Origin of the sequence: uncultured Methanobrevibacter sp. (assembly GCF_902769175.1) — an archaeon.
Classification (GTDB): domain Archaea; phylum Methanobacteriota; class Methanobacteria; order Methanobacteriales; family Methanobacteriaceae; genus Methanobrevibacter.
Genome location: NZ_CACXNW010000015.1, coordinates 57672 through 115342, shown reverse-complemented (window position 1 = coordinate 115342; position 57671 = coordinate 57672). Strand labels below are relative to the sequence as shown.

The window sequence follows — 57671 nt, the reverse complement described above, 5'->3', positions numbered from 1 at the left end:
CAGGCAGAAATGTCACTTATCATCAAGTTAATTTAACCAATTCATGTTCTGCTCAGGTTCCAGTAACTGACAAGGTATCTAATTATACAGACAATTTAGATATTCATTATTACTATGATTATGATTATGACCTCAATATTACAAGTTTCAATAATGGATCTCCAGTTACAGCATCACAAGGGCTTCTTAGAATGCAAAATATGAAACAAGAAACTTTAGGTACTGAGAAAAGGACAGACCAAGGTTTCACCTATTATAAAAATAATGAACGGGGAACTTATACGGTTTTCGTTGAAGATGGAAAATCACATAACTACATTTTAATTTCCTCTAAAGATTTGACAATTTTAAATAAGGTTTATAATAGTTTAGAAGCCAGAATACTTGTTGATGAAGATAAACTGCAAGATATGTACTCTGAAAACTATTCTGATAACACATCTCGCTATTATTAGTGATTTTTTTATTTTTTAATAATTATCATTTAGATTCATTTATTTAATAATTTAGATTATTTGATGGTTTATTTAGATTATTTGATGGTTTATTTAGAGTATTTAAGAACTTATTTATTCATTTATTTTAATTTTTATGGGATAATATGGATGCTGCAGAAGTATTGATTAAATTGCTTGAAGAAGATGGTGTAAAATATGTATTTGGACACCCTGGGGAACAGATACTTCCTTTTTATAAGGCTTTAAAGGATTCTTCAATCAAGCATATTCTTACAAGACATGAACAGGGAGCAGCTCATGCTGCAGACGCCTATGCTCGTTCATCAGGAAATTATGGATTGTGCATTTCCACTGCAGGTCCTGGTGCCATGAATTTAGTTATGGGGGTAGCAACTGCATTTAAGGATTCAGTGCCCCTTTTAGTAATCACTGGAGACAATGACTACTCTAAAAAAGATGAGGATATTTTTCAAAACTCTCCAATCAATGGTGTTTTTGAGAATATCACTGTTGCCAGCTTTCATCCATCATCTGGCAAATCCGCTATTTTTGATTTGATTCAATCATTGATCATACTGCATAAAAGACCTAATGGCCCTGTTCACATAAACCTTTCTAAAGATGTTTTACAAGAGGATATTGATTTGGAATTGGAAGGACTTAGCTTAAGTGATGCAGTCAGCTATTTTAATCAAGATATCTTCAGCGATATTGATTGTGATTTGGATTGCTTTAACCGGAAAATTTCCAATCATTCTGATTTTTACGATTTGATTAATGTTTTTAGCCAATATTTTGTTTATCTAAATGGCAAGCTAATTTTTGATGAAGGATTATATGGGAATTCCGATGACTTTACAAAAAATATACTGTGTGATGTAGATACTAATATCAACTTATCTATTGAAAAAATCAAGCTTTCAGAAAAACCATTAATCATTGTAGGAAATGGCATAGTTTGGGGTAAAGCTATCGAAAAATTAAGCACTTTTGTAAGTAAAACATGGGTTCCTATCGCCACAACTTTTCACTCTAAAGGAATCATTAGTGAGTATGATAAATTGAACCTTGGAATTGTAGGGCTTCGAGGAACTTCACTTGCAAATTACGCTTATCAAAATTCCGATTGCATTTTGGTTTTAGGTGCAAGATTGTCTGAAAGGACTGTTGCATCTTGTGACATGGAATCTGTTAGGGATAAGATCATTCATGTGAATATTGATGGGGATTGCCTTAAAGGAGGCATTAATCTTTGCATGGATGGATTTGACTTTTTGGATTTGCTATTGCATGAAATTGAAGATAAGGATTATAGGGAAAAGGAGTTTATCAGGTATTCCGATTGGATCAATGAAATCTATTCTAATTATAAAGGATTGGTGGTTGATGGAATTGAAGAGATTGAAGGTAATTTCAATCCATTGAGACCTCCTTATGCAATAAATAAGATTGTTCATGCATTTAAGGGAGGATATTTCCTATCAGATGCAGGGACACATACCACTTGGACAACATTGCTGTCTGAAAATGATAGGTTTGGAAAGCTTCTGTTTTCTGGAGGATTTGGACCAATGGGTTATGGTCTTCCTGGATCTATTGGAGTAGCTGTTGCACATCCATATGATAATGTGGTTGTCATTTGCGGTGATGGAGATATTCAAATGGTTATTCAGGAGTTGGCTACCATTCGTGAGTATGATTTGAATATAAATGTTTTCATTATAAACAATTCACAATTGGGAATCATTCGTCAATGGGAAGAGACTATCTATGATATGGAAAATTATCAGGTGGATTTGACAAATCCTGATTTTGCAAAATTGGCAAATGATTATGGCATTGATTCCATGAAAGCAGAAACCAAGGAAGATCTTGAAATAGCAATTGAAAGTGCTTTGAATTCAAGCCATGCATTTTTAGTTGATGTGTGTGTATGTGAGGAGAATATTCCATTGCCTAAATAGTGATGGTTTAATTTAAGATATTTTTTTCTAAAAACTCTTTCAATAGTATATTTTTATTTTTTGCAATGAATTTAGTATATTCTTTATCAATTGCTTCAATTTGATAATCAGATTCTATTTTTAGAATATAAGCTATTGGAGTAATATCCATTTGGGATATTGAACTTTTGACATTATGTCTTTTTATTAGTTTTTTTAGCATATCAATTTTAGTTTCAGATGGATTTATATCAATTGAAAGAATATCCACTTTGTAAATAAAGTGTATTTCATTTTCGAATATAGGAATTGCTTCGCTAAATTCATAGAATGTTTCTTTTTTAAGCTTGTTTAATATTTCCAGTCCATCCATTTCAATCACTTGATATTTGTTTTTTTCCTGTTCTTTAAAGTGGATTTTTTGATAATCTCTTCTTTTTTGTGTTTTTTGTCAATTTCCTCTTTTTTAATGTGGATTTTTTGTTAATCTCATAATTTCAGTTATTTTATAACCTCTCTAATCAAATTCCTAATGTTCTCTTTAGTTAGCAGAATTAAGCTATAGAATATTAAAAACAGCAAATTGATTTTCAATTCAATTTTTCCTTCAAAATCAATTATCTCTTCTGTAAATTTAGGTTGAACAGTTAATGATGTTGGCTTTGTGCCATTTACAATAGCACCTATTGACCCTATTAAGCTTGCTATTTTTACAGTAGTTGTTTTATCGCTAAGGCCGATTATAAAGTTTCCTTCGAGTTTTTTAAGGTGAATTGTCTTTAAGAAGTCTCTTAAGAATTTCTTCAGTTCTTCCCTGGAATTCAGCAGCTCTTTTAGGATTGGCTTTATCTCTTCGTATTTTTCAAAAAGGCCTTTATCTTCATCATCCTCTTCATCTTCAGATTCTTCTTCTGCTTTCTTATCTGATTTCTCAATACTTTCTGCTTCTTCTTCTGCTTTCTTATCTGATTTTTCGGTGCTTTCTGCTTCTTCTTTATCAGAGCTTAAATCATCTTCCGAATCTTTAGAATCTGTGCCATCATCTTCATTATCTTCATCGATACAGGTTCCTTTGGCACCTTCTCTTGTAAAAATAGCTATTTTCAGTATAGTTGCTTTTAACTTATATTTAACTATGCCTTTTTCCTTTTCAACAGTTAACAATAATCTTAATCCGTTGTAAAGTATGATACAAAATATGATAATTAAGGCGATTAGTATAATTAAAAAAAGATTTATGTTCATTTTATCGCCTTTTCATATTTTGATTTTTTATTATTTATTCAACATCTAAATTCTTGTTTTGATTATTCTTCAATATCATCTATTGCGTCTTTTGCTTCCTCTTCGATATCCTCTACTGTTTCTTTTGCTTCTTCTTTAATATCGTTTACTGCTTCTTCAGTCTTTTCCCTTATTTCTCCATCTTGAATATCAACATTAGCGAGGTCATCAACATTTATGTATTCATCTTCAGGTGCTCTTGATGGGATGAAGTCCTTAACGATATCAGTTAGGATAAGTCCTAATTCATTTAATGCTTTGTTTCCTTCACTTCCTTTTGCTAGGTTGATGGTTCTTATTCCTTCAGCTCCAGTTGTACCTTTTGTTACAACTACCATTGTGGTAGGTTCTACGCTTATTCCAGCACCAGTTCCAGTAAGTTCCTTGTCATGCTTTTGTTCACCTATTCCAAAACCTACTGCTGCTTTGGATACTGGGATTAATAGTTTATCTTCAGTTTCAATTGGTTCTCCAATGTAATTGTTAATGTGAATCAATTTTCTTAATTCTTCTACAGTAGTTTTAATTGGTGTTTCATCAATCATTTTTTGACTCCTTATCCTTTTTAAATCTTATAATTTTTTCGTAATTTTTATAGTTTTTACATTTTATAAAATACTTGTTTAATTATTAGTTTATAATAAATTATATTTATTTCGATATATGTTATTAGTTTTGATAGTATGTATATTAATCTTTCAAAATTAAATGATAAATTAAAATAATCCTTTAGTTTAGTTTTTAATTTATTAAAATTAGTTAAAATTAGTTTTTATAAAAAATTTTAAAGAAAAAAGAAAAAAGAGAAAAGTTAAAAGCAATTCACTCCCAACTAATGAAAATATTTTGATCAAACTTTTGCGAGCCGAAGGCGAGTAAAAGTTTGGAAATATTGTTTTTCTAAAGGTTTAAACCTAAATAATCTTTAAAAAGATTTTGGTCAAGGTTTTGCGCCCCGAAGGGGCGGAAAAGCTTGGGCTTAGATATAATGGTCAGCAAGAGCTGCTACACCTGCACCTGCATCTTCAACTAAACCTAATCCTTTTAAGGTTAATCCTAATGCAGTGAAAGTAATAGCTAATTCTTTGTAGCTGATTACACCCATGTGTCCAATTCTGATTATGTTTCCTTTAAGATGGTCTTGTCCACCAGCTAATTGGACAAAGTATTTGTCTAACATAGTTCCTCTGATTTGTGCATCGGTTGCTCCTTCTGGCATTTTAACTGCAGTTACAGTTGCAGAAGATACAGCTTCATCAGGGAATAATTCAAGACCTAAAGCTTTAACAGCATCTCTGGTTGCAGCTGCTGCTTGGTGGTGTCTTGCTACTCTGTTTTCAAGACCTTCTTCTTGAATGATTTCAAGAGCTGCTTTCATTGCGTAAATCAATGAAACAGATGGGGTGTAAGGAGTTTGAGCAGGAGTCTTATTACCGTTTGCTCTGTATTTAGGCATGTTTAAGTAGTAGTTGTTTGGTTCAACTTTTTCACATGCTGCCCATGCATCATCATTGAAGGTGATTGCTGCAAGACCTGGTGGTGCAGCGAGACATTTTTGGGATCCGGTTACACAAGCGTCAATATGGAATTTGTCTACGTCTACATAGTCTCCACCTAAAGAGGATACAGTGTCTACAATGAATAATGCGTCGTAGTTTTTCATTACTTCCCCTACTTCTTGAATAGGTGCAGCTACTCCAGTGGAGGTTTCATTGTGAATCATGGTTACTGCTTTAATGTCTTCATCTGCTTCTAAAGCTTCTTGCACTTGGTCAGCAGTTACAGCAGTTCCCCATTCAACATTTAAAGGCACTGATTCAATTCCGTGCATTTTTGAAATATCTGCAAACCTTTCTCCGAATTTTCCTCCAACAACATTTAATATTTTTTCTCCTCTGTTTACAAGGTTTGAAACAGCTGCTTCCATTGCAGAAGTTCCTGAACCGGTAAGAATGTAAGAATCATTTTCAGTTTGGAAAGTTTTTGACATTAATTGTGTGGTTTCAGTATAAATTTCTCCGAATTCGTCTCCTCTGTGGTTTACAACTGCTTTTCCCATTGCTTGCAATACTCTTGGGTCAGCGGTTGTAGGGCCAGGAAGCATTAATAATATTTCGTTCATTCATTCATCTCCATATATAATAAGAATTATGAGCTTGATTAATTGATTTTGGATTGTTATTTAAATTGAAATTTTATTTAATTTGAATTATTTTTAATCCATATCCTATTTGATTAAATAAATATGTCAAGCTATATATAGTCTTTCTTTTTAATAGTTTTTAAATATTGTGCCGGCACTTTATTTTCTTTATTGATTTTTAGTTTTTAGCCTGTTTCATTGTTTTAGTTTGATTTTTAATTAACTTTCATTTTTAGTTTTTAGGCTGTTTTTTTATATTTTTCATTTGTTTTAGTTTGATTTTATTTTTTGTTTTTCGGCTGTTTTTTTATATTTTTCATTTGTTTTAGTTTGATTTTTACTTAAATTTAATTTGGATTTTTTAATGGCAATTTTTATAAATAACTTTATAAAGAGTAATAATAGAGGTTTTTCTTATGAGTTTCAGAACACGAAGAGTTATCTTATCCACTCCATTTTTAATGTTATATGAATTTTTTCTTATGAAATATCTCTTTTTATTGTTTGGTGGATTAGAAGATGTTTATTTAATTTTATTGACTATTCTATTTGGAGTATTTAAGATAGTTCCTATGTTTTTTGAAGAGAAAAAATCAAGACCAATAACAAGGTTTTTAGAGCATATATCTTCATTTTGGATTTTCATGTCATTGTTTGTCTTATTTGACTTGATTTTGATTTATGCTATTGGTGCTTTTGTTAAGCTGCCAATCTATGTTATAGTTCTCTTGCTTTTATTGGTTCCTTTAATTACAATTTACAGCTACTGGCATGCTCATAAGATCATCATTCATGAGAAAACCATTGAATTGGATAATATTAATCAGGATATTGATATTGTTCACCTTTCAGATGTCCATTTTGGCTCTATTAGGCATAAATAAATCATTAAAGACATTAGAGATAAGTTAAATGAAATCCCTGCTGATTTGGCTATTATTTCTGGAGACTTGGCAGATGGGTCCTGTGTAGTGGAAGAGGATGATTTTTTGCCTTTAAAGGAAGTTGATATGCCTATAGTATTCACTGCAGGAAACCATGATTTTTACCCTGGTGTTGAAAGTGTTTACAAAGCTTGTAAAAATGCGGGAATCATCATCTTGGCTAATAAGGGGATGGAATTTAAGGATTTGAATATTTTTGGATTAACTTATAGTTTTGAGGAAATTGAAACTGTAGGTGTAGGTGAATTAGGCAATTTCATTGATGAGGATAAGGTTAATATTATCAATTATCATGTTCCCAATTATTGGGAAGGATTTTCAAGTTTAGGCTTTGACATTCAATTGTCTGGCCACACTCATGGTGGACAGTTCTATCCAGTGGTTTGGATAGGAAATATGCTTATGTATAATATGGGTTTATTTAAAAAGAATATTGGTGGAAAGGATAAGTATTTGCATGTTACAACTGGTGTAGGTTCTATGGATTATCCATTTAGATGGGGTACTGATTCTGAACTGGTTGTTTTAAAATTAAGGTCTAAATATTAAGAAGGTTGTGTTAAATTTTTGAATTTAATAATCAAATATTAATTTATATTTATGGTTAAGTTTTTGAAATTAGGGTTGAAATATTAAGTTTTATGGTTTATGGTTAAGTTTTTGAAATTAGGGTTGAAATATTAAGTTTTATGGTTTATGGTTAAGTTTTTGATATTAGGACTCAAAATTTAATGGTATTAACTTGTCAGGTGTCGAATTTGGTGTGATAAAATGAATAAAAGAATTGTAAAAAGAAATGGTGATGAATTGTTTCCTCTGGGTATTGGAACAATGAGACTTGCAACCAAAAATAATTCAATTGATAGGGAAGTGTCAAAGGAATACATTCTATATGCAATTGATAATGGCATGAATTTCATTGATACCGCTTATCTCTATCATAGTGGAAAAAGTGAAGAGTTTTTAGGGGATATTTTAAGTCTTGCAGACTCTGACGGAGTCAAATATAGGCATAAGGTTAAATTATCAACTAAATTGCCTTCTTGGATGGTAAGATCCAGAAATGATATGGATGCCTTTTTAAATGAGCAGTTAAAAAAACTTAAAACAGACTTTATAGACTATTATTTTATTCACAATGTTGATAAGTCATCTGTATTTAGACTTAAGGATTTGGGATTGTATGAATTTTTGGAAAAAGCAAAGGCTGATGGAAAAATAAGAAATGTCGGCTTTTCCTATCATGGCTCTCTCGATGATTTTAATAGTTTGATTGATGACTTTGATTGGGATATGGTTCTTGTCCAATATAACTATTTGGATGTAAATCTTTAAGCAGGTATTCGTGGAATACAATATGCTTATGAAAAGGACATTGCCGTATTTGTTATGGAACCTTTAAAGGGAGGAATTTTTGCAGGTGAATTGCCTGAGAAGGTTCAAAGCTTATTTGATGGTGTTGATTCCAATAGGTCTGCAGTTGATTGGGCTTTAAGTTGGGTTTTAAATCAAAAGGAGATTACTTGTGTATTGTCTGGTATGGACTCACTTGATCAGATTAAGGAAAATATGGCAATTGCGAGTAGAGTTGAAATTGGTTCCTTATCTGAAGAGGAGAATGATGTGTTGTTTCAGGCGCAAGAGATTTTTAATGAGTTGATGAAAATCAATTGCACTGGTTGTGGCTATTGCTTGCCTTGTCCTAAAGGGGTAAACATTCCTGATTGCTTTAAGTTTTATAATGAGAAATTTTTGTTTAATAAAAAAGGAGGGATTATTCCACCTGCCTTGATGCATTATTATATGTTTGTAGGTGGAACAACCAACAAGCAAGCAAGTGCAGGACTTTGCAATCATTGTGGAAGGTGTAAACGCTTATGTCCTCAGTTCCTTGACATTCCTACTCATTTGGATACTGTAAGGTCAGAATTTGAAACTTTTGGATTCAATTATCAGGTTAAGTTTGTTAAGAATATTGCACTGCCTTTTTCAAGTAAGATAACTAAGTTCTTTGACTTTTTTAAGAATTTTTAGTTTTTTTTACTTAAAATTAAGAATTATATTATTTTTTTAATAAGTTAAAAAGATTAAAATTAGAATTTATTTATTTTTTTTAGTTATTTAAAAAGAGTTTTAATTTTTTATTTTCTTATTTTTTTAAGAATTTAAAACGAGTTAAAAATAGAAATTATATTATTTGAATTGTTTTTTTAAGAAATAAAAAAAGAATAAAAGATATTTGATTGACAAACATCTTTTATGAAGTGAAATCTGCATTTTGATACTTGATTTTTCCATGATCCTTATCACAAACAATTTGATCCATATTAGTTTTTGACATCACAGTATTGTTTATGAAATAGCTTCTGTAGTTTTCACCTTTAGAATTCATATTTACATTGATATTTTTTATACAATAGATTGCAGGTCCAAAACTGTTTGCAAAATTATCTTTAAAAGTACAATTTTCTACGTTTACACCAGATTTGGAATAGATTCTTCCACCATTGGTATTGGAACCTTCAAGAGCTGAATTACCTAAAAATTCAGTATGGTTTGCATTTACCACTCCGCCACTATAAATTCCTCCACCACAATCACATGCTTTATTTCCTGAAAATCTTGCATTTTTGACAATAACGTCGTTATCACTGAAAAGGGCACCTCCCTTATTGTTTCCAGCGCTATTGTCATCGAAGAATGTATTAATGGTTTCTTTATTACCTTGATTAGCATTAATTTCGATATATTTTGCATATACGGCTCCACCATAATCTTCTGCATGATTCTTTTTGAATGTGGAATTATCTATATATACAGTTCCTTTAGACCGGATTGCTCCACCGTAACATTGGGATTTAGCGCCTTCCGCTTTGTTGGAGTTAAATATACATTTGCCAATATGCACATCACTGCCAGCGTAAATTGCACCACCATAGACTAATGCACTGTTTCCGTCAAATAATGCATTTTTCGCAGTAACTCCATCTTCTGCATACACTGCTCCTCCATCATTGTCCTTTGCATGGTTGTTGATGAAGTAGGTTTTTGCTTCGCTATCTTTATCTTGTTTGGTGTTTATCTTCACATTTTTTGCATATATTGCTCCACCGTAATCATAGGCGTAGTTATCTTTAAAAGTGGAATTGTCAACATACACATCCTTTCCACTTTTTATTGCTCCACCATAACATTGGGATTGAGCGCCTTCCGCTTTGTTGGAGTTAAATATACCTCTGTCAATGTATACCTCCTCACAAGCATAGATTCCACCACCATCGACTAGTGCATGGTTTCCTTCAAATAAGGTACTTATTGCAGTTACCATATTTTTGGAGTATATTGCTCCTCCATCATTGTCCTTTGCATGGTTATTGATGAAGAAAGAATTCACTTCGCTGTTGTTATCTTGTTTGGTGTTTATCTTCACGCTTGTTGCAGATATTGCTCCACCATAGTCATCTGCATAGTTATCTTTAAAAGTGGAATTATCCACATACACAGTTTTATCACAGCATATTGCTCCACCATAACAATTAGGATTGTCTACCCAGTGATAAATGTATTCATACCATGACCAATCACGAGGCTTGACCTTATTGTTAGTGAATGTTGAAGCATTAGTGTAAACATCATTTTTACAGTAAATTGCTTCTCCATCTTCATTTGCATGATTTGAATCAAATAGGGAATTATCAATTTTCACAATTCCGCAAGACCAAATTGCACCACCATTATTATCATCTACGCCATTGGATATGAATTGGGAGTTTTTGATTGTCAATGGCTTATCAACATCATTGTAGATTGCTCCACCATAATCTTCTGCCCAATTGTTTTTAAAAGTACAATGATCAATGGTATATTGTGCAGAGCCATTAATGTAAATTGCACCACCTTTTTCAGTATCGCTATTGTGGCCATTGATTATTATAAGGTTTTTCAAGATTATGTTTCCGCTATTTGAATAAAATGCACTGCAACCGCTTTGACCTGCACAATCAATGGTATATCCATTTCCCTCAATAGTCAAATCCTTATTTAATTGGATTCTGGAATTCTCTTTACCTTTATAATCACAATGTAATGTTAAGGTACTTCCTGCAGCAGCTTTATTTATTTCAGCTTGAAGGTCATCAAAACTAAATTTTGGTCCTGGAATGTCTAATGGAACACCTATTTTTGGACCTTTGATATCAAGTTTTGTTGCAGAAACGTTTGTTTCACTAGCTAATTTTTCTTTGATAATGTTTGTTTGGTTTGATTCTGATTTTGAATCACCATCAAAATCTTTTCCAATCTCAGAAGAATTGGTCATGCCTTCATTGGCATTGATCTCATTCCCAACAGAATTAGAGTCATCCTCATTTGGTTCAATTGAAACATTGCCAACGTTTTTGTCTTCGGCATTTGGTTCAATTGTAACATTGTCAACGTTTTTAAGTTCAACAGCATTAAGGTTATCAGCATTCGTTGATGCTGACACCATACTTGCCCCAAGGAGGGCTATAAATATTAAAGTAAAAATAAGTAATAGTTTTTTCATATGTTTCCCATCATATTTTTTTAACATATTTTCATATATTCATTAATACTTTATAAAAGAAAGTATATAATGATTTTCGCATGTAAGTGGTTGCTTGCATCTTAAATTAAAAAATAAAGAATTGTGGGGAGTTATTTTGGATATTAAATCTTTTTTGGATGTTTACGGATGGCTCACAAATTGATGTTTTTTAATTTATTTTTTGATTCTTTTTTTTGATTGTTCCAATACGTTTTAGACTAAAAAACAGAAATCATTTTCTGGAATTAGTTCTACTGTAAAAATTGCGGGCTATCTTCAAAATATTAAAATAATTAAAAATAATTAAAAATAACTAAAGATAACTAAAGATAACTAAAATTAACTAAAATTGACTAAAGATAACTAAAGATAACTAAAATTAACTAAAATTAACTAAAAATATTAAAAAAAAAATAAAAACCGATGTTTAAAAACATCTAGTTTTTCACAATCAATTTAACTTTTTTGCTTACAGGCTTGTAGTATCTATTGCCTTTAAACTTAATTACACTAGTAAATTTACCTTTGACTTTTAAGTTTTTGATGTTAAATATTGCTTTTCCTTTTTTGTTGGTTTTTGCAGTGTATGTTTTTCCTCTGACTCTTAAGGAAAGTTTTACATTCTTAACTGCTTTTCCTTTACTATTTTTCAAGCTTATTGCATATTTTTTAACTTTTGCAAGTTTTTTAAAGGCTTTGTTTTTAGCTGCAATTTTGGTTTTTTCTTTGTAGATTATTATCTTTACAGTTTTTGATGTTGCCTTATAATTAGCATCTCCTGCAAACTTGACTATAAGGTTTCTTTTACCTGCTTTAGCCACCCTTAATCTTTTGGCAGTTAATTTAAAGGTAGCAACTCCTTTGGAATTGGTAGTTGCATATCCAATATACTTGCCCGCTAAGGTAAATTTAACTTTCTTCTTAGCTAATGCTTTTCCTTTAGAATCCTTAAGTTTAATCTGATACTTTCCACCATAATTGATTACATAGGCTTTGTTTGAAGCTGACACTACTGCATTTTCTTTGAGAACCTCAAAAATGACTTTTTTCATCATTTTTTCATAGTTTTCATTAGGTCTCACCACATCTACAGAATAGCTGCCTGCATTTAATGATAAAGAAATATTGCCTTTTTCATCTACCACATTAACAATCTGATAATTTCCACTTATATTGACAACATAAATTTGATCAACCTCAGATTCTACAAACATGATAAGTTTTTCACCATATTTTACTTTAGGAATAGTGAATGTGAGATCCACAACTCCTTTTAAGACTTCAAATTCGGCATTTGTAATATTGGACTCATAATATGGATTATCAAAAGTCACATTAGCATAATATCTCCCTGCATTTAAAAATTCAGTTGTATTTCCAATTCCATTCTCTACAATAACTGTACTGCTTGTTCCATTAATATCAATAAGGTACTCTCCATCAATATCTGCTTGGACAATCACTACAACACTATTTGGATAGCTTACATCTTCAATACTTACAATTACATTATTTGTCTTGTTTTTAACCTCAAATTCAAGATTTGCAATTGATGAATTATAGTTTGGATTTTCAAAGGTCACATTAGCATAATAGACTCCTGGTGCTAAAAAAAGAAGTTTATTTCCTTTTCCATTAACCACTTCCATATAATCGACAGTTCCATTTATATCCAAAGTATATATTCCATCAATATCTGCATTAACCTGTACAATAGCGGTTCCAACAAAGCTATCACTATCAACACTAACATTAATATTATTGTGAGCTTGATGAACAACAAAGGAAGTAGGATTGAAGCTGAAATCATAATTAGGATTATCATAACTTAAAATCACATCATAAGTACCTGCATTAAGGGGCAATAGCACATTACCTCTTCTATTAATTACCTTAACCTTTGCAATTGTACCATTCACATTAACAGTATAATCCCCATCCATATCTGCATTTATCCATAAATCAACATTTTCAGGGTAAGTTACATCTGCAACATTTATCCAAGCAGAGGTATATCCTTTTGAGATTGTAAATGTTGTGGAAGTATTGCTTGGGAAGATATTTTCATTTCCATAATTTGTTGCTATAACAGTATAATGGCCTGCTGGCAACCTGCGAGGAAGCATGTCTGCCCCTGAGGACATATTAAAGCTGTTGACAATAGTTCCATTATCATCCAATGTCTTTATATTTACAACAGTTAAGTTTTCACCAGTGATTTCAAATACAATATCATGCTCATCATAAACCATATCCTCAATAGGAGATATGTTGGTCATGGAATTTGCTCTGCATAATCTAAATGTCTTTGAATCCTTGCTTGGGGCAAAAGCTTCATTTCCCAAGTTATAGACTGTGAGATTATAATATTGTTCAAGAGGCAGATTTTCTAGGGATACATTACGTTCATCAGTAGTTGAATTCAAATATACATTTCCTTCACTATCAATAAGGACAACTCTCACTTCTGTAGAATTTTCAACTGTAAATTCAATGTTTGGAATATTAGGATAATAAAACTCTGAATTATCATCGATATCAATTTTGACAGAACTGGAATTTCTGGAAACTGTAAACCACTCGCTTGCATTAATATAAGTATAATAGCTGTCATCAAAGTGATATGCATGAATCTCATAGAACCAATTATCAAAATGACTGAAATCATAATAAACTTTTCCCTCTTTGTCAGTAATCAATTGACAGGTATCAATCAATTCTTTGCTTATCCAATCATAGATTTCCAAAGTAATGTTAATGCCCTCAGGCATGAAAAACTCAGGACAGTCATAAATACTGCTTACCACACTTCCATTCCAATAAGTAATATTGGAAAATATCATGCCCATTCCACCCATTATCGCATGGGCATATGAATTGAATCCATAAAATTGAACTGAAGCCTTATAATTTTCATAATTTATTTCTAAAGTATCGGAACTTGCCTTATTATCAAGAAAAACACTGTTTTTAAAGTAACCTTCAGAATGCAAGTAGATTGCACTTCCAGTGTATCCATAGTTTCCGGTGAAATTACGTCCAATTATGTTTAAAACTTTTCCAAAATCATAAATTGAACCTCCCATACTGGTAGCAGAATTATTTATGAAATTGGAATTGCTAACATCACTTCCATTATTGAAGTAGATTGCACCTCCCCATGCTCCGAAGTTTTTAATAAAGCTCGAATTTTCTACAACAGATTCGCCCTTGATGTAAAGAGCGCCACCATATTGGCCAGAACAATTTATAAAAGTGGAATTTGCTACATAACCATAAGCTCCAATGTAAACTGCACCACCATAATTGCCTAATCCATCCATAAAGCTGCAATTTATAATATTGGCACTTTTATCAAAGTGAACTGCACCACCATCGAAAGAATTGAAATTGGCAAAAACGATATTCTTTAAAGTGACATTATTTCCTTTAATATCTAAAATCCTAGCAGAATTATTCCCATAAATAGTGTGTCCATCTCCATCAAGAATATAATTGTCCTGTGATATGACAACACCATTTTCATAATTCCTGTCATTGATTGAACTGTAGAAATAATCATCACGCAACATATACATAGCATTATTGTGATTTATATGATTTTGAAGTGTTGTAAATTCGCGAACATTATCAGGTGTTGATTTTTCCTTTAATTCAAAACTCACTTGGTAACTTGAATTCTTGTAAAACTCATTTCCATCAAAAAATATTTTAATAAGATATGTTCCTGTAGGCAAACTTGATGAAATAGGAATTATTTGAGTTCCAAGCCCATAATGAATATTTGAAGTGAGAAGAATATTATTAAATTCAATATTCACAACTCCGCTAATCGCTTCATCCATATGTATTTCAACAACAACCTCATCTTCATCTCCTTTGATTATGTCATCAACTGTAGCATATAAATTTGGATCGAATTTATCAATTCTAATTGATCCGCTCTTAAGGTCATAGCCATAGATGGCAACAGAAGCATATATAGAACCTAATTCAAGAGGGACTATGCTTATGTTCAAAAGATTATCCTTTGTAATTATATCTTCAATCACAACATCTTTGTCAAATTTTAGTGACACTTCCTTTGGGTCAATATATAGGGGATATGCAAAGCTGTTTCCTGATTTTGATTTGAATTGCACTCCAAAATAAACATGCTTATCATCTTGACCAACCTTGACAAATTCAGAAATCAAATAGTCCTTATCCTTAACATGATCATATTCTTCATGCCAAATGGAAGGATTAGGGTTCCGGAAGCAATTGTCGAATGTAGGCTTATCGGTACCATACCAATTTGACTGATATGAATGTTTCCTTTGGAATACACATCATGGCCCTCAAATTTAGCTTTGTTATCTATAAAAATACAGCCTTTGAATGTTATATCTACATTCCGCTTATTTGTATATACGGCTCCACCGTTGGAACTAGAAGAAGTAGCAGTATTTCCTATAAATACGCATGAATAAAAGTAAACATTAGACTCATCTATAAAAAATGCACCTCCGCCAGCTTCCTTTTCTATAATCTTATTTTTTATAAATACTGCATTTTCAACAGCACTATTTAATTTTTTTACATATACTGCTCCACCCCAACAGTCAGCCTGATTATTTTTAAAAATACTTGGGGCAGAGGTAAATGTTAAGGTTTCTGCATATACTGCTCCTCCATAATCTCCTTCAGCAAGATTATTGTTAAAGGTACAGCCATCAATAGTCACTGTATCTTTTGAGTAAACAGCTCCACCATCATCATCTGCAGTATTGCTTTCAAAAGTGGAATTGACTAATATGAGCTTAGATTTAGTATAGACAGCCCCTCCATGGTCATCTTCAGCCATATTTCCAATGAAAGTGGAATTGATGATTGTTAATGTGTTGCCGCTTCTGTCAGCTACTGCACCTCCATTGTTTTCTGCCCAACAATTCTTAAAAGTACAATTGATAATGTTTCCGACAGCAGAATCCTCAAATGATATGGCTCCACCGTTATCTCCATCCTTATTGTACCCATTAATAAAAATTATGTTTTTAAAGGTGATGTTTCCCGCTTTGACAACAAAATAATGGTCATGTTTGCTGCTTCCCTTTAAATCTATGGTATAGCCTTGTCCATCGATGGTAATGTTTTTGCCACTGTTTATAGTTATTATAAGCTTATCAGTGATAGTATTGAAATCTCCATTTAAATACATGGTGTTAGAATGCTGTTTAGGTATGTTGACACTATAAATACTCATTATTTTTTCACGAAGTGCATCACCTACGGGATCATCCCAATGCTGCATATAAGTTATAAATATATTAAGGTCATTTAAATCCCCTCCGGGAAATATTATGTCATTGGAAAGCCCAACATTATCTTCAGAAAGTCTAATTTTAGGGTTAACAACCATATTATCATCAATAGGTTCATTATAATTCCTAATTTCTTCATCAACTACAGAAGAATCATCTAAAATAGAATTATTATCAACACTGCCAATATCGTCAGCAGAGTTATTTAGAATAAGTTTATTTCCTGCACTGCTAATATCATTGGCTGTGTTATTTAGAATAAGTTTATTTCCTGCACTGCCAATATCATTGGCTGTGTTATTTAGAATAAGTTTATTTCCTGCACTGCCAATATCATTGGCTGTGTTATTTAGAATAAGTTTATTTCCTGTACTGCCAATTCATTGGCTGTGTTATTTAGAATAAGTTTATTTCCTGCACTGCCTAAATCCTTGGCAGTTTCTCCCTGCAAGTCTTCATTAAAATCAGTTCTCGCTTGACTTGCATAATTTTCATTATTTTTTAAAATTGCATTATCATAAGTTAAGTTAATATCATTCTCTTGACTTACTTCAATTTCCCCATTTTCCAGCATTAAAGGGTCATAATCATCAATATCCGTTGCATTTACACAACTCGCCCCCAATAAAATAAATGCTGTAAAAATAGAAAAAATAATTAAATATTTTTTCATGGATCTCCCCCATTTTAGAGACTGTAAAAGTTTAAGGCTTATTTTAATTTTATCAGATTTCCTTAAAAGTAAAAATCAATATTCTGATTTTAAGCCTAAACTTTTTTACAAACTCCCATTTTATAATTTTATAAAGAGTATTATGTTATTTCATATTAATAAAATATATAGAAAATAATAAGAATCACTTTAATTCATTATTATCTTCAAAACATTTATGCCATATTGCTTAGGACCTTCTATTTATAAAGGTAAATACCTCCATCATGTCCATATTTGTTTTCATTGTCATTGAAGAATGAATTGGATTGTTTGACAATGTATGCAACTATTGCTCCACCATACTTTGCAGTATTATTGTTGAAGGTGGAATTATATGCACATGCGGTTGTTATAGCACGTATTGCTCCACCATAGCAATCACAGATTTTAGCACCTTTTGCTTTATTGTATTCGAATAGACAATTATGGGTTATCACATCATTTTTAGAGAATATTGCTCCTCCATCTTCGTATGCATTGTTTCCTGAGAATAATGCATTTTTGGCATAGGTGTCATTTTCACTGTAAAGTGCACCTCCGTTGTTGTCTCCCGCTTTGTTATTACGGAAGAATGTGTTAAAAGCTTGAGTGTTGCTTTGATTTTGATTTATGTGGATATTTGTCCCATGTACTGCTCCAGCATAATCTTCAGAGGTGTTGTTTTCAAAGGTACAATTGTCTATGTATACATTTTTGTTAGTACTTATTGCTCCACCATAGCACTGATGGGCCTTTGCACCAGAAGCCTTATTGGATTTGAAAATGGATCCTATTACTTCCACATCCTTTTCACAGAATACTGCTCCACCTTTAACCTTAGCATTGTTTGATTCAAACAAGCATCCTTCAAGGTACAATAAACCTTTGCAAAAGATTGCTCCTCCATCATCTTCGCTTGCTTTATTGCCGATGAATGTAGAGTTTATCACAGTTAATTTGTGTTCTGTTCTGTCTGCTATTGCACCACCATGGTTTTCAGCCCAGCAATTCTTGAAAGTACAGTTGATTATTGTTCCTGTTGCACTGTTTTCGAAGGATATTGCTCCTCCTTTGTCTCCATCCTTATTGTAACCATTGATGAAGTTAACGTTTTTAAAGATTACATTTCCAGATTTGACTACAAAGTAGTGGTCATGCTTACTGCTTCCCTTCAAGTCAATAGTGTGTCCATGTCCATCAATAATAATGTCCATTCCCTTATCAATGGTTATAATCAACTTTTCATCAATTGTATTGATGTCATAAAGCAAGTGCATGATATTAGGTTTTTCTTCTGGGATTTTTGTTCCCATATCTGCTATGTGTGATTTAAGACCGTTAAGATCATGTGCTTGACAAACCATATCATAATTTATGACTACAGTTGCTGTTGCAGAAGATGCCTCATATTTGTCATTTCCTGCAAATCTGATTTTTGCATCATATGTTCCAGGATAAAGTTCATTTGTAGGGACTTTTACTTTTCCATTAGTTTTAACTGTATAATTTACCTCACCATTCAAGTCAACTGATATAGGCATACCTACTAAATGATTGCCGTTAATGTCCTTTAAAGCAATCAAAAGATGTTTATCATCATTCCAATTTGCATTAATGTCATTTACAAATATACGGGTGGGAACTTTCTCAACAGTGTCCTTTTCCACTCCCATCTGATTATCATTTTCATCATAGCTGGAGGTGTCTAAGCTGATTTCACCCTTGGCACTTTCAACTGCATTTCCTGATTCGTCTTCAATTACTCCATTATCTCCATTTGAAGGCAAGATTGGAGACTCAAAATCTACATCTAAAGATTCATCGCTTATGATGGATGAATCAGTAACATTGATATTATCAACATCAGCAGATGAAACTGCACCTGCTGATAAAATAAGAATAATTATAGAAAAAAATAGAATAACTTTTAAATTCATCATGTCTTCCCCAATTTAGTTATCCATAGTTATTTAAATAAAGCAATCCCTATATATCTTTCCGAGTGCAAGTACTTGCTTACATATTTCAAATCATGAAAATAATAATAAAAAATAGGTTTTTTTTTAAAAATAGTCCTTTATATTTGATTTTCATAATTTATTATTTTTTATTAAATCATTGCTATTTTTTTTTAAGAATTTTTAAGTATTATTAAAAATAAACTAATAATCAAGAAAAATTCTTCAAGAATATTCAAAGATAAAGAGAGGTTTTTTCATGAAAAATATTTTAATATCTAATGATGATGGTGTTCTTGGCCCTGGTATTTTAGCTAGCAAACAGGCATTGGAAGGCTTTGCCAATACTATTGTTGTAGCTCCTCAAGAGAATAACAGTGCTGTAGGCCGTAAGGTCAACATTATGAAGCACATGTATTTGGATAAATATGAATTGGCAGATGGCAGCATGGCTTATGGATTGTCTGGAACTCCAGCAGATTCTGTTAATGTAGGTATTAACTATGTTTGTGATGAAAAGCCTGATCTTGTTGTAACTGGAATCAATCCGGGAATCAATATCAGCAGACTCCAAATCACTACCTCTGGAACTGTTTGTGCTGCAGTGGAAGCTGTTGGCCTTGGAGTTCCTGCAATTGCATGTTCACAGTTTTTGGATGACGATTGCTTTAAGCAGGATGAGGAAGGAAACTGGTATGTGGATACAGATTATAGTTTTGCTCAGAAGATTCTAGTTAAAGTCGTTAAAAGGGTATTGGATGAAGGGCTTCCGGAAGGAGTTGACTTATTTAATCTAAATATTCCATCTAAGCCATTGTTTGATAAGATTAAGATCACTTATCTTGCAGATAGGATGCTAGACTTTAACATTCTTGAGCGAGTGGATGATGAGGGCAATGATACAGTTATGAATGTTCCTAAATTGATTGAGGATTATGAGGAAGGAACTGATGGGCATTGTTTATTGGTTGAAAGAAGACCTAGCTTGACTCCTTTAAGTCTTGCTTATGGTGGTAAAATCAGTGGTTTGGAAGATTGGGAGTTTTGACTCCTTTAAGTCTTGCTATGGTGGTAAAATCAGTGGTTTGGAAGATTGGGAATTTTAATTATGGCATTAGCTAATTGATAATTGTGGCTTTAAAAAATAGATAACAGTTATTTTTAATTGTATTATTTTATTTATTCAATTTATTAAAAGGTGTAAAAATGGATATTAATGAATGGGAAGAATGGTATGAAGAAATTCTTGACACTCTTGGATTTTCAAGAGAAGGAGATGAGAAAACTGCAGATTTATTAGACAGCATTCTTGATAAGAAAGGATGCTTGACCATTGACGATTTCTTTGATGAAATCATGGAGAAGAAATACACTTCAAAGTTCATTGTCTTTGGTGCAGGTCCTTCCTTAAAGAAACACATTAATTATGTTAAGGAAAATTATGATTTAAACGAGTATCTCCTTGTTTCTGCAGATGGTGCCACTACTGCAATGCTTGAAGAGGACCTTGTCCCAGACATTGTTGCAACTGACTTAGACGGCAAGATGTCTGACTTGTTGACTGCAAACTCCTTAGGATCCTATTTTGTCATTCATGCCCATGGAGACAATGAAGAGCTTATTGATACATGGACCACCAGCTTTAACAAGATTCTTGGAACAACCCAATCTGTGCCTGTAGGTCATTTATACAACTTTGGCGGTTTTACCGATGGTGATAGGGCAATGTTTTTCACCCTTGCATTAGGATGTGAGGAATTGGTTCTTGCAGGAATGGATTTTGGAACAACTGTAACCAAATATTCAAGACCTAATATTGAAGGGGAAACAGGTCCTGCAGATGAGGTCAAAACCAAAAAACTAATCTTTGCAGAAAGATTGCTTGCTTGGATAAAGGAAAATACGGATGTAGAAGTGATTAATTTAGTGGATATTGTCAAATAATCCTTTTTATCACTTTCTTTTTTTATCTATTCTTTATTTCATTTATTTTTTCTTATTTTAAATTATTTTTACATTTGATTTTTTATTTTTTTTACCAAAAATAGCAGTTAAATATTTAAAAACTGTGATTTTTATTTAATTTAATTCCCTCTTTTTATCTTTAGGATTCTATCCATTTTTTTATTAAAATTTGTATGAGATTATTCAAAATTAAAGAACTTTTTTATATAAGTTAACATATAATAAATTATATGGCAATAGAAGATATTTTAATGGGAGATGAAACATTATTCCAAAACATTAATGCATTTAACCCTGATTATATGCCTGAAAACTTTAATTTCAGGGATAGTCAAATGGAAGGGATGGCTATGTGCATTAGGCCTGCAATTCAAGGAGGTCGCCCTACTAATTCAGTTATTATGGGATCATGTGCTACAGGGAAAACAACAGCACTTAAAAAGGTTTTTGAATTAGTGGAAAGGAACACTGATAAGGTTGTTTGCTGTTATATCAATTGTCAATTGCATACAACACGTTTTGGAATCTTTTCTCAAATTCATAAAAAATTATTTGGACATCAGCCTCCAGAGACTGGAGTTCCATTTTCAAGAGTTTATGAAAAAATCATGAAGCATCTTTCAAATGAAAACAAGGCATTGGTTGTTGCATTTGATGATGTCAATTATTTGTTCCAAACCCAACATGCTAATAAAATCTTTTATGATATTTTAAGAGCTTATGAAGAATTTGAAGGAGTGAGAACTGGCATTTTCGCAATTCTCTCAGACTTGGAATTCAGATATGCCCTTGATAAGAATGTGAATACTGTATTCATTCCTCAAGACATCACATTCCAGCCATACACTTATTCTGAAATATTCAGCATTCTCTCTGATAGGGCTAAAGCCGGATTTTATCCAGGGGTAATTTCAGATGAGATAATTGAAGAAATTTCAAATCACACCCTTGAGGTTGGAGATTTGAGAGTTGGAATTGATCTTCTTAGAGTATGCGGTAATATTGCAGAAGCTAATGCAAGCAGATCAATTACTTTAGAGCATGTTGAAGAGGCTGTATCCAAGCAAGGGTCAATTAATTTAATTGAAACAATCAATTCATTAAATGACATTGAAAGAACATTGCTTAGGGCAGTTGTTGAAAGTGATGAGATTTTAACTGCTGGTGAATTGTCTAAACAATTTAAGGAAGAGGCTAATGTAAGCTATGCCACTTTCAATAGAACTCTTGAAAAACTTGAATTCTTAAGATTGGTTGATACTAAGTTTACTGGAAAAGGAGTCAGAGGCAATTCAAGAGAGATTATCTTAAGATTTGCTCCTGAAGACATTAAGCGATGTAATCTTTAAATTTAATCATATTCTTTTTTTATTTTTTATTTTCTATTCTATTTTTGTTCTTTTTTTAAATTTTAAACTGCTAAAGGCTAATTTTTATCCTATTTTTTAATTTCAAATATGGTTAAAATAAGTGTTTTTATCCTATTTTTTTAATTTCAAATATGGTTAAAATAAGTGTTTTTTCTATTTTTTAGTTTAAAAAGGGTTAAATTAATGTTTTTATTCTCTTATGGTTTTTAAGGTAAAAAGAGTTTAAAATAAGGATTTTGATTTTTCAAAATTAAAAAAAGTTTTAAAGTCAATAATCCAGTAAATTATCTGCATAAAATTAAAATAAGCAAAAAAATTAATGTATGGTGTTTAAAGGATTAAAGGTGGTTGTTTATTGGTTTTTAGTGATTTAAAATGATAAATGAAAATAAAAAATTTAATATTGGTTAAAATTATCAAAAACTATTAACACATTGTTAAAGGATGTAATCAATTCAATCTATAAATTCTAACTATTTATGAGATGTTTTTTTTAGAAATTTTTTAGATTTAAAATTATTAGTTCTAGGAAACGTCTAGAACTATAAGAAAAAACTATAAAAATTTACTGCACGATAATATTCATAGTTCACTGCATAATTTTATCTTATATGGTTACATCCTTTAATAAACAATGGGTTTGGTTTGATATTGTTTAATTATACCCAGGCCATCATGTCTGGGCTTGGATCTGCGCTAACAGCTAAAATTGATAAAAGTAATACTGTAAGAACTACAAATATTACCATGCAATCTTTAAAGTCTATTCGGATGTTATGAAAAGTCATAGGATCGGTTAAACTGTTTCTTCTTCTTAAGTCGCAATTATTACTAGTGTGTTTTATCATTTTTTTCACCTCAGTTTAAATTAAAATTTTTTTCAGTTTTCCTCTCTGTACTAATAGTAAGTTGAAAAGCATATATAAAAAAAGAGAAAGAGAGCATTTGAAAACTAATATAGGGTAGGATTTCAAGTGTATTTTATTTAGGATATGTTCTTGATTTGAGCGTATTTTATTTGGGATATGTTCTTGATTTGGGTGTATTTTATTTGGGATATGTTCTTGATTTGAGCGTATTTTCATTTCTAATATTGGCTTGATTCAATTGGTTTTATCTTTATGCTTGCTGTTTTGAATTCAGATTTTCAAGGAGTTTATATAATATTAAAATTAAATAATAAATTGTTGAAGTTAATTTTGTAGAGTTAACAATTGGTGCATAGCTATGGAAATGAAAGAATCAAGAGTAAATAAGTATGATTATTTTGATGTCACTGCAGATATTGGATTTTATGCCTATGGAAACACATTGGAAGAGGCATATGAAAATGCAGGGCTTGCTATGTTCGATGTTATAACTGATATTGGGGATGTAAAAAAGGAAGAGTCTAGAGATTTTGAAATAGTCTCTGAAGATTTGGTCTCCCTTTTATATGATTATTTGGAAGAGCTTTTGTTCCTGCAGGACACTGAGTTTCTCTTCTTTTCTGATTTTAATGTTGATATTGAAAAAATAGTTGATGATTCATCTGACTTAAACAATTATAAATTGACCTGTTCCGCTTATGGTGAAGAGATAAACTGGGACATCCATACACCAAAGTCTGAAGTAAAGGCCATCACCTTTCATAAGATGGATGTTAAGGAAGATGATGGTGTTTTTAAGCTTAGGGCTATTTTGGATTTATAACCCAAACTTTTACGAGCCTTCGGCTTGCAAAAGTTTGATCAAAAGGGTTTTATTGTTGGGGGCGGATACTCTTATTTTTTTATTTTCATCATTCCTAATGCCTTTTACTAATTTTTGTTAGTTATAATTTTAACAATTAATTTTAAATGTATAATAAAACATAGATTATAGTACTATATTAAAATTAAATTATATAACAAAACTAAAGATTAATTTTTATACAAATTTATTATTTTAATCATTGCAGTGATAATTATGTCTATTAAAGAAAGTCTTGAAAAGGTAAGAGATAATGTTTGGGAACTTCCAAGCAGTTACAAGAAAGAAATGAGAGTTCCTGGAAGAATGTATCTTGACGATGAAGCTGTTGAAAACATTGAAGAGGGAGCACTTGAGCAAGTGGCAAATGTAGCATGTATGCCAGGTATTCAAGGTGCATCTATTGCTATGCCGGACATTCACTTTGGATATGGATTCAGCATCGGTGGTGTAGGTGCATTCAATTATAATAATGGTGTTGTAAGTCCTGGAGGAGTGGGCTTTGATATTAACTGTGGAGTTAGAATGCTTAGAACTAACTTAACTGAAGATGAAATCAAGCCTAAGCTTAAAGAGCTTACAGAAGTTTTATTTAAAAACATTCCATCAGGTGTAGGAAGTAAAGGCCAAATAAGACTTAAAGACAATGAAATCGATGAAGTGCTTGATTATGGTGCTTGGTGGGCTGTTGAACGTGGATTCGGTTGGGAAGATGACCTTAAGTTCTTGGAAGAAAACGGTAGAATGAAGGAAGCTGAATCTGCTGTTGTAAGCGCCAAGGCTAAAAAAAGAGGAGTTCCTCAATTAGGTTCATTAGGTTCTGGAAACCACTTCCTTGAAGTTCAAAAGATTGAAGAGGTCTATGATGAAGATGTTGCAAAGGCATTTGGCCTTGAAGCAGGATCAATAGCAATCATGATTCACAGTGGTTCAAGAGGATGCGGACATCAAATCTGTTCTGATTACTTGAGAAAAATGGATAAGGCTTATAGAAACTATAAAATCAACATTCCAGATAGGCAATTGGCTTGTGCACCGATTGACTCTAAAGAGGCACAAGGTTACTTGAAGGCTATGGCTGCTGGAGCTAATTATGCATGGGCAAACCGTCAAATGATGTCTCACTGGGTAAGGCAATCCTTTGAAGAGGTCTTCTCCCGCAGTGCTGAGGATATGGATATGGGAATAGTTTACGATGTTGCACACAATATCGCTAAAAAAGAGGTTCATAAGGTAAAAGGTTCCCATATGGAAGTTCTTGTTCACAGAAAAGGAGCTACTCGTGCATTTGGTCCTGGAAGACGTGAAATTCCTAAGGAATACAGATCTGTAGGACAGCCTGTCTTAATCTCTGGAACTATGGGTACAGCATCCTATGTCTTGCATGGTACCGATGTAGCTATGGAAGAGACCTTTGGTTCAACTGCTCATGGTGCAGGTAGAGTATTGTCAAGAACTGCTGCTAAGAAACAGTTCACTGCAGACCAAATTGAAAAAGAGTTAAATGCAAAAGGAATTCATGTGAAAGCAAACTCTGCTCCTGTGTTGGCAGAAGAAGCACCAAGTGCATATAAGAATGTGGATTCTGTTGTTAAAACATCTCACGATGCAGGAATTGCTAAATTAGTAGCTAAAGTTGTTCCTTTAGCAGTTACAAAAGGATAATTTTTGTCCTTTTTATTTTTTTTTAAATTTTTTTTATATTAAATAAAATTTACTAATTGTTAATTTACTGATTGTCAGTTTATTAATTATTAATTTGCTGATTGTTGATTTACTGATTGTCAGTTTATTAATTATTATTTTACTAATTGTTAATTTGTTGATTATCGGTTTATTGATTGTTGATTTACTGATTGTCAGTTTATTAATTATTATTTTACTAATTGTTAATTTGTTATTTATCGGTTTATTGATTGTTGATTTACTGGTTGTTAATTTATTAATTATTAATTATTAATTTACTATTTTATTAAGAAATTGAGGATTTATTTTTATTGAGGTTATTATATGATTGGAATTATTGGCGGCAGTGGAGTAGAAGAAATAACTGGTTTGGCAGATAATGTCGAAAAAAGGACTGTTGAAACAGAGTATGGATCTGTAGTGGTTTCTCTGTTTAATATTGAAGGCAAAGATGTTGCTTTCTTGCCAAGACACCTTGAAGGTCACAGTTGCCCTCCACATAAAATAAATTTTAAGGCAAATATTATGGCTTTAAAACAGTTAGGTGTCACTCAGATTATGGCTACAAATGCAGTAGGCTCTGTTGACTTGGATATTGCTCCTGGATCAATTGTCATTATAGATGACTTTTTGGATTTCACTGTAAATAGGCCTAGAACATTTTATGATGATGATGAGGCTATTCACATTGACATGAATGAACCATTTTGCAATAGGCTTAGAAATGCATTGCTTTCCCATGCAGATTGTATAAATGGAAATGTGGTTGATGGAGGAACCATTGTTTGCAACGAAGGCCCAAGGTTTGAAACACCTGCTGAGATTAAAATGTTTAGGATTATTGGAGTAACAGTTGTTGGAATGACCACATGTCCTGAAGTGGTTCTTGCAAGGGAAAAGGAAATGTGCTACAGTTCCATAACTATTGTTTCCAATTATTGCACTTCAATTTCCAAAAGTACCTTAGGGGTTGAAGAGGTTTATGACATTATGGGACAGAAAAAAGAGGAACTAATTGATTTATTGCATAATGTCATTAAGGACTTGCCTGAAGAGTATGATTGTCATTGCCATCATGCCTTAGGGGATGCAGAGATGTAGTTCAAACTTTTAAAAAAGTTTGAACAAAATATTTTCACTTGTTGGGAGTAGTAACCTAACTTTTTTACTTTTTTTTTTTGCTTTGTTTAAAATTTATCAATATTTTTTCTTTTTTTTTACTAAAAATCATAAGCTTTATATGTAACGAAGTTTATATATTTGTCACCGCATCAACCACATAATCTAAAATTTTCAAAAGCCACCTTGAAATATTTATTATAGATTTAATTAAGGGGTATAAATCTATAATCTGTGGTTGATCCACACCAATAAATTATCATCATGAAACCATTCATTTCAATCACTCCTATATTTCACTGTTCATAATATCTACTCATAGTTTCATCTTTGTATCATCTTTGGGTTTCATTTCATGGTAATTTATTGGATGGTAAAATAAGCATTGCCTTGATTTATAAGTTTAGGAGGCTTATAGGAAAGGCTTGTTTATGATTGTGCATTGCTGTTGAATTTGCCTTTAAAGTGAGAGGTGTTTTATTAATGAATGATTTTGGTTTAGTGCAATTGATTTGGATTAAAAGATTGGTGAGTGAAACAAGCAGGATAAATACTTTGATTGAGTGTCATCATTTGTCTGAATGTGATGTGAACAGATATAAGTCAGTTATCTCTTCCATTGATGACTTTTGTGCCTTTGTCATTAATTCCCAAAACTGGAATGATGTAGGAAACATTTCCAAAATTGTTGAAGAAGTTGAAATGGTATTGTTCCAACATTTCTACGAACAAATCGATGCTTTTGAAGATGAGAAGGTTAATTTAGACTTATCTGGTGATGATGAAGTCAATCTAATATTTGAAAATCCATTTATTGAAAATCAGGCTATTCCAGTCATTGATGATGAATCCTATAGGAATATAGCAAGAAATGACATAGATATTGCTGGTAAAAGTGATGATGGTCTTTTCATTGATTTTGAAGAGTTCAATGGTCCTATAATAGAAGGGGATATCCTTCCTGAAGAAATCACATTTGAAGTAATGGATGAAAATTCAGTTCTTGACATCTTTGATATGAAACCTGGAGAGTCTCGTGAAATTTCTGTAGAAGACTTTATTAAAATCCTTAGTCAAAATCAGGATGGGCTTAGCTTTACCTTAAATCCAGAAATGTTTCCAGATGAGGCAGATATCTTAAGTGAGGATGCTGAAGTTTCATTTGAGGAATTCATTGCACACCTTATTGATCAAAACCATACAAAAGGAATGGGATTTGGCTTAATTGATGATATAATGATGATTTATTTAATTAAATCAGATTATCTTTTACTTTTTTGCTTTTTTAGTTTTTATTTATTTTCTTAAGTTTTTTGTTTTTTGGGGTTTGTTTTTATTTATTTTCCTATTTTTTTGCTTTTTTATTTCTTTTTAATCATTTCTTAAGCTATTGCTATTTTAATTGTTTTTGGTTATTTCTTAAGTTATTGCTATTTTTAATATTTTTAACTAATTCATTTTATTCTAATTTTCTTTCATTTTTTAAATAATTCCCTATTTCATTCTTTAATTAATCAATATTCAACCATCTTTTTAATTTTTCAATATTTAAATAATAAAATATTTATTATAAAGATAATATAAATTAAAATATAAGATATATTGGTCAATTGTTAAAATATTTAAGTAATTGGCTAATTTAGTTTATCAAACTTATTGTTTCATTTTTGATAATCAAATTATCAAATAATAGGAATATTTTTTTCTTTTGGAGGATTTTGAATGAATAAATGTGATTTGAAAAGAGACCATTATATGTTGAAAGGTCCCCTTGCCAAGCAAGGTTACGACTGGTGGTGGCATTCTCTAACAGCTTACAATAAGGAAACTGGTGAGCCAAGACCATTCTTTATAGAATACTTTGTCTGCAATCCAGACTTAGCTGAAGATGAACCTACCTTAGGTCAAGACCCTAAAAACATTGAAGCAGGCAAAAGACCTTCTTACTGTATGTTAAAAGTTGGAGCATGGGGTAAAGAACCTAAACAGATTCACAATTACTATTCCATGAAAGATTTCTCATGTCCTGATGATCGATTAGATGTCAAAGTTGGGGAATTCAGCTTAACTGAAACTCATATGACTGGATACTGTAAAGTTACAGAAGAGGAAGCACGTGAACATCCAGAATATATGTGTGATGCAGGAGAAATGAAATGGGATTTAGACATTGATAAACAAATCGCTTTTAATGTAGGTTATGGTGCTAACAGTTTCTTTAGAAAATTAAATGCTTTTGAGATGTTTTGGCACGCTGAAGGAATAAAAACCCAATACAAAGGTACCATTGAAATGGATGGTGTTGAATATGAGGTTATTCCTGAAAAATCCTTTGGATATGCTGATAAGAACTGGGGAGGAGACTTTACAAGTCCTTGGCTATGGATATCCTCCTGTAATTGTACAAGCTTAATCACTGGAAAGAAACTTAACAACACTGCCTTTGAAGCTGGTGGTGGAAAGCCTAAGGCATTTGGAATTTCCCTTCCACGTAAGCTATTGATTGGTTTCTATTATGAAGGAAAAATGTATGAATACAACTTTGCAAGGTTCTGGAATAATGTAAGGGTTAAATTCGGTTTCAAGGAAGGAAAAGAACTTAATGAATGGTTCATCAATTGCAGTAATTGGAACAGCAAGCTTGAATTGAAGCTATACTGCAAACGTGATGAAATGTTGCTTTTCAACTATGAAGCACCTACTGGTAAAAAGCTTCACACCCGTCTTTGGAATGGTGGAAGCGGTTACGGTGAAATCAAATTGATGAAAAAGGATGGAACCCTAATCGACCATGTTAAAATAGAAAATGCCGGTTGTGAATACGGAGAATATGATGATGACAGAACCCATAATGTTATAGATGATAGATAATTATCTATAGCATTTATTTTTTTATCATATTTATTTCTTAACTTACTTAATTATGAATATTCTATTGTTGAGGTTATTTTATTATTTTGCTAATCAATTTGTTTTAAGAGAGATATTATGTTATTCACAGATATAATTGCTTTAATAATTGTTTATCTTTATGTGGTTGTCATATTCCTATTGGCAGAAAAGGTTTTAAAGAGCAGACCTGAAGTTTCTCGTAAGTTTGTTCATATTATGGTTGGTAATATGATATTTGCCATGCCGTTTTTCTCAGATCCTTCAATCTTGCTTTGGTTCATTACATTGCCTATAACCATTGCTCTGTTCTTCTTGACAGATTATTCCCCAATCAAAATCCATAATAGTGTTACTGAATCCGGACATGCATTGGGATTATTCTTTTATGCATTGATTTGGTCAATATTGCTTTTGATATTCCCAATCTTAATCAATCCTAAATTCCTTTGGATTGTAGCATTAGCTATTGTTCCTTTAGTATATGGTGATGGATTTGCAGCTCTTGTCGGAGGCAAATGGGGTAAAATTAAATACCACGTATTCGGTGGAGAAAAAACTCTTGCAGGTTCCCTTGCAATGCTTTCTGTAACTGCAGTCTTATCTGTATTTGTATGGGTTTTCTATACTGCAATGGGATACACTCTTCCAGAACTTAATTTTTGGTATATTTTAATTATTTCTGCTATTGCAACTGTTGCTGAGGCTATCAGTTATGGAGGTATTGATAATCTTACAGTTCCTTCAGTAACTGCAATTTTGTATTATTTGGTTGCAACTGTTCTCTAGTTATCACATATTGTGGTAACTTTTCTTATTTTTTTATTTCTTTTTCTTTCTTTTTCTTTTCTGTATTATTCCTAGTTTTTTTACTATTCAATCTTCTTTTTAGCTATTTTTAATATGATTTTATTATTTATGCTAATTTATGCTAATTTATGCATATGTTATATAAATGTTCAAAAAACTTAACTTAATTAATATTTTCATTTAACAAACTTAACTAAATTAACATTTTTATTCAATTTATTCAGTAAATTTTATATAAAATTTTTAATATATTCATCATCAATAAGCTATAATTTTTTAGTTTATGCATTGGTTTTTTTTTATTTTATATTTTTCCTAAAAAGTTTATGGCTTAAATTTTTTGGTGATTATATGAAAGGATACGGAATGATTAAAGTCGGGGAACCTGGTTGGATAGAAACTGAAAAACCTGTTGCAGGACCTTTAGATGCAATTTGTAAACCTATTGCTGTTGCACCTTGTTCATCAGACACTCACGCTATGCATGGTGGAGCAGGCCCAATGGAAAACAGGATTTTAGGTCATGAAGCTGTTGCTGAAGTTGTTGAAGTCGGTGAAATGGTCAAAAAATTTAAACCTGGAGATGTTGTTGTATTGCCATGTACCACTCCAGATTTGGCAGGTGAAGTTAAATTGCAGGAAAAAGGCGGAAACAATGCTCACGATTTGGATTCAATGACTAGTTTCAAATTCCTCACATTTAAGGATGGGGTATTTGCAGAATTTTTCTCAGTAAACAATGCAGACAATAATTTGGTTTTGCTTCCTGAAGGAGTGGATATTGCTGATGCTTTAATGGTAACTGATATGATGTCTACCGGATTCTATGGTGTGGAAATGGTAGATGTTAATTTAGGAGACACTGTAGTTGTATTTGGTATCGGTCCTGTAGGATTGATGGCTGTTGCTGGTGCAAAACTTAGAGGTGCAGGTAAGATCTATGCTACTGGATCTCGACCAAACTGTGCTGAATTGGCATTGGAATTTGGAGCAACTGAAATCATCAGCTATAAGGATGGAAATACTGTAGAGCAAATCCTTGAAAAAGAAGGTGGAAAGAAGGTAGATTGTGTAATTATTGCTGGAGGTAATTGCAATACCATGAATGAGGCAATACAGCTTGTAAAGAGTAATGGTCATATTGGAAGCATTAATTTCTATGATGTTGCAGACACTTTCACTATACCTGCATTTGAATGGGGTCTTGGAATGGCTGACATTACCATTCGTGGAGGATTCTGTCCTGGTGGTGCTTTAAGAGCTGAAAAATTACTAAATCTTATTAAATATGATAGGATCAAACCTGGAAAAACATTCAATGTTGAATTCCATGGATTTGACAAAATTGAAGACGCATTTAAACTTATGGATGAAAAACCAAAAGACCTAATCAAGCCAATTATTTATATAGATGATTTGGATTAGATTGAAATCTTTTGTTTTTTCTCATTTTTTGTGATTTAAAAAATTGGATTTGAGCTTATGCTTGAATCTAATTATATTTTTTTTAATTAATTTTTATTATATTTAAAGATATTATATTTCTTTAATTATCTTTTTTTTAAATTGGTTTTTTATGTTAAAATAATATTGATATTTTTTTTAATAGTCATTTCTTCTTTTCATTTGTTCCAGCATATTTAATGATATTATATTTTTTTAATTATTATTTCTTTTTTCATTTATTTTATTGTATTAAATAATCTTATATTTTTTTAATTGTCTTTTTTTTCATTTGTTTGATTATGTTCAAAGAATTTTATGCTTCCTTAATTATTTCCCAATTAAATAACTAAAATTTATTTTTAATATAATCACTTGATTTTATTTTTAGAATAATTCAGATGCTTATTTTAAAATAAAAATAATTTTTAATATGTTTTTAATTAATTTAATAATTCTTAAATAGTATTCTTATTTTTAAGGGTTTTTAGATTAAAATAACCTTTGGTTAATAAACCGAAAAGTTTATATATGATGAAGTGCAAGTAATATTTAGTTACAAAAACTAACTAAAAGATTTACATTAATAATTGTTGATAAATTTTTAATAAATTCTTTTAATTCTTTATTTGGTTGTTGAAATTAAATAAATTTAATTAAAAACAATTGATTAAATGAATTATTTGAATTTAACTGGAATTAATCCTTTTAATTGTTTATCGGTGATTAATTTGTATTTATTTGGTTTTTTAAATAATGGGATGGTCTTTAAATCTTTAGGTTAATTTTAATGTATTTGTTGAAATTTTCATGTTTCAGTTTGTTTGTATTTGACCAATCTCAGTATTTGAATTATTGATTAAATTCAAGCATCGATTAAATGATTTTAAGATTAATTCTAAAATTAATTCAAAAAGTTAATTGATATTTCTGTGCCGTCGATGATTATTAATGATCTTTTATTATTGTAACTTGAAATAATATTTATTATATTATTTCGAAATGATATCGAGATCGAAAGGGAGTATTATTTCGAAATGTTATAAAATCGAAAGGGATTGTCGGTTTAGAATGCTGAAAAATCGAAGAGGATTATCGGTTTTAAATGCTCCAAATCGAAAGGGATGTTATTTCGAAATAGTATTTATCTATTTCAAATCAAATTCATATTAATTATTATTACTTAAAAAAAACTAAAAGGAGTTGAAGATCATGGCTGATGTAGAACTTAAAATTAAAGTTGCAGAAACATTATCTCAAAAGGATGTAGGTAAAAATATTGCTAAACTAGATATGGAATCTATGTTTAAATTAGGTCTTAAAGATGGAGATTTAATTGAAATCATTGGATCAAAACATACTGCAGCTATTGCAATTGCTTCTCAATCTGATATGGAATCAATCATTAGGATTGATGGTACCACACGTAAGAATTCAGGTGCTTCAATAGGTGAAGAGGTAACAATCAAAAGAGTGGAAGCAAAAGAAGCTAAAAAAATTGTTCTAGCTCCTATTGATGCAAGAATCAGAATTAGTGGAGACTTAAATAGCGCATTTAGAAATCAAGTGATGGTCCAAGGTGACTTAATCAATACTGGAATCAAAACCACTCCAAGAAGATCTGTTAGTGGAGGCTTATTTGATGATATCTTTGATGATTTCATGAATGGTCCTGGAATTGGTGCAATGAGCCAAATCAAATTGGCTGTTGTAAACACTAACCCTGGAGGGGTAGTGAAAGTAGGTCCAAATACTAAAGTTGAAGTCAATGAAGAGCCTGTTGATATTTCTAAATTAGAAGGTGTCTCCAATCTTGTAGATATTAGTTATGATGACATTGGAGGTTTGAAAGAGGAAGTTAAAAAGGTCAGAGAAATGATTGAAATTCCTCTTAAAAAACCGGAATTATTTGATAAGTTAGGTATTGCTCCTCCAAAAGGAGTATTGATGCATGGACCTCCAGGTACTGGTAAGACCTTGCTTGCAAAGGCTGTAGCAAACGAAAGTGATGCACACTTCATTGTAATCAATGGTCCTGAAATCATGAGCAAATATGTAGGTGGATCTGAAGAAAACCTAAGGGAATTCTTTGAAGAAGCTGAAGAAAATGCTCCATCTATCATCTTTATTGATGAATTGGATGCTATTGCACCTAAACGTGAAGAAACTCAAGGTGAAGTGGAAAGAAGAACTGTTGCACAGCTATTGACCTTAATGGATGGACTTAATTCCAGAGGCCAAGTGGTTGTAATCGGTGCAACAAACAGACCAGATTCCCTTGATGGTGCATTAAGAAGACCTGGTAGGTTTGACCGTGAAATTGAAATCGGCGTACCTGATAAGGAAGAACGTAAGGAAATCATGGAAATCCACACAAGAGGAATGCCTCTTGCAGAAGATGTTGACTTAAATGAGTTAGCAGATACAACTCATGGATTTGTAGGTGCAGATCTTGAAGCGTTAGCTAAGGAAGCAGCTATGAGAGTTGTAAGAAGAATCATTCCTGACTTAGGTGCCGATGATGAGATTCCTCCTGAAGTCCTTGAAAAGCTTGTAGTAACTAAGGATGACTTTAAGTCTGCACTTAGGGAAATCCAACCTTCAGCACTTAGGGAAGTTCTTGTACAAGTTCCAAATGTTACCTGGGATGATGTTGGTGGATTAGACGAAGCTAAACAAGAATTGAAGGAAGCTGTTGAATGGCCACTTAAATACCCAGACAAATTTAAGGACTTTGGCGTAAGGCCACCTAAAGGTACCTTATTGTATGGTATTCCAGGTACTGGTAAGACCATGCTTGCAAAGGCTGTAGCAAATGAAAGTGAAGCTAACTTCATTGCAATCAAAGGACCTGAACTCTTGTCCAAATGGGTTGGTGAGTCTGAGAAAGGAGTAAGGGAAGTCTTTAGAAAAGCAAGACAAACTGCTCCTACTGTAATCTTCTTTGATGAGATTGATTCAATTGCAAGCAACAGAGGTGGTGAATTTGGAGATTCTGGAGTAACCAAACGTGTCGTAAATCAATTGTTAACTGAAATGGATGGTCTTGAAGAATTAGAGGATGTTGCAATCATTGCAGCTACCAACAGACCAGACATTATTGATCCTGGTCTCATGAGGCCTGGAAGATTTGACAGACACATTAAGGTCGACACTCCAAATGAAGATGCAAGACTTGCAATATTCAAAGTTCATACTAAAGACATGCCTCTTGCAAAAGATGTAAAGCTTAAGAAATTGGCTAAAAACACCGAAGGATATGTTGGGGCAGACATTGAAGCTGTATGTCGTGAAGCTGCAATGCTCGCTTTAAGAGAAAACATTGAAGCCACTGAAGTCTCAGCTAAATTCTTCGATGAAGCTATGGATAAGGTAAAGCCAAAAGCCGTAAGTGATGAAGAAGGTTTGGTCCAATACTACTAATTGGACCAACCTTCATCACTTTTTTCCTCCGTGATTAATCATATTTGATTAATCCTTAAATTAAATCACAGAAACACAAACATTTACACACTATAAATAAAGTCAAAACATTTAAATCGTCTCTGCCCTATTCTATAGAAACATTATAGAATGGGGCTAAAAAACCTATAAAAACATTATAGGCTGAGATTATAAAACTATAGAAACATTATAGTTTTAAAGATTTAATCCATTATAAAACGTTATAAGCTGGGATAATCTATTAGAAAATACAAAATTAATGTCACGCTATAAAATAAAAAATATTCATATTTAATATTTCATATATTAAACCTTTAAAAAACTAAAACAATAAAACACTAAAAACACCTATAATATGTTGTAATGAATTAAAGAGTAGATTTTTTCATACCTTTTGTCTATCTTTAATTCATTACTCCTCTATATTTATCATATTTAATATTTCATATATTAAACCCAAAAAACTCAAAAAAATATACCTGAATTTAGGTTGTAATGAATTAAAGAATAGATTTTTTCATACCTTTTGTCTATCTTTAATTCATTACCCCTCTATATATCATGTTTAATATATTTCATATATTAAAAACTAAAAACTCAAAAAAATATGCCTAAATAGGTTGTAATGAATTAAAGAATGGATCGTTTCATATCTTTTGTCTTTCTTTAATTCATTACCCCTCTATATATCATGTTTAATATATTTCATATATTAAAACCTAAAAAAACTACAACAAAAAAACATTTGTAATTAAAGTTGTAATGAATTAAAGAATAGATTTTCTCATACCTTGTCTATCTTTAATTCATTACTCTCCCAGATTTTCTTTTTTTATTAATTTTTCATTTATCATCAATTCACTTTTTTTATTTTCATAAGGATTTTAATTTTCAAGATCCTATTTATTCAATATTTTCAAAAAAATTTTTAATTTTTAAAAACCTATTTATTTAATAAGAAATAAATTAAGTATAAGTTTTAAAAATTTAACAATTGTTAATCAATTAATTTAAGTTTGGGATATTATGGATAAGCATGTAATTGAAGCTTTGGGAAGAGCTAGAATAACAGTTCAAGATGGAAAAGTGGTAGATGTAGGAGAGCCTAAGATTGAATACTGTCCTTTGTTTCATAAGCACCGGGGAATTGAGAAGTTAACTCCTGATGAAATAGAAAAGAATATTCAATTTAGAATAGATGACTTTGGAATGTGCACTAAGGATAGGGTATTAAGGTTAAAGGACTTTTTATCCTTTGGTATTTCTGAAATATTATCCACTTTGCTTGATGAAAATCTAATCGATTGTGTGGTTATGGTCTGTGAAGGCTGTGGAACCGTACTTGTCACTGAAAGTGAATTGGCTCAAGGTGTAGGTGGAAGAGTTTCTGGGCTTGTTGAAACTAGTCCAATACCAGAGCTTATAGAACAGTTCCTTCCAAATCATGTTCTTGATGAGGAGAATGCTTCCATAGATCAAGTGGAAGGATTTAGATTAGCTATTGAAAATGGATATAAGAATATTGCAGTAACCATTTGTCATCCAGATGATGGAATAATTCTTAGGGAATTGGAAAAGGAATATGATGATGTGAATGTTTATATATTTGGAGTTCATTCAACTGGATTGACAAGAGATGAATCTGAGCTTCACTTTGATGTATGTGATGTAGTCACTGCCTGTGCTTCAAAACATTTACGGGATATTGGTGATGAAGAGGACATTTTTAGAGTGGGAACCTCAATTCCAATTTTTGCTGCAAGTGAAAAAGGAGAAGAATTTATTAAATTAAGATTAGATAAGATTGGAGGTCCTAAAAAGAAAACAGGAAACTCCAGGCATCCTAGTCCTTTAATTTAGAGATTTTCTTTAATAAAATCATTATTTTCTTTTTTTAATATTTATTATTAATTTTTATTCTATTTTTATTCATTTTATTTTTTCAATATTTTTTATTTTATTCTAATTATTAATCGTTCTAGTTATTCAATTATTCTATTTATTCAATTATTCTAATATCTGTGATTCTTTGCTGTTTCAATAATTAATTTTAAATGTATTGTAAAACATAAATATTATATTATATATTTATTAATTTTTTTTGGAGATTTAAATGTCAAAAGATGTAGTTTTAATTTTATCTGGAGGATTAGACTCTTCCACTTTATTATACAAATTATTAAATGATGGAAATGATGTAACTGCACTTAGTTTCAATTATGGCCAAAAGGCATCTATTGAAATTGAAAGGGCAGCAGAAATCTGTAAAATGAATAATGTTCCTCATTTCGTATTTGATATCCAGAATATTGTAGATTTGCTTAGCAGCAGTTTGACTGATAAAGACAATGACAATGTTGAAGAGCCACAAAGCACTGTTGTTCCAAGTAGAAATACAATATTGCTTGAGCTTGCAACTGCATTTGCAATAAGCAACAATAAGGAAGAGGTTTATTATGGTGCAATCAAGGCTGATGTCGGTGATTATCCTGATACCACTCCTGAGTTCCTGGAGAAAATCAATGAATTGAATAAGGTCAATAACTATGAATACATTCCTGTATGTGCTCCATTTATTGATACAGACAAAAAGGATGTTGTAAAACTTGCTTTAAAGTTAGGAGTGCCTATAGAAAAGACCTGGAGTTGTTACGTCAACAATGATGGAACTCCTTGTGGTGAATGTTTTAGCTGCAAATCAAGGATAAAAGCTATTGAAGAAGCTAAAAATGAATTAGGGATGGATTAATTTTAAAATCCAAATATGAATTAAAATATATTGATTAAGAATAATTTTTATTATATTCAATATCCAAATGAAAATTAGATTATATTGATTTAGATTAATTTTTATTCTATTTAAAATCCAAATGAGAATTAAAATATATTAATTAAGAATAATTTTTATTTATTATAAAATCATTTAAATTGAAAATTTTTATAAGCTACGGAGGTTATATTTATGTTAACATTAGTATCAGAACATAGGATTTATGGCTGTCACAAATTAAAGAATCAAGGAGGCAAATGCACTCAATGGCATGGACACCAATATAAGATTATTTTAACTTTAAAGGCTCCTTATAAGGATTTGGATTATAGGAATATGATTATGGACACCTATGACATTGAAGCAATATTCAATGAGTTCATTGGTGTAGACCATTTGAACTTAAATGAGTTTATGGATTCAGAAGATCCTACAATGGAAGAAATGAGCAAGTTCTTCTATGATGGATTAAAGCCTAACATTGAATGTTTAGTAAGTGTTGGAGTTTATGAAACTCCTGAAACTGGCGTAACTTATGAGTCAATGGAATAATCAAGAGAATTATTTTATTTTAGGGTTTTGTTAACAGAACTTAGAGTTTTTTAAAGTAGGTGATTAAGATTAAGGTTAATGAAATATTCACATCATTTCAAGGGGAAGGTCCTTATGTAGGAACTCCTGCAACTTTTTTGAGATTGTATGGCTGTAATTTAAACTGTGAATGGTGTGATACTGACATTTCAACATATGAAATGCTGTCTGTTGATGATGTTGCAGAGATTCTAATTACTCAAATGGAATTCAACAATATCCATACATTGATTATAACTGGCGGTGAACCTACTTTACAGATGGAAGAGATTAAGCGTTTGATTAAAGAGCTTCCAGATGATATTAGGATTCAGCTTGAGACAAATGGTTCCATTTTCGATTATGTTCCTGAAATGGAATATGTGATCAGTCCAAAGGAAGATAAGGAAAAGGTCTTTGAAAATTGTTATAAGTATGATAATGTTTTCTTTAAGTTTGTAATCACTTGTAAAGAGGATATAGATGAAGTGATTTCAATAAAGAGGAAGTATGGGTATGACAAGACAATCTGGCTGCAAGGTGAATTCAGCAGAGATGCTCAAATGGCTGATTTGATTAGGGAAAATTTCCCTCGTTTAGAAAATATCAAATTATCTGTTCAAACTCATAAATATTTGAATCAAAGATAAGCAGTTTTCTTAACTTTGTTAACATATTGTCGAATGAATTAATAATATACTTATATAAGTATATGCAAATATATTATTAAGAAATGTTTTTTAAATTCAAATCATATTTTTAAAATTAAGTGTGGAATTATGTATAATAGAATTTTGTTACCTACTGATGGATCTGAGTACTCTTTACGTGAAGTTAAAAGAGCTAAAAAATTGTTGGCAGAAGGCGGAGAGATTATAATTCTCGGTGTCGCTATAAAAATAAGAAAAACTGCTTTCCATAGGGCAAAACATGTTGCTAAGGTAAATAAGGATGTTGTTAAGGAAGCTAATGAAAATGTTGAAGATATGGCAAAACATTTTGATGATAGCTATAATGTAAGGACTGTTGTCAAATCTGGTTTCCCTTCTGAACAGATCAATAAACTTGCAAAAGGAGAAGACTGTGATTTGATTATTATTGCATCTTCTGCAAGAAGCGGACTTAAACACGTTGGTCTTGGAAGCGTAGTTGAAAATGTTCTTAAGGAATGTGAAAAAGATATTTTATTAATTCATAAGTAATTAATAAATTATTTTACTTTTTTTACTATTTTTTATAATTTATTTTAATTTTAGTTATTTTTTTTTTATATTGTCATTTCTAATTTTTATCATTTTTTTGGCTATTTTTTATATTTTTCATATTTCTTATTTTTTGATTTATCATATGTATTTTAGTTTATTCTTCTAAAAAACTTTATAAAAGTTTTCATTTTCATTTTTAACAATAATTGTTTCTTTAATTTATTTTTTAAAGTATAATTTACTTTTTATACAGTATAAATGACATAATATTTAAATACTCATTATATTATAAATTTAATTGTAGTTTATTTAGTATGAAATTTATTTTTTGCAAAGTTTAAGTTTCATATTTTTAGGGATTTTATAGTTTGTTAGTAAAAACATTAAAAAATTTAGCTAAGAAAATAAAACTAAAGGAGTGATATTATGGCAGATAAAAAACCTACAGCAGATAACTGGCCGGTAGTAAGTGGAGATTACATTGTAGGGGATCCAGAAAGCCCTGTTGCTGTTACAACTTTAGCTTCTCACAATGAAGACATCCCAGTTGCTGCTGGAGCAGCTATTGCTGGACCTTGTAAAACTGAAAACTTAGGTATTGAAAAAGTTGTGGCAAACATCATTTCAAACTCAAATATTAGATTCTTGATTCTTTGTGGGGCTGAAGTGCAAGGTCACATTACTGGTCAAAGTTTTAAGGCATTGCATGAAAATGGTTGCGACCCTGAGAAAAAGAAAATCACTGGAGCTACTGGTGCTATTCCTTTCGTAGAAAACATTCCAATGGAAGGTGTAGAAAGGTTCCAACAACAATTAGAACTCGTTGATATGATTGACAACGAAGATGGTGGAGCAATCACTGCAAAAGTAAAAGAATGTATCGAAAAAGACCCTGGTGCATTAGAAGAAGATGCTTTAGTAATTGATTTAGATGAAAAAGACAGTAAAAGCACTAAAATTGAAATGTCCTTAAAAGAGGATGTAATAGATACTGAAGCATGATTTATTTGTTTTTCTTTTTTTATTTTTTATAATTTTTTTTAGTTTTTTTTATTTTCTTTTTTTATCTATTTTTTTTTATTCAATCTCTTTTTTTAGTTTTTTTTTATTTTCTTTTTTCATCTATTTTTTTATTCAATCTCTTTTTTTAGATTTTTTAAAGATAGTAAAAATAGTTGGGATTTAGAAAATGGAATAAAATTATTATAACCCTAGTAAAAAATTATTAAAAAATTAGTATATAAAATAGGACTGTAAAAATTAATATAAAAATAGATAAAAAGTATAAAATAGTTTAAAATGGATTTAAAGGATATACTGATTGCTACTTATTTTTCCATAATGCTTAAGGATTTATTAGCAATTTCATATAATTGATCTTCCATTTTTTCTATTTCTGCTTCAGTCAATCCTTCAAATAATAATTGGTCGAAGTTTTTAAATAATTCTGTGGATTTTTCAAAAACTTCTTCTCCTTTTTTAGTTAAATGTAACCTACGACGTGCATTGTTTTCTTCGTCAATGGTTTTATAGGCCAAGTCCTTTGCCTCTAATTTTTTAAAGGTTTTTGTAATGTTGGCTTCAGATACATTTAATAGATGTGCAAGTTCCCTTTGGCTGATTCCATCATTATAATAGATTTTTGATAAAAACATGGTTTCTGCAGGTTTAACACTTAAATCGCTGCCATTTTGTTTATAAAACTCTTCAAACCCTTTCTTTAGTTTATACCAAGAATTGAGATAGCTTTTTTCATAGTTAAAAACAGAATTTTTTTTCATAGTATATCCTCACATTTTCGTGTTAATATTTAACTTTGTTAATATATATAAATGTATTGATAAATAAATGAATAAAGTTATAACCTAATAAAAATATCATAATACAATGTACAAAATTATTCATTTTTCATACTAATTTATTTTAAATAAAAATGCTTATTTTGTTATTATGTTTAATTTTTTGTGCTATTTTATTAACTTTTACAAATTTTTTAATTTTTATTTCTTATTTTAGTTAAAAATCTTTTATTTTTTTAACCACTCTTATTATTTTGTTTAAAGTTGAGGGCGCCCATTAAATCATAATCCTATTCCTTTCATCTGCTGATGCATTGAATCCTTTTACATATTTATTTGAAAAGGATATTTCCTTTGACTCCAAAAGAATTATATTTATTTAAAAATATAATTTTAATTAATTATTCTTTTTAATATTTATTGAGGTTTATTTATGGATAGAGATAAAATCATAGTAAGAACCAGTGTCATTGGAATACTGGTGAACCTTGTTCTTGTTGCATTTAATGCGACTATTGGAATAATGGTAAACAGTATTGCAATTACATTGGATGCAGTAAACAACCTGACTGATGCTTTATCTTCAATCATCACAATTATTGGAACAAAATTGGCAGGTAAGGCTCCAGATAAGGATCATCCTTATGGTTATGGTAGGATAGAATACTTTTCTTCTATAATCATTGCAGTGATTGTTTTGCTTGCAGGAATAACTGCTTTGGAGGAATCAGTTCCTAAGATATTCAATCCTGTCCTTGCAGATTATACCTTTGTTTCAATATTCATAATTGCAGTGGCAGTGGTTGTAAAGTTCTTTTTAGGAAGGTATGTTAAATGAATAGGTAAGGAAATAAATTCACAGTCATTGGTTGCATCTGGAAGCGATGCATTATTTGATGCAATTCTTTCATTATCTACAGTTGTTGCAGCAATCATCAGTTTAATATGGCACATTAGTTTGGAAGGTATCTTAGGTACAATAATTGCATTTGTCATTATAAAGGCAGCTATTGAAATGCTCTCTGAAACATTAAGCAGCATGATTGGTAATCGTGTTGACAGTGAGATAACAGACAAGCTTAAGGATAGGATCAGTCAATTTGATGAGGTAAGAGGAGTTTATGACTTGACTCTCCATAACTACGGTCCTACACAATTGATGGGTTCCGTTCATGTTGATTTGAGAGATGACATGACTGCAAAAGAGATTCATAAGTTGACCCGTCATATTCTATATGCTATTTATGAAGCGTTTGGAATCATATTGACTGTTGGAATCTATGCATCAAACACAGATAGTGAAGAAACCAGAAAAATCAAGGAAAGTCTTAATGAGATTGTTAAAAAATATCCTGAAATATTGCAAATGCACGGGTTCTATATAGATGAGGATTTCCGTTTAGTCACTTTTGATTTAATCATTGATTTTGATGCAAATCGTGCTGAAATAAAAGACAAAGTCTTAGATGAAATTCAAAATAAATATCCTGATTATCAATTTGATGCAATCTTAGATGCAGATTATAGTGACTAGTCAAAACTTTTTAAAAAAAGCTATTCAAATGGTCTCACTTTCAGTTCCAAAATTCATGAACTGATTGATTAAATATTATATGCAATTTGGATTTATGGTTATGGTGACTAAACTCACTGTAATCTTATTTTTTTCAATGATTATTTGATTCGTAAATTATGAAACAAATATTTTTTTAATTTTTTATGAAGAAGTGAAAATTTCAAATTTTGTTTAAAAAAAGGACATTTAAGTTTTTGATAATGTTTTAAAATTAGCAGTTTAAGTTTTGGTAAGTTATTTTAAAAAGGGAATAAATTTGATAATATTTTAAAAAGAGCATTTTGAATAATGGTTATGGGGGAGTTTTAATAACTCTCCCTTTATTATTCATTAAGTGTTTTCTAATTATATTGCAGTCCATCTTGCAGTCCATCCACCGTCAACACAGATTAATTGACCGGTACAGAAACTGGATGCGTCAGATGCTAAGTAAATTGCGAGACCGTCTAATTCACCAGGTTTACCTAATCTTCCAGCTGGACAGTATGCTGCAATGAGGTCCATGAATCCATCCATTTCAATGGAGTCTACAGTTAATTCGGTTTCGAATACAGCAGGACCAATAGCGTTTACGGTAATGTTGTATTTAGCCCATTCTACAGCTAAGTTTTTGGTTAAGTTCATTACTCCACCTTTTGCAGAGGAGTATGCACTAATTCCTCCACCAGGGAAGATAACTCTACTGTGGATAGAACCGATGTTAATGATTTTACCGTATTCTTGTTTGATCATGATTTCTCCAACAGCTTTACACATGTAGTATACACCACTTAAGTCAATGTGGATGTGTCTTTCCCATTCTTCGTTGGATTGATCAGTGACCATTTTGTTGTTACCCATACCTGCTGCGTTTACAAGAATGTCGATTCTGCCATATGCATCCATTACTTTTTCTACGGATGCGGTAATGCTGTCGTAGTCACCTACGTCAGTAACAGCGTACATTACTTCAGTTCCGTAGGTTTCTTCTATTTCTTTAACATTTTCTAATAATCTATCTTCTCTTCTAGCAAATAATGCTAATTTTGCGCCTTGGCTTGCATATGCTTGAGCAATTTGCCAACCTAATCCTGAGGAAGCACCAGTAATAACTGCTACTTTGTCCTTAATGTCGAAATAGTTTTTCATTTTAATTCTCCTTTTAAATTTTCAACTTGTTGGTTAAAACTAATTGTATTAGTTAGCCAATTTTGTTGTATATTTTATTCAGTTTTCCAACAAATGTTGGTTAAATAATTATTTAATTTTTTAATTATTTAAATGTTTATTTTTCATTTTTTTTAGATTTAACATGGTTAAATTTATTGTTTTATTTGTATTTCTTAATTGTTTGTTCAAAAAATCTCTTTTTAATTGTGCATTAATTATTTTTATTATGCATATCTTTTATCTTGCCTAAAATTTTTAATGTTTTTTATCATTTTATTTAGTTTTGTATCGATAGAACTAATGATTTTTTATAATTTTGTTTATGAAAAAATTTTTCAAAACCCTTAATTTGCTTCATTGATACCTGGAAAAAACTGTTTCAGTAATTTTTAGGAAAAATTTATTTTTATTTTTTTACTTAATCAACTTATTTATGATAAATTAATTAAATAATAAATAACATAACTTAACATGTTATAGATTATTTAAAGGTAATCATTTAAATTTAAAATTGATTTAAAATTATTAAAGGTGCTTTAATGACTCAAATGACTGAAGCTAAAAAAGGCAATATCACTCCTGAAATGAAGGAAGTTGCAGAATTTGAAAAGATAGATGCAGATAAGATATTAAAGGGAGTGGCTAATGGAACCATTGTAATACCAAAGAATATTGGAAGAGATACAAAAGCTTGTGGTATTGGAAAGGGATTAACCACTAAAATCAATGCAAACATAGGATCTTCAAGCAAGATTGAAGATATTGATTTGGAAATAAAAAAAGCAAGATTGGCAGTTGATTTTGGTGCAGATGCAATAATGGACTTAAGTACTGGACCTAAATTATTGGAGTTCAGGGAAAAGATAATGGACTCTGTAGATGTGCCTATCGGAACCGTTCCAATTTATGAAGCAGGAGTTATTACATTAAACAAGGGAAATGAAATCATTGATATGGATGAAGATGACATTTTCAATTCCATCATCCATCAGGCAAAGGATGGGGTTGACTTCATGACACTTCACTGTGGAATAAATCAGGATTTGGTTGATAAGCTTCAAAAGGCTAAAAGAATGATGGGTATTGTAAGCAGAGGTGGAACATTCTTGGCTTCTTGGATTTTGCACAATGAAAAGGAAAACCCATTATATGCAAATTATGATTATCTTCTTGAAATCGCTTTGGAATATGACATCACCCTTTCTTTAGGTGATGGATTGCGTCCTGGATGCTTATCTGATGCAACAGACACCTCTCAAATTCAGGAATTGGTTACCTTAGGAACTCTTGTTAAAAGAGCACAGGAAGCAGGAGTTCAAACAATGGTTGAAGGTCCAGGTCATGTACCTTTAAATCAAATCAGGTCAAATATGGAAATCCAAAAGACCCTATGTCATGGAGCTCCATTTTATGTGTTAGGGCCAATTGTCACTGATTTGGCTCCAGGTTATGATCATATCACTTCCGCTATTGGAGGAGCTATTGCAGCTTCAAGCGGAGCAGACTTCCTATGTTATGTAACACCTGCAGAGCATTTGTCTCTTCCTTCATTGGAAGATGTTAAGGAAGGAGTTATTGCAAGCAAAATTGCAGCTCAAGCTGCAGATGTTGCCTTAGGTTTGGATACTGCATGGGAAAAGGAAGTTAAAATGGCAACTGCACGAAAGAACTTTGATTGGGAAGGACAATTTGATTTAGCCTTTGATAACGTCAAGCCAAGACATTATAGAAATAAATGTGAATTAGATGATGATGAAATGTGTGCTATGTGCGGTGAATATTGTGCAGTAAAAATAGCCAAAGGAGACTTTTAAATTCATTTTATTTTTTAGCTTAAGAGCATGATGCATTGTTTCTAAGATTATGGTTTGTTTGTCTTATGAATTGTTCTAAAATAGTTTTATTTTAATTGGGAGATTAAAGAAATGAAATATCAAGAGCTTGTTAATGTTTATGAAGCATTAGGTGCAACTACAAAAAGATTGGAAAAAACAGAGATTCTATCAGATTTTCTAAAGACTGTTGAAGATGATGATTTGGATAAAATCACATTAATGGCTTTAGGAAGTGTTTTCCCTTCTTGGAGTGAAGAGGAACAGGGAATTGGTGATAAGCTTGTTATGAAAGCTGTTGGAGATGCTGTAGGCGTTTCTGTAGATGTAGTTGAAGATGCCATTCGTGATGAAGGTGATATTGGAGCAGCTGCAGAAAAGCTCTATACTAAAAAGGCTCAAATGACATTTTTCTCACAGCCTTTAACTGTGGCTTTTGTTTACAATCAATTAAGAAAATTAGCAACAATATCAGGTAGCAGATCAACTGCCCGTAAAATCTCCAATATTCTTGAGCTTTTATCCTCCGCTTCTGGAAAGGAAGCCAAATACATTTGCAGAACCATATTGGAAGAGCTTAGAATTGGTGTAGGTGAAGGTATCCTTCGTGATGCAATTTCCCAAGCTTTTGATGTTGACAAGGCAGTTGCTGAAAGGGCACATATGCTGACAAATGACTTAGGTCTTGTTGCAAAGGTGGCAAAGTCTGAAGGTGAAGATGGACTTAAGAGCTTGACCTTAATTCCTGGAAGGGCAGTAAAGCCTATGCTTGCACAATTGTCTGAGGGCATTGACATTAGCATTGAAGAGATGGGCTGTGCACTTTGTGAGACAAAATATGATGGATTTCGTACTCAATTTCATAAAAACGGTGATGAAATCACCTTATTCACTCGCCGTTTAGATAATGTAACCCACGCTTTCCCAGATGCTGTTGAATATATAAGGGAAGGTTTCCCAGATGAGGATTTCATTGCAGAAGGGGAAATTGTAGGTTATAAGGATGGTCGCCCACAGGCATTCCAAAATGTATTGCAAAGGGTTAGAAGGAAATATGATATTGCTGGAGCAATGGAAAATGTGCCTATAAGGATATTTTTATACGATTTGCTTTACTTTAAGGAACCTATTGTTGATGAGCCAATTATAAAACGTAGAGAAATCTTGGAAAACACTGTAGATTGTTCCCGTGATGAATTGAATTTAAGTGATTCTGTAAAAGTAGGTCCTGAGAATATTGATGATGCAATAGCATTATTCAATAAGTCAATTGATGGCGGACATGAAGGGATTATGATTAAAGACTGTGGCGAACCTTATATTCCTGGAATTCGTGGCAAAAAGATGTTGAAATTCAAAGCTGAACCTGAAACATTAGATGCAGTTGTTGTTGGAGGAATAAAGGGAATGGGTAAAAGAGGAGAAGTTATAGGATCTTATGAGATTGCTCTTCGTGATGAAAACGATGAACTGCAAGTCATAACCCGTATTGGAAGTGGACTTTCAGATGATGATTTGACAAATCTCACAAAACAAATGGAAGAGCTTAAAATCTCAGAGAAAGGAACTCACATTACTGTTCATCCAAAAATTGTTTTTGAAATAAAATATGCTGAGATTGTAAAAAGTCCAGAATATCCTGCAGGATATTCATTACGTTTCCCTATTGTAAAATCAATCAGAACAGATAAGGGAGTAGAGGATATCGATACAATAGAAAGATTGGCATTAATGTATGAGAGTTCATAATGGGTTGAATTTTTTAACCCTTATTTTTCTTTTTTTTATTGGTTTTATTGGTGTTTATTTAATTTTTTTTATTAGTTTCTTTTTCTGTATTTTATGGTGTTTATTTAATTTTTTTATTATTTTCTTGTTTTTTATGGTGTTTATTTAATTTTTAGCCCTTATTTTTCTTTTTTTCTTGGTTTTATTGGTGTTTATTTATTTCACAGCTATTTTTCATCTTCTTTTTTTAAAGACTTTTTAATTTTCCAATAGGAAGTATGGGAAATATTCAAATTCATGCTTTTCCACTTCTTTCATTACTTTATCCTTGTCTTCAGGATTTTTTTCAAGATAACGCTGTAAAAATCCTGTTTGCCCTTGGAAACACATTTCAATATATTTCTTTACTTTTTTATTTTCTGCAGCTTTATGGCTTTCATTTAAGTCATCCATGACTTTTAAACGATCCAATACATTAAATTGGTATGTCATTTCCTGTTGTGAAACTGAAGTTTCCCTTTGAATTCTATAGTAATTAACTTCTTCTTCCTTTTTTATGAAATAGAATTCAAAGTCAAATTTGGAATATAGATTTCCATAAAATGAAACATCTTCACCGCTATTTAGTTTAGTATTGAACTGAACTCTTTTTGCAGCATAAGTTGGGATTGTTTTAGCTACTGTAACTGCCGCTTGGCTCATGAATTTGACTGGTGCATTTTTAATGATTCCATATTCCTTTTCAGAGGATGGTACGGTGGATTTTGCTTCTTTAGTGTTTATATTGTAATTCATAAAATTAGCCATTGTTATCCTATTGGGCTTGGAATATTCCAATAATTTCTCAAGATAATTTGGACTGATGAAGTCGTCATCATCTACAAATGTAATAAATTCCCTTTTGGATAATTCCATTCCAATATTTCTGGCGTTAGCTGCTCCTGGATTTGGAGTAAAATGGAAAGTTACATTTAGTTTAGGGTATTTTTTAATAAATTCAGATAAGATGTCAATTGTAGAGTCTAATTCTCCATTAAAAATAAAAATAAGTTCATATGATTCTGGATTTAATGTTTGACTTTCTAAAGATTCTAAAAGTGTGTTAATGTGGTTTTCTCCCTTATAAGTAGGTATAATAACACTTATTCCCTCTTTAAATTGGTTTAAGGTTTTTATCTCTTCCTTAAGTTTTTTGTTTTCCTTTTTTAAATTATCATTTTCCCTTTTAGCCTTTTTTGTTTCTTCTTTATAATGGTTGAATTGATTGCTGTGGGATAGGATAGAATGTTTAATTGACATTTAATTGCCACCTAAACTTAATTTATATAATATTAATCTCAATTATTTTATATAAATATTTTTTTAATATTGATTTTTTCGCTTTTTTTGATTATTCTTATTTTATTATAATCTATTGTTTTTTTAAAATTTATCATTTGATTTTATTTTTCTTAATTTATTTGTATATTATCAGTTTATTGTTAAATTACAATAATATAATAAGTTTATATTTAATTTTAAGTAATATTTATATTGTATTACTTAAATAAATAATTTTAATTATTTTTTTCATAAAATAAAGTAGTTATATAAATCTTTGAAGTGAAAAAAATAAAGTATTTATATAAAATCTTAAAGTGAAAAAATACATATTTTTTTGCTTTAAAAGCGATAAAAAAGAATTATTGGAGGGATTATATTCAAATTACGGATGAAAAGATATTTAAAGTTGCATTGATCACATCACTTGTAGGAATTATTGGAATGCTTGCTTTTGCATCATATATTGAACCGAAGGAAATTCAAATCAAAGACATTTCAAGAAACAATATTGGAGAAACGGTAGCAGTCACTGGGGTGATTGAGTCTATTAAAATGTCTTCAACTGGCAGTTCATGCTTTATGGAATTAAATGATGGAACTGGCAAGATAAATTTAATCATCTTTGAATCGACTTTAGTTGAACTTCAGGATGCTGGAAATGATGTAAATGATTTTAAGGGTCATAAGGTAAAGGTTGTTGGTAGCATAACGGAGTATAAGTCTTCAATGGAACTGATTCTATCTAATTCCAATTCAATTAAACTGATTTCCTGATTTTTTAGTTTTAAAAATTGGCGATTTAATAATTATTATATTTTTATTTATTATTACAATTTTAAAAATTATTATTTTTTTTTTACAGAGGAATTTATATTAACAGGGGAATATAATAATTATTAGGAGGTAAGTATGATGGGTATTTTAGCCACTTCTAAAATTTATGGGAATTATCAAACAAGCATCCCAAGGGAATTTAGAAAAAATGTTTAATGTTGATAAGGATAGCATCTTGGAATGGGGGGGTAAATGAAAAAGGAGAACCTACTATAAGTTTTAGAAAGAAAAGAGATTTTAAGGAGTTTGTCGGCGCTTTTAATTTGGATGAAGAAACTAATTCCGTTGATTTAAAGAGGAGCTTGTAAATGAAATATTTTTAGACACTTCTTTCATTATGAAATAACTCTTATTGAAGAATAATTGATTTTTAAAAAAATATTTAAACTTTATAAACAAAAATATATGTATACTTAAGAGTAATTTGATTACTTGATATTTGATTAAGTTTATAAAAGGTAATAAAATGACAGAAAAAAGATTATTTGGTACATTTGGTGTAAGAAGAACTGCAAATGATGTTTTAACTCCTGAATTTGCATCACGTCTTGCTGCAAGTTATGGATCTATTGTTCAAGGAACTGTAGCTATTGGAGGAGATACAAGGACAAGTACTCCAATGCTTAAATATGCAATCACTGTGGGATTGCTTTCCTCTGGTTGTGACGTAGTGGATTTAGGAATTCTTCCAACTCCAGCTATTCAATATGCTGTAAGAAACTATTATGATGGTGGAATCATTGTAACCGCTTCCCATAACCCTCCAAAGTATAATGGACTTAAATTTGTAGATGAGTTTGGTATAGGAACTCCAGATGATATGGAACTTGAAGTGGAAAGGATGTACTTCGATTCAGAACCAAATCGGGTATCTTGGGATAAGATTGGAGATTGCTTCACTAACCAAACAATCATTAAAGAGTATATTGCTGAAACCTTAAAAAGAGTTGATGTGGAAGCTATCAGAAACAGAAAGCTTAAGATTGTAGTTGATTGCGGTTCTGGAGCAGGTTGCTTTACAGCTCCATATATCCTTAAGGAATTAGGTTGTGAAGTGACAACCATCAATTGTCAAGCTGATGGATTCTTCCCTGGAAGAGATCCTGAGCCAATTGAACCAAACCTTCAGGATTTGATTGCAACTGTTAAGAATTTAGGTGCAGACATTGGTCTTGCTCACGATGGTGATGCAGATAGAACCATCTGTATTGATGAGAAAGGAAACTTTGTTTTAGGAGATAAGACCTTTGCACTTGTAGAAAAGCAAATGCTAAAAGAAAATGGTGGCGGAATCATCGTAACCACTGTTGCTACCTCTCAAGCAATTTATGACATTGCAGAAGAATACAATGGTGAAGTTATAGCTACTGCTGTTGGAGATTTGCTTGTTGCAAGAAAGCTTAAGGATACTGATGGCTTATTCGGTGGAGAAGAAAACGGTGGTCTAATTTTCCCTAACTTTGTTTATGGAAGAGATGCAGCTATGACTGTAGCTAAGATTCTTGAAATTTTAGTAAAAGAAGGCAAGCCATTATCTGAACTTGTAGCAGAGCTTCCAGTTTATTATCAGCAAAAATTGAAAGTGGAATGTGCTGATGACTTAAAGCAAGAGGTCATGGCTAAAATCGCTGATGAAATCAATGAAACCACTGACTTTGAGCTTGATACAACTGATGGAGTAAAAATATTAAAAGATGATGGTTGGGTAATTGTCAGACCTTCCGGTACTGAACCGATCTTCAGATGCTTCGCTGAATCTGACTCCCAAGAAAAGGCTAATGAAATGGCTGAATGGGGAATTAGTTTAGTGGAAAAATATAAGGGATAGTTAAATTTCCTTTTAAGCAACAAGTAGTTTGATAAATTTTATAATGGATATTGGAGATTAATTTTAATTATTCTCTAATATTTAACTTTTTTTTTAAAGCATGATTCCTGATAACAATAAATCAAAGCTAATACTTATTTTAGTGATTATTTTAGCCTTTGCTATAATATTTTTCGGATATGCAATATCTTTGAAAAATTCCAGCACTTCAAGTCTTAATGCTATAGCAAATGATGATGATTTCAGTTCTTCAACTGAAAATATAGCAAAAAATAAGGACATTTACATTAACCAATCCTATCCTGATGGGCCTACAGCAGAAGCTAAAATAGATTCGTCTAATGTAAATTCAAAATTGCTTGGAAGCAATGATTTGGGGACTGTAGAGTTATTAGGTCCTTTTGGAAATCCAAATTCTGATAGGAAAATAGCCTATTCGATAGGAATGCATCCTTTTGAAAGCAAATCTCATAAGGCTTTATTTGATACTGTAAAGTCTAAAGACAGTTCATTGGATTATTGTTATTATATCTACAAAATCAATGTGACAAATTACAATACAGATGATGAAGGCAGATTGGATGGTCAGCTTCTTGCTCAAGAGTTTGTGGCTCCTCATATAATCAAGAATGATTATGATTTGTTTGTGGATGTTCACAGCAATAAGGGAACTGTTGAAGGGTCATATGAAGAGACTAACTTTGTCTTTGCAGTGGGAAAAGATGAAAAGTCAGAAGTGATTGTAAACAAGATCTTAAATAAGATGCCTGAACTTGTTTATTATTTCCCAAATGCACAGTCCAGCCCTCCTTACATTACATTGCCGGTAGAGCAGGCAGGAACTCCAACTGTAAATTATGAAACATATTCCTTTGAGCCAATCAATACAACCTATGATTTGATGGATAAGTTTGTAGATGCAGTGGATAGTTTGGAATTTTAAGACAAGTGGTTATAAAAAGTTTAATGGAATAGATGCAGTGGATAGTTTGGAATTTTAAGACAAGTGGTTATAAAAAGTTTAATGGAATAGTGAGAGTGTATAAATGTTTAGGAAAGATTATCCTCAAGAACCAACAGATGTGGCTAAAGTAGATTCTTCCATGTATGATGCAGAACTGATTGGAGAAAACGACTTGGGAACGGTTCATGTTCATGGACCTTATGGGAATTCAAAGTCTAATGTAGAAATTGCCTATTTGATTGGCATGCATCCAATGGAAAGCAAGGCACATAGAGGATTATTTGATACAATAGTAGAATGGGATAAGAAGGGACTTTTAAACTATACATATTATATTTACAATATAAATGTGGCTGGAGAGCTTGATGCAGAAACAGAAGGTCGTATGGATGGCCAATTGCTTGCTCAAGAGTTTGCTGCACCACATATAATCAATAGCAAATATGATTTCTTTGCAGATATTCACAGCAATAAAGGCTTAAAGGGACCTGGAACCTATGAAAAAACCAATTTCATTTTTGCTCCAGGATTTGATGATGAGTCAAGCAATCGATTGAAGGTGATATTAGAGAAAATTGAGGAACTTGTTTATTATGCTCCAGAGTATAGAGCAAGCCCACCTTATATTACAATTCCGGTTGTGGAAAGCGGTATTCCAACAATTGTTTATGAAACCTATTCCTATGAACCTATGGAAAGGACATATGACTTAAGTGAAAAATTAGTTAAGGCAATTGACAATTTGGAGTTTTGATTTTAGGCTTTTTTTAAGCCTTTTCTTTTTTTAAATAATTTTATATATTTTTATAAATAGATTATTAATTACTTATTTTAAAAAAGGGGCATTATATGGAATTGGGATGGATAGATTTTTCAAAATCAGAAAGAGAGAAAATTTTAAATGTTTTAGATTTATTAACAGAACTTGGAGTTCTTGATGAATTGGGAATAGCGCCTATTCGAGATAGATTTTCAGACTTGTTTTTTCCAGGAACTTCCACTATCCAAACTCGAGCAAAGTACTTTTTCATTGTTCCTTATGCTCTAAAAGACTTAGAATTAAATAATGAAAAGAGCTTTAGTAAATTAAAAAGAAATTTGGATGATACAGAAGAGAAATGTGCGAGAACCTTATTGGATATAAATTTTCATGAAAGGGGAATTATAGGTAGAAGATCCATAGCTGCTAATAAATGGGTTAAAAGAACTCCTGCAAGCATTTATTGGGCAGGTCTTAGAAAATATCAAATCTTTAGGGCAAATATTTCCATTGACCAATATATCAAAATAATCGCCTTTCAAAAACAGAAAAAATCAAATATTCTTAAATTAGGAAATAATGAGGATAATGAAGAAGAGCATGATGACAAGAATGCTGGTGTTGGTCAAAAGGTTCATTTTTTAAATATTCCTTCTTATAATCCAAAGTGGAAAAATGAATTTGATATGAATCTAACTCCAGAAGAGGGACAATTTCTGAAAAGCCAAATCATTTCCAGTTGTGGAGATAGTATGATGGTCCATATTTTAAAGGACAATATGTACGAAATTTTAGAATATGCTTCTTTCAGGGATTTAAAAGGTATTATTGGGAAATTTCCAGAAAAAATCCAAAAGGATTATTATAGGGCAAGGTCATTTTCAGAATTTATCTTTGTTTTGAGGGTAATTTATAATTTAATAGTCTCAGAAGGGGAAAATGAAACTGCAAAAAAGGAGTTTGCGTCATTAAAGCCTGATTTATCAAATTTTGCTCAAGTGGATATTGAAGAGATATTTGCTTCTTTAAAAATATATAATCCTCATCTAAGAACTTTTTTAATTAAATCTAGAGATTTGATGAAAAATGAGGATTATGAAGGCTTAAAAAATATTATAAAATCTAGAGAACTTATGCTGAAAGGACAAAATAGGTCCAAAACAGCTCATCCTGGGGAATTTGATAAAGATTTATGGTTTGCTGGAGGATATTTGGATTATCGATTCAATAATGCTAAAAACATCATAAGGGATATTTTTGAAAGTGAAACTCCAGATATTGTGGAGAAATATGTTTTAGAGGATAATGGCAGTAAAATGGAGGGGCTCTAAATGTTAAATCCTAACAATAACCGTTTAGATTATGGAGATATTTTATCTCCTCCAAATAATTATCAATTGGATTTTGCAATAGGAACTACATATTCCCTAGATTTGGATGCTTTAGTAGGTGCAGCAATATCTTTAGGTTTATCTGAAGAGACTGACACTAATCTTATCAATAATCCCATTTTTTTATTGGAGGCTTTACGCACAACTGCTGATAAAGTTATTTTATTCTGTGAAGGTGGTCAGATTCACCTTCCAAATCAACCAAATCCTTTGTATATTTTACTTGAAGAAATGGTATTTCAGGTAAGCAACTCTAAACTTATTCAAAGCAAATATGCTTCATTTCATCCGAAATTTTGGTTGTTGAGATATGTTGATGAAGAGAATAATGTTCTTTATAGGGTTGTTGTCTTAAGCAGAAATCTCACTTTTGATAGGAGTTGGGATATTAGTTTTTCTATGGATGGGTTTAAAAGTGAAGAAAGAACAGATAAAAATAATCCTATAATCGATTTTTTAGCTTATTTGAAGGAGTTCTCTAAAAATGATGAAAAGAGTTCCAAAATCTCTGCAGTTATTGATGAACTGCAATTCGTTCGTTTCGAATTGAACTCCAATGACTTTTATGATTTTGACTTTATTCCTAATGGGATTGGGGATTACTCTATAAGTGACTATCCTTTATTCAATGAATCCTTTGATGAACTTTTGATCATGTCTCCATTTTTAAGTAAGATAATTATTAGGGCATTTAATGAGAATATCAATAATGATAAGGCAATGCTTTTTACAAGAGAAAATTCATTAAACGGCTTTACAGAGAAGGATTGCGGCAATTTCGAAATCTTTTCCTTAAAGGACCAAATTATTGATGGTGAATCATTAATTTCTGAGGAATCTGATGAGAATTCTAAAAATGAAATTATTAAACATGATATACATGCTAAAATGTTTATGGTAAGGCATGGGAATTTGACAGATTTGTATTTAGGTTCTTTAAATGCTTCATATAATGCTTTAGACGGTAATGTTGAATTTATGATTAGGCTTAGGGCAAGAAGTGATAAGTTAAACCTTAAGCTATTGTCTGAAGCTTTGTTTGATGGTGAAAAGGGAGGTCCTAATAGTCCATTTCAATTAGTGAATATTGAGAAGTTTGCTGATGAAAAAGAAGCTCCTGAAAATAATGACTTGAGCTTAATTGTTAAAGCCATCAGTCGTTCAAATCCTAAAGCCTGTATTGCATTTAATGAAAATTCATATAATATTGGATTATGCTTCAATAAGTTGAAAGAAGATTTCATTGCAAAATTTAAAGATTATAAAATTGAGATTAGGCCGTTATTATCAAAGAAGAAGTCTAAATTTGAAAGAAAAATTTGCTTTAAAAACATTGATAAAATTAGATTATCTGAATTTTTTGTTGTTTCTGTATACGAAAAGACTGAAGAGGGAGAATCTTCTATAGAACGAGTAATTAAAGTTCCTGTATCTGGTTTACCTGAAGACAGGGAAAAAGAAGTAATTTCCTCTGTTGTTAATGACAAGGAAGCATTTATCAGATATGTCGCTTTTTTGCTTGGGGATGACTATATTATTAGTGTTATGGAATCTGAAATGATGGATGGATTAGGCTCTGCTAATCTAAGCTTTAGAATGCAATTGCCGGAATTATATGAAAAGATGCTAAAGGCTTCACTTTATGCTCCTGAGAAATTTGATGAATTGGAATTTTTAATAAAAACTCTTTCTGATGATGATGTAATTCCTGATGGGTTTGAAGATCTTTATAATACTTTTAAACAGGTGGTTGATTAATATGGGAAGCATATTCAATCGCTTAGATGATATCGAAGATACTGTCATGGCAGAATTAAAGGATTTTCAAAGAGCTACAGTTGAAAGAATAGATTATCTTTATAGAAAAGGTCAAAGACGTATTCTGGTTTCAGATGAAGTTGGATTGGGAAAGACTTTAGTTGCTCGTGGAACTATTGCCAAGTTTGCTAAATTAAGAAAAGAAGAAGGTGATGATTTAGTAAAGGTTGTTTATATTTGTTCCAATGCAACAATTGCTGATCAAAACCTTGATAAATTGAGGATTGTAAATGAAATACGTGCTGAAGACACTCATACTTCCAGGCTATCAATGCAGCATTTAAATATTTTTAAGCAGGAAAACGATACAAAAGTCTTAGATAAGTATATTCAGCTCATTCCTTTAACTCCTCAAACTTCTTTCAAAGTTTCT

Annotated in this window: 46 protein-coding genes and 1 pseudogene (2 of these 47 cut by a window edge); 35 read left to right on the top strand and 12 right to left on the bottom strand. The window is 31.3% G+C overall.

Annotated features, from left to right (window positions below):
• Both QZV12_RS06735 and QZV12_RS06730 read left to right on the top strand, forming a co-directional pair.
• Positions 1 to 455 carry the 3' portion of a hypothetical protein gene (locus QZV12_RS06735; protein ID WP_295619182.1) on the top strand. It extends 76 nt beyond the left edge of the window, so only the last 455 of its 531 coding nucleotides appear in the window; its start codon lies off the left edge, out of view; its stop codon occupies positions 453 to 455.
• 146 nt (positions 456 to 601) lie between these two features.
• A complete protein-coding gene (locus tag QZV12_RS06730) occupies positions 602 to 2422 on the top strand; it encodes a thiamine pyrophosphate-binding protein (protein WP_295619179.1) in 1821 nt (606 codons plus the stop codon).
• A 7-nt stretch (positions 2423 to 2429) separates the two neighbouring features.
• Here the strand turns inward: QZV12_RS06730 and QZV12_RS06725 are convergent, their stop codons facing one another.
• From QZV12_RS06725 to QZV12_RS06710, 4 genes are all read right to left on the bottom strand, one after another.
• Positions 2430 to 2774 carry a hypothetical protein gene (locus QZV12_RS06725; protein WP_295619176.1) on the bottom strand — a complete coding sequence of 115 codons (345 nt, stop codon included), beginning with the start codon at positions 2772 to 2774 and terminating at the stop codon, positions 2430 to 2432.
• A 128-nt stretch (positions 2775 to 2902) separates the two neighbouring features.
• Positions 2903 to 3646 (bottom strand): hypothetical protein, encoded by a 744-nt coding sequence (locus QZV12_RS06720; protein ID WP_295619173.1) that lies wholly within the window; start codon positions 3644 to 3646, stop codon positions 2903 to 2905.
• A gap of 62 nt (positions 3647 to 3708) precedes the next feature.
• The gene (locus QZV12_RS06715; RefSeq protein ID WP_295619170.1) at positions 3709 to 4230 is read right to left on the bottom strand and encodes a GerW family sporulation protein; all 522 of its coding nucleotides are present in this window, start codon (positions 4228 to 4230) and stop codon (positions 3709 to 3711) included.
• Positions 4231 to 4664: 434 nt separating this feature from the next.
• Positions 4665 to 5807: an alanine--glyoxylate aminotransferase family protein gene (locus QZV12_RS06710; RefSeq protein ID WP_295619167.1), complete on the bottom strand. Its 1143-nt coding sequence runs from the start codon at positions 5805 to 5807 to the stop codon at positions 4665 to 4667.
• 437 nt (positions 5808 to 6244) lie between these two features.
• On the opposite strand from QZV12_RS06710, the gene QZV12_RS06705 reads away from it, so the two are divergent.
• The 4 genes from QZV12_RS06705 (at position 6245) to QZV12_RS06690 (ending at position 8806) form a co-directional block, all read left to right on the top strand.
• Positions 6245 to 6712 carry a hypothetical protein gene (locus QZV12_RS06705; protein WP_295619164.1) on the top strand — a complete coding sequence of 156 codons (468 nt, stop codon included), beginning with the start codon at positions 6245 to 6247 and terminating at the stop codon, positions 6710 to 6712.
• The gene (locus QZV12_RS06700; RefSeq protein WP_366925545.1) at positions 6713 to 7321 is read left to right on the top strand and encodes a metallophosphoesterase; all 609 of its coding nucleotides are present in this window, start codon (positions 6713 to 6715) and stop codon (positions 7319 to 7321) included.
• Between the two features lie 222 nt (positions 7322 to 7543).
• Positions 7544 to 8107: an aldo/keto reductase gene (locus QZV12_RS06695; protein WP_295619161.1), complete on the top strand. Its 564-nt coding sequence runs from the start codon at positions 7544 to 7546 to the stop codon at positions 8105 to 8107.
• A gap of 54 nt (positions 8108 to 8161) precedes the next feature.
• Positions 8162 to 8806, top strand: a complete 645-nt coding sequence (locus QZV12_RS06690; RefSeq protein ID WP_295619159.1) for a 4Fe-4S dicluster domain-containing protein — start codon at positions 8162 to 8164, stop codon at positions 8804 to 8806.
• A 223-nt stretch (positions 8807 to 9029) separates the two neighbouring features.
• Here the strand turns inward: QZV12_RS06690 and QZV12_RS06685 are convergent, their stop codons facing one another.
• The 5 genes from QZV12_RS06685 to QZV12_RS06665 all read right to left on the bottom strand — a co-directional run bounded on the left by QZV12_RS06685 (position 9030) and on the right by QZV12_RS06665 (position 19276).
• Positions 9030 to 11261 carry a hypothetical protein gene (locus QZV12_RS06685; protein ID WP_295619156.1) on the bottom strand — a complete coding sequence of 744 codons (2232 nt, stop codon included), beginning with the start codon at positions 11259 to 11261 and terminating at the stop codon, positions 9030 to 9032.
• 515 nt (positions 11262 to 11776) lie between these two features.
• Entirely contained in the window at positions 11777 to 15535 is a 3759-nt protein-coding gene (locus QZV12_RS06680; protein ID WP_295619153.1) for a hypothetical protein, read from the bottom strand.
• Positions 15532 to 16740 carry a hypothetical protein gene (locus QZV12_RS06675; protein ID WP_295619150.1) on the bottom strand — a complete coding sequence of 403 codons (1209 nt, stop codon included), beginning with the start codon at positions 16738 to 16740 and terminating at the stop codon, positions 15532 to 15534. Before QZV12_RS06675 ends, QZV12_RS06680 begins: the two co-directional genes overlap by 4 nt.
• Positions 16741 to 16991: 251 nt before the next feature.
• The gene (locus QZV12_RS06670) at positions 16992 to 17315 is read right to left on the bottom strand and encodes a hypothetical protein (protein WP_295619147.1); all 324 of its coding nucleotides are present in this window, start codon (positions 17313 to 17315) and stop codon (positions 16992 to 16994) included.
• Positions 17316 to 17554: 239 nt separating this feature from the next.
• Positions 17555 to 19276, bottom strand: coding sequence for an Ig-like domain-containing protein (locus tag QZV12_RS06665; protein ID WP_295619144.1), 1722 nt, complete (start codon positions 19274 to 19276; stop codon positions 17555 to 17557).
• A 277-nt stretch (positions 19277 to 19553) separates the two neighbouring features.
• Between QZV12_RS06665 and surE the strand changes: the two genes are divergently transcribed.
• From surE to mtrA, 17 genes and pseudogenes are all read left to right on the top strand, one after another.
• The gene (gene surE / locus QZV12_RS06660; protein ID WP_295619141.1) at positions 19554 to 20342 is read left to right on the top strand and encodes a 5'/3'-nucleotidase SurE; all 789 of its coding nucleotides are present in this window, start codon (positions 19554 to 19556) and stop codon (positions 20340 to 20342) included.
• A gap of 158 nt (positions 20343 to 20500) precedes the next feature.
• Positions 20501 to 21238 (top strand): 6-hydroxymethylpterin diphosphokinase MptE-like protein, encoded by a 738-nt coding sequence (locus tag QZV12_RS06655; protein ID WP_295619138.1) that lies wholly within the window; start codon positions 20501 to 20503, stop codon positions 21236 to 21238.
• A 251-nt stretch (positions 21239 to 21489) separates the two neighbouring features.
• A complete protein-coding gene (locus QZV12_RS06650) occupies positions 21490 to 22608 on the top strand; it encodes an ORC1-type DNA replication protein (protein ID WP_394350726.1) in 1119 nt (372 codons plus the stop codon).
• Positions 22609 to 23856: 1248 nt separating this feature from the next.
• Entirely contained in the window at positions 23857 to 24321 is a 465-nt protein-coding gene (locus QZV12_RS06645) for an archease (RefSeq protein ID WP_295619135.1), read from the top strand.
• Positions 24322 to 24576: 255 nt separating this feature from the next.
• Positions 24577 to 26025 carry an RtcB family protein gene (locus QZV12_RS06640; protein ID WP_295619132.1) on the top strand — a complete coding sequence of 483 codons (1449 nt, stop codon included), beginning with the start codon at positions 24577 to 24579 and terminating at the stop codon, positions 26023 to 26025.
• Between the two features lie 345 nt (positions 26026 to 26370).
• Positions 26371 to 27147: an S-methyl-5'-thioadenosine phosphorylase gene (mtnP, locus tag QZV12_RS06635; protein WP_295619129.1), complete on the top strand. Its 777-nt coding sequence runs from the start codon at positions 26371 to 26373 to the stop codon at positions 27145 to 27147.
• A 501-nt stretch (positions 27148 to 27648) separates the two neighbouring features.
• Positions 27649 to 28473: a hypothetical protein gene (locus QZV12_RS06630; RefSeq protein ID WP_295619126.1), complete on the top strand. Its 825-nt coding sequence runs from the start codon at positions 27649 to 27651 to the stop codon at positions 28471 to 28473.
• A 414-nt stretch (positions 28474 to 28887) separates the two neighbouring features.
• Positions 28888 to 30036 (top strand): tocopherol cyclase family protein, encoded by a 1149-nt coding sequence (locus QZV12_RS06625; protein ID WP_295619124.1) that lies wholly within the window; start codon positions 28888 to 28890, stop codon positions 30034 to 30036.
• Between the two features lie 117 nt (positions 30037 to 30153).
• Complete coding sequence (locus QZV12_RS06620; protein ID WP_295619121.1) at positions 30154 to 30843, top strand: diacylglycerol/polyprenol kinase family protein; 690 nt, start codon at positions 30154 to 30156, stop codon at positions 30841 to 30843.
• Positions 30844 to 31215: 372 nt separating this feature from the next.
• On the top strand, positions 31216 to 32289 hold the full coding sequence (locus QZV12_RS06615; RefSeq protein ID WP_295619118.1) for a zinc-binding dehydrogenase: 1074 nt from the start codon (positions 31216 to 31218) through the stop codon (positions 32287 to 32289).
• Positions 32290 to 33519: 1230 nt separating this feature from the next.
• Entirely contained in the window at positions 33520 to 35730 is a 2211-nt protein-coding gene (locus QZV12_RS06610; RefSeq protein WP_295619115.1) for a CDC48 family AAA ATPase, read from the top strand.
• Positions 35731 to 36777: 1047 nt separating this feature from the next.
• Positions 36778 to 37611, top strand: coding sequence for a methanogenesis marker 8 protein (locus tag QZV12_RS06605; protein WP_295619112.1), 834 nt, complete (start codon positions 36778 to 36780; stop codon positions 37609 to 37611).
• Positions 37612 to 37864: 253 nt separating this feature from the next.
• Positions 37865 to 38500, top strand: coding sequence for a 7-cyano-7-deazaguanine synthase QueC (gene queC / locus QZV12_RS06600; protein ID WP_295619109.1), 636 nt, complete (start codon positions 37865 to 37867; stop codon positions 38498 to 38500).
• 213 nt (positions 38501 to 38713) lie between these two features.
• Positions 38714 to 39073 (top strand): 6-carboxytetrahydropterin synthase, encoded by a 360-nt coding sequence (locus QZV12_RS06595; protein WP_295619106.1) that lies wholly within the window; start codon positions 38714 to 38716, stop codon positions 39071 to 39073.
• A gap of 59 nt (positions 39074 to 39132) precedes the next feature.
• On the top strand, positions 39133 to 39741 hold the full coding sequence (locus QZV12_RS06590; RefSeq protein WP_295619103.1) for a 7-carboxy-7-deazaguanine synthase QueE: 609 nt from the start codon (positions 39133 to 39135) through the stop codon (positions 39739 to 39741).
• Between the two features lie 129 nt (positions 39742 to 39870).
• Entirely contained in the window at positions 39871 to 40293 is a 423-nt protein-coding gene (locus QZV12_RS06585; RefSeq protein ID WP_295619100.1) for a universal stress protein, read from the top strand.
• A gap of 429 nt (positions 40294 to 40722) precedes the next feature.
• Positions 40723 to 41232: pseudogene (gene mtrA, locus QZV12_RS06580) on the top strand (tetrahydromethanopterin S-methyltransferase subunit A); the annotation flags it as partial.
• Positions 41233 to 41624: 392 nt separating this feature from the next.
• Here mtrA and QZV12_RS06575 read toward each other — a convergent pair.
• The gene (locus tag QZV12_RS06575; RefSeq protein WP_295619097.1) at positions 41625 to 42077 is read right to left on the bottom strand and encodes a MarR family winged helix-turn-helix transcriptional regulator; all 453 of its coding nucleotides are present in this window, start codon (positions 42075 to 42077) and stop codon (positions 41625 to 41627) included.
• 451 nt (positions 42078 to 42528) lie between these two features.
• Between QZV12_RS06575 and QZV12_RS06570 the strand changes: the two genes are divergently transcribed.
• On the top strand, positions 42529 to 42933 hold the full coding sequence (locus QZV12_RS06570; protein ID WP_295619094.1) for a cation diffusion facilitator family transporter: 405 nt from the start codon (positions 42529 to 42531) through the stop codon (positions 42931 to 42933).
• 27 nt (positions 42934 to 42960) lie between these two features.
• On the top strand, positions 42961 to 43629 hold the full coding sequence (locus QZV12_RS06565) for a cation diffusion facilitator family transporter (RefSeq protein WP_295619091.1): 669 nt from the start codon (positions 42961 to 42963) through the stop codon (positions 43627 to 43629).
• Positions 43630 to 44016: 387 nt separating this feature from the next.
• Here QZV12_RS06565 and QZV12_RS06560 read toward each other — a convergent pair whose 3' ends face one another.
• A complete protein-coding gene (locus QZV12_RS06560) occupies positions 44017 to 44799 on the bottom strand; it encodes an SDR family NAD(P)-dependent oxidoreductase (protein WP_295619087.1) in 783 nt (260 codons plus the stop codon).
• A 560-nt stretch (positions 44800 to 45359) separates the two neighbouring features.
• Here QZV12_RS06560 and thiC point away from each other — a divergent pair.
• Both thiC and QZV12_RS06550 read left to right on the top strand, forming a co-directional pair.
• Positions 45360 to 46634 carry a phosphomethylpyrimidine synthase gene (thiC, locus tag QZV12_RS06555; protein WP_295619084.1) on the top strand — a complete coding sequence of 425 codons (1275 nt, stop codon included), beginning with the start codon at positions 45360 to 45362 and terminating at the stop codon, positions 46632 to 46634.
• 111 nt (positions 46635 to 46745) lie between these two features.
• The gene (locus QZV12_RS06550) at positions 46746 to 48401 is read left to right on the top strand and encodes an ATP-dependent DNA ligase (RefSeq protein ID WP_295619081.1); all 1656 of its coding nucleotides are present in this window, start codon (positions 46746 to 46748) and stop codon (positions 48399 to 48401) included.
• 237 nt (positions 48402 to 48638) lie between these two features.
• Here QZV12_RS06550 and QZV12_RS06545 read toward each other — a convergent pair whose 3' ends face one another.
• Positions 48639 to 49679, bottom strand: coding sequence for a glycosyltransferase family A protein (locus QZV12_RS06545; RefSeq protein WP_295619078.1), 1041 nt, complete (start codon positions 49677 to 49679; stop codon positions 48639 to 48641).
• 435 nt (positions 49680 to 50114) lie between these two features.
• On the opposite strand from QZV12_RS06545, the gene QZV12_RS06540 reads away from it, so the two are divergent.
• From QZV12_RS06540 to QZV12_RS06505, 8 genes are all read left to right on the top strand, one after another.
• Positions 50115 to 50477, top strand: a complete 363-nt coding sequence (locus QZV12_RS06540; RefSeq protein ID WP_295619074.1) for an exodeoxyribonuclease VII large subunit — start codon at positions 50115 to 50117, stop codon at positions 50475 to 50477.
• A 215-nt stretch (positions 50478 to 50692) separates the two neighbouring features.
• The gene (locus QZV12_RS06535) at positions 50693 to 50845 is read left to right on the top strand and encodes a hypothetical protein (RefSeq protein WP_295619072.1); all 153 of its coding nucleotides are present in this window, start codon (positions 50693 to 50695) and stop codon (positions 50843 to 50845) included.
• Positions 50846 to 51003: 158 nt separating this feature from the next.
• On the top strand, positions 51004 to 52365 hold the full coding sequence (gene glmM, locus QZV12_RS06530) for a phosphoglucosamine mutase (RefSeq protein ID WP_295619068.1): 1362 nt from the start codon (positions 51004 to 51006) through the stop codon (positions 52363 to 52365).
• 100 nt (positions 52366 to 52465) lie between these two features.
• Complete coding sequence (locus QZV12_RS06525) at positions 52466 to 53308, top strand: adhesin (RefSeq protein WP_295619065.1); 843 nt, start codon at positions 52466 to 52468, stop codon at positions 53306 to 53308.
• Positions 53309 to 53411: 103 nt separating this feature from the next.
• The gene (locus QZV12_RS06520; RefSeq protein WP_295619062.1) at positions 53412 to 54083 is read left to right on the top strand and encodes an adhesin; all 672 of its coding nucleotides are present in this window, start codon (positions 53412 to 53414) and stop codon (positions 54081 to 54083) included.
• A 95-nt stretch (positions 54084 to 54178) separates the two neighbouring features.
• Positions 54179 to 55420: a DUF6361 family protein gene (locus QZV12_RS06515; protein ID WP_295619060.1), complete on the top strand. Its 1242-nt coding sequence runs from the start codon at positions 54179 to 54181 to the stop codon at positions 55418 to 55420.
• A complete protein-coding gene (locus tag QZV12_RS06510; protein WP_295619057.1) occupies positions 55421 to 57238 on the top strand; it encodes a hypothetical protein in 1818 nt (605 codons plus the stop codon). It begins immediately after the preceding gene.
• Position 57239: 1 nt separating this feature from the next.
• Positions 57240 to 57671 carry the beginning of a DEAD/DEAH box helicase gene (locus QZV12_RS06505; RefSeq protein ID WP_295619053.1) on the top strand. 3225 nt of this gene lie beyond the right edge of the window, so 432 of the gene's 3657 nt are visible here — the first part of the coding sequence; its start codon is at positions 57240 to 57242; the stop codon falls past the right edge of the window.

Excerpts from the sequence above, each read along its gene's own strand:
- QZV12_RS06645 (WP_295619135.1), top strand. The coding sequence starts at position 23,857 with ATGGAAATGAAAGAATCAAGAGTAAATAAGTATGATTATTTTGATGTC.
- QZV12_RS06570 (WP_295619094.1), top strand. The coding sequence starts at position 42,529 with ATGGATAGAGATAAAATCATAGTAAGAACCAGTGTCATTGGAATACTG.
- QZV12_RS06730 (WP_295619179.1), top strand. The coding sequence starts at position 602 with ATGGATGCTGCAGAAGTATTGATTAAATTGCTTGAAGAAGATGGTGTA.
- QZV12_RS06625 (WP_295619124.1), top strand. The coding sequence starts at position 28,888 with ATGAATAAATGTGATTTGAAAAGAGACCATTATATGTTGAAAGGTCCC.
- thiC (WP_295619084.1), top strand. The coding sequence starts at position 45,360 with ATGACTCAAATGACTGAAGCTAAAAAAGGCAATATCACTCCTGAAATG.
- QZV12_RS06525 (WP_295619065.1), top strand. The coding sequence starts at position 52,466 with ATGATTCCTGATAACAATAAATCAAAGCTAATACTTATTTTAGTGATT.
- QZV12_RS06535 (WP_295619072.1), top strand. The coding sequence starts at position 50,693 with ATGTTGATAAGGATAGCATCTTGGAATGGGGGGGTAAATGAAAAAGGA.
- surE (WP_295619141.1), top strand. The coding sequence starts at position 19,554 with ATGAAAAATATTTTAATATCTAATGATGATGGTGTTCTTGGCCCTGGT.
- QZV12_RS06545 (WP_295619078.1), bottom strand. The coding sequence starts at position 49,679 with ATGTCAATTAAACATTCTATCCTATCCCACAGCAATCAATTCAACCAT.
- QZV12_RS06655 (WP_295619138.1), top strand. The coding sequence starts at position 20,501 with ATGGATATTAATGAATGGGAAGAATGGTATGAAGAAATTCTTGACACT.
- QZV12_RS06675 (WP_295619150.1), bottom strand. The coding sequence starts at position 16,740 with ATGGTTGTTAACCCTAAAATTAGACTTTCTGAAGATAATGTTGGGCTT.
- QZV12_RS06685 (WP_295619156.1), bottom strand. The coding sequence starts at position 11,261 with ATGGTGTCAGCATCAACGAATGCTGATAACCTTAATGCTGTTGAACTT.
- QZV12_RS06640 (WP_295619132.1), top strand. The coding sequence starts at position 24,577 with ATGTCTATTAAAGAAAGTCTTGAAAAGGTAAGAGATAATGTTTGGGAA.
- QZV12_RS06665 (WP_295619144.1), bottom strand. The coding sequence starts at position 19,276 with ATGATGAATTTAAAAGTTATTCTATTTTTTTCTATAATTATTCTTATT.
- QZV12_RS06585 (WP_295619100.1), top strand. The coding sequence starts at position 39,871 with ATGTATAATAGAATTTTGTTACCTACTGATGGATCTGAGTACTCTTTA.
- mtnP (WP_295619129.1), top strand. The coding sequence starts at position 26,371 with ATGATTGGAATTATTGGCGGCAGTGGAGTAGAAGAAATAACTGGTTTG.
- QZV12_RS06575 (WP_295619097.1), bottom strand. The coding sequence starts at position 42,077 with ATGAAAAAAAATTCTGTTTTTAACTATGAAAAAAGCTATCTCAATTCT.
- queC (WP_295619109.1), top strand. The coding sequence starts at position 37,865 with ATGTCAAAAGATGTAGTTTTAATTTTATCTGGAGGATTAGACTCTTCC.
- QZV12_RS06670 (WP_295619147.1), bottom strand. The coding sequence starts at position 17,315 with ATGAAAAAATATTTAATTATTTTTTCTATTTTTACAGCATTTATTTTA.
- QZV12_RS06620 (WP_295619121.1), top strand. The coding sequence starts at position 30,154 with ATGTTATTCACAGATATAATTGCTTTAATAATTGTTTATCTTTATGTG.
- QZV12_RS06610 (WP_295619115.1), top strand. The coding sequence starts at position 33,520 with ATGGCTGATGTAGAACTTAAAATTAAAGTTGCAGAAACATTATCTCAA.
- QZV12_RS06705 (WP_295619164.1), top strand. The coding sequence starts at position 6,245 with ATGAGTTTCAGAACACGAAGAGTTATCTTATCCACTCCATTTTTAATG.
- QZV12_RS06510 (WP_295619057.1), top strand. The coding sequence starts at position 55,421 with ATGTTAAATCCTAACAATAACCGTTTAGATTATGGAGATATTTTATCT.
- QZV12_RS06715 (WP_295619170.1), bottom strand. The coding sequence starts at position 4,230 with ATGATTGATGAAACACCAATTAAAACTACTGTAGAAGAATTAAGAAAA.
- glmM (WP_295619068.1), top strand. The coding sequence starts at position 51,004 with ATGACAGAAAAAAGATTATTTGGTACATTTGGTGTAAGAAGAACTGCA.
- QZV12_RS06520 (WP_295619062.1), top strand. The coding sequence starts at position 53,412 with ATGTTTAGGAAAGATTATCCTCAAGAACCAACAGATGTGGCTAAAGTA.
- QZV12_RS06695 (WP_295619161.1), top strand. The coding sequence starts at position 7,544 with ATGAATAAAAGAATTGTAAAAAGAAATGGTGATGAATTGTTTCCTCTG.
- QZV12_RS06605 (WP_295619112.1), top strand. The coding sequence starts at position 36,778 with ATGGATAAGCATGTAATTGAAGCTTTGGGAAGAGCTAGAATAACAGTT.
- QZV12_RS06615 (WP_295619118.1), top strand. The coding sequence starts at position 31,216 with ATGAAAGGATACGGAATGATTAAAGTCGGGGAACCTGGTTGGATAGAA.
- QZV12_RS06720 (WP_295619173.1), bottom strand. The coding sequence starts at position 3,646 with ATGAACATAAATCTTTTTTTAATTATACTAATCGCCTTAATTATCATA.
- QZV12_RS06690 (WP_295619159.1), top strand. The coding sequence starts at position 8,162 with ATGGAACCTTTAAAGGGAGGAATTTTTGCAGGTGAATTGCCTGAGAAG.
- QZV12_RS06630 (WP_295619126.1), top strand. The coding sequence starts at position 27,649 with ATGAATGATTTTGGTTTAGTGCAATTGATTTGGATTAAAAGATTGGTG.
- QZV12_RS06725 (WP_295619176.1), bottom strand. The coding sequence starts at position 2,774 with ATGGATGGACTGGAAATATTAAACAAGCTTAAAAAAGAAACATTCTAT.
- QZV12_RS06650 (WP_394350726.1), top strand. The coding sequence starts at position 21,490 with ATGGCAATAGAAGATATTTTAATGGGAGATGAAACATTATTCCAAAAC.
- QZV12_RS06515 (WP_295619060.1), top strand. The coding sequence starts at position 54,179 with ATGGAATTGGGATGGATAGATTTTTCAAAATCAGAAAGAGAGAAAATT.
- QZV12_RS06550 (WP_295619081.1), top strand. The coding sequence starts at position 46,746 with ATGAAATATCAAGAGCTTGTTAATGTTTATGAAGCATTAGGTGCAACT.
- QZV12_RS06560 (WP_295619087.1), bottom strand. The coding sequence starts at position 44,799 with ATGAAAAACTATTTCGACATTAAGGACAAAGTAGCAGTTATTACTGGT.
- QZV12_RS06710 (WP_295619167.1), bottom strand. The coding sequence starts at position 5,807 with ATGAACGAAATATTATTAATGCTTCCTGGCCCTACAACCGCTGACCCA.
- QZV12_RS06595 (WP_295619106.1), top strand. The coding sequence starts at position 38,714 with ATGTTAACATTAGTATCAGAACATAGGATTTATGGCTGTCACAAATTA.